Raw genomic sequence first — 57,671 nt, 5'->3', positions numbered from 1 at the left:
AAGGGCGCCGTCGGCCGCTTGGCCCAGTCACTGGCATACCAATGCTTTTCCCGGCGCCGCACGAAGAACCATTCGCCGTCCACCCGGGCATATTCATCGAAATAGAGGATGGCCATGGTGATCCAGCGCCCGGCCTCCTCATGCTCCGCCCGGCAATAGACCGCGCCGGTCGCCCGGTCGGGGCCGTCGAAATCCAGCTTTTGCCCGCAGATCAGATGGACGGAACGGTAGAAGCCGCGCAGCAGCGGGGTGATGATGGATTTCAGCACGTCGCGCCCCCGGCCATACCGGCCGCAATCGACATCGGGCACGAAAAGGCCGGTCCAGGCGTCGATATCGCGACCATCCACGGCCAGGGCATAGCGCACGGGCAATTGCTGGATGGCCAGATGCGATTCCATCCGGTCCAGGCGCTGTTCAAGGGTCGGTTCCGTCGCGGTCATCAGGTCAGCCTTTGCAGGTTGGCGGGGTCGAACGGCAGGAATGGCTGCCCCGTCCGGACCCGTTCCAGCCAGCACGGATCGTTCAGCAGGGACCGGCCGACCGCGATCAGGTCGAACTCTCCCGCCCGCATCCTTGCCAGCACGCGGTCCAGATTGTTGGTGGCGGTCTGGCTGTCGTCGATATGGCGCGCAGGACCGCGCGCCTTGTCCAGCCCGACACCACCGACGGCCATCGACGGCACCCCCGTCAGAAGACGCATCCACCCCGCCAGGTTCAGGGCGGAGCCATCGAAGACCGGCGTATCGAAATAGCGCTGGCTGCCATCGAACAGATCCACGCCGGCATCGGCCAGCGGACGCAGCAAACGGCCCAGATCGTCCGGGTTGTCGGCCAGTACCGCCCGGTAATCCTGCATCTTGAACTGCGAGAGGCGCAGGCAGATGGGCATATCCGGCCCCACGGCGGCGCGCACGGCGCGTACCACGGCCGCCCCGAAGGCCGCCCGCCGTTCCGCGTCCCCACCCCAGCCATCATCCCGCCGGTTGGTGAAGGACCACAGGAAACTGTCGATCAGATAGCCGTGCGCGCCATGGATGGCGATGCCGTCGAAGCCCAGCCGCTTGGCCGCGCCCGCCGCCCGGCCATAGGCGTCGATGACATCCTGGATGTCGCCGTCACCGGCCGGCAGCGTGACGGGCAGCGCGGCCGCCTTGGCCTCGGCGGGGATGGAGATGGTGCCGTCCGCCGGACCCCAGATGCCCGACGGGCGCAGCGACGGCGTGCGCACCCCCAGCCGGGTACTTTCCACATTCCACATCGGCCCCTGGTGCCAGAGCTGCGGCCAGATGCGGCCGCCGGCAGCATGCACCGCCGTCACCACGCCGGACCAGCCGGCCAGCGCATCGGCCCCGAACAGGCGCGGGGCGGCCGGATGGTCCACGGAAAGCGGATGGTCGATCGCCACACCTTCCGTCACGACCAGCCCCACGCCATGGGCGGCACGGCGGGCATAATAGCCGACCACGTCCGGCCCCGGCACCCCGTCCGGACTGGCATAGCGCGACATGGGCGACATCACCACGCGGTTGGGCAGTTCCAGCCCGCGCAGCCGCATCGGGCGCAGCAAGGGTTCGATATCCACCGGCGGGCCTCCCACCCCGTCAAATCCGGCCCACCATCAAGACAGCGGCGGGCCAGGACAAGCGGGCCCCGGACAGCCATCGCACACGTGATGTTATCGGCCGGGGGGCTGAACAGGCGCCCCGGCCATGCGCTAATCAGCCGGCAGGCCTCAATGGAACCGGAACGATTGAAGATGAGACGCGCCGTCATCGCGACCCCGCTGCGCACGCCCGTGGGCAAGTTCCTGGGGCGGCTGCAGGATATGCCGGCGGAGGCCCTGGCCGCCCATATCGTCAAGGCCGTCATCGACCGGTCCGGCATCGATCCCGCCGCCCTGGACGAAGTGGTCTTCGCCCAGAGCTATGCCAACAGCGAGGCCCCCTGCATCGGCCGCTGGGCGGCGCTGGCCGCCGGGCTGCCGGTCGAGGTGGCGGGCATCCAGGTGGACCGCCGCTGCGGTGGCGGCCTGCTGTCCATCGCCACCGCCGTGATGATGGTGGAAACGGGCGCCGCCGATGTCGTGCTGGCCGGCGGCGTGGAAAGCATGAGCAATATCGAATATTACAGCACCAGCATGCGCAAGGGCGCACGGTCCGGCACCGTGTCCTTTTACGACCGGCTGGACCGGGGCCGCGAACGGTCGCAGCCGGTTGAACGGTTCGGCCCCATCTCCGGCCTGATCGAAACGGCGGAGAATTTGGCAAGGCGTGACGGCATCGGACGGGAAGCGGCCGACGCCTATGCCGCGCGCAGCCAGAGCCGCGCAGCCGCCGCTTGGGAAGCCGGCCTGTTCGCGGATGAGATCGCGCCCGTGCCCGTGCCCGGCCGCAAGGGCGCCATCGACCTGTTCGACCGGGATGAGGGCGTGCGCGGCGATACAAGCCCCGAAAGCCTGTCCGCCCTGCGCCCCATCATGAAGGGCGGCACCGTCACCGCCGGCAATGCCGCCCAGCAGAACGACGCCGCCGCCGCCTGTCTGGTGGTGGCGGAGGATCGCGCCGCGGCCCTGGGGTTGGTGCCCGTGGCGCGCCTGGCCGGCTGGGCATCGGCCGGCTGCGATCCGGCCATCATGGGCATCGGCCCCGTGCCGGCTGTGGCCAGGCTGTTCGCCCGCACGGGCCTTTCCTGGGACGATATGGACCTGGTGGAACTGAACGAGGCCTTCGCCGTACAGGTGCTGGCCGTGCTGAAGGGCTGGGGCTGGGACGACCCGTCGCGCCTGAATGTCAATGGGTCGGGGATTTCCCTGGGCCATCCGATCGGCGCCACGGGCGTGCGCATCATGGTCTCGCTGCTGCACGAGATGCAGCGGCGACGGGCCCGTTATGGGCTGGAAACCATGTGCGTCGGCGGCGGCCAGGGCGTGGCGGCCATCTTCGAGCGGCTGTGAGGAGGGGGAACGGACCATGGCGAGACTGCCCCTGGACAATATCCGCGTGCTGGACCTTTCGCGCGTGCTGGCGGGGCCCCTGGCGGCACAGATGCTGGGCGACCTGGGCGCCGATGTCATCAAGGTGGAACGGCCGGGCAGCGGGGACGATGCCCGCGTCTTCGGCGCCCCTTATCTAACCGGCACGGACGGCAGGCCCACGCGGGAGAATGCCTTCTATCTGTCGGCCAACCGCAACAAGCGATCCGTCACCGTCAATATCGCCCATTCCAGGGGACAGGAGATCGTCCGCGCGCTGGCGGCGAAGGCCGATATCGTGCTGGAGAACTACAAGGTCGGCGACCTGAAGCGCTATGGCCTGGATTATGACGCCGTGAAGGCGCTGAACCCCGGCGTGATCTATTGTTCCGTCACCGGCTATGGCCAGACGGGGCCCTATGCGGCCAAGCCCGGCTACGACGCCGTGTTCCAGGGGCAGTGCGGCCTGATGAGTGTCACAGGCCTGCCCGACGACAAACCCGGCGGCGGTCCCATGAAGGTGGGGCCCAGCATCGTGGACGTGCTGACGGGCCTGAACGTTTCCAACGCCATCCTGGCCGCGCTTTACAGCCGTGACGCCAATGGCGGTACAGGCCAGCATATCGACGTGGCACTGCTGGATTGCGGCGTCGCCGCCCTGTCGCACTATGCCCAGATCCACCTGACCAGCGGCGAGGTGCCGGTGCGGCGGGGAACACAGGGCAATGGCGGCATGCCCTCCACGCTGTTCCCCTGCGCCGATGGCGCCATCATGCTGACGGCAGGCAACGACGCGCAGTATGTCCGCCTGTGCGAGGCGGTGGAGCGGCCCGATCTGGCAGACCACCCGCTGTTCCGCACGAACATCCTGCGCGTGGAGAACCGCGACGCCCTGACCGACACGTTCGACGCCATCTTCCGGCGACGCAGCGTGGCCGTCTGGCTGGAACGGCTGGAAGCCTTCGGCATTCCCAGCGGTCCCATCAATGATATCGGCCAGGTCTTCGCCGATCCCCAGGTGCGTCACCGCGGCATGGCCGTGCCGGTCGCCCATCCGCTGGCACCCGACCTGTCGGTGATCCGCAGCCCGCTGAACTTCTCCCAGACCCCCATCCGAGACTACGCCCCGCCGCCCATGCTGGGCGAACATACCGACGGGGTGCTGGCCGCCGAACTGGGACTGGACGAGGCGGCGTTGCAGGCGCTGCGCGACGATGGGGTGATCTGATCGGACGATGGGACCGACCGTCCCTCCCGCACGCCGGCGGACGGTCAGGGCTCCACCCTGATATCGACACGGCGGCGGGATGTCTCGGTCAACCCGTCGAAGGCGGGGTCGGCCAAGGGCGCGGGATCGGTCTTCCAGTCCAATGTGACACGGTCCGGCGCCACGCCCAGGCTGACCAGCCAGAGCCGTGCCATCTCCGCACGGCGGCGGGCCAGATCGGCGGGTTCGGTCAGGGTCTGGCCGGAAACGTGCTGCACCTCCGTCTCCGCATAGCCGGTGACCAGCACCCTGCCCCCGGCCGCCCGCGCATAGGCGGCGGCATTCACCAGCATCCAGTCGCTTTGCTGATAGACGACGAAATCACGGCCGAAATCGAAGGGAATGGGAAACAGCGTGGCACTGTAGGGCGGCGGCGGGGCCGGGTCGGGCGCATGCAGCGGCCGGATGTTGCGGGGGGGCAGCACGAAGCGGCGGCCCGGAAACCCTTCCGCCGGGATCAGGACGCGGGTGCAGGCCTGCTCCGGCAGGATCGAAACCCGCACCGGTTCCAGCACAGTGGCACCACAGGCATTATCCTGTCTTTCCGCAATGCGCCCTTCGACCAGCACGGCCATGGACCAGTCCGGCTTGGTGGCTGATTGCGTGATGTCGAAGCGCCGGCCCGTCTCCCGTTCCTCCGCCAGCCAGCAGCCGGACTTGCGGCCGGCATCGGTGTCGCGATAGACGGGACAGCCGATGAAGCGCACCGCCTCTGCCGCCGGCGCCGCGCCGGTAATGGTCGCCAAGACCAACAATGCCGGAATGACCCGCCGCATCTAGAGCGCCCCCATCAGATTGACCAGATCGCGCTTCTCCTGCTCGGTATAGCCGATATTGTAGCGCCGGTCGTAATAGTCGATCACGGCCCGCAGGTCGGGGGCGGAACCGTTGGCGAAATAGGGCGCCCGGCCCGTCAGCCCGCGCAGGGTCTGCAGCGTGATCTTGCCCACATCCTCGCACCGGCCTGTGGTCAGGGCATAGCCCGGATCATGGGTATGGATCACCTTTCCGTAATGCGGATGGGCTGGCCCCTGGCAGGTGATGCGGAACAGGGGCAGATGCGGCTGCGGGTCGGCGAACGGCATGGATGTGGTGCCCAGATCCACCTGACCGGGCGCCACATCCATGCCCATCTGGCTCATATTATGGCAGAAGACGCAGGAATTGCGCACGGGGTTGCCGAACCCGACAGGGGAATTGATCCCGGCGCTGTCGGTGATCAGGAACATCTTTTCCCGGAAGACACGCGCTCCCCGCGCCACCGATTCCCGATAGGCACGCTGTTCGGGCGTGATGTCGGCATCGGCGGGGATGTTTTCCCAGGCCGCGAACTCGCTCCACACAGCCGTCCCCTGGCTGCCCAGGCGGCCGGGTTCGGACCTTGCCAGTGTTTCAGGGCCGCCACGGGCTCCCATATCATCCAGTTCACCACCGACCCGGTCGCGCTGCCGCGCCACGAAGATACGGTCCTGGAAATCGCGGATGCGCCGGATATCGTCAGGCGTCAGGGCGTCGAAACCCATATGGGAATGGGCAGCATCGCGCATCTGCGCTTCCAGCGACAGGACGCGGCGATCGGCCATCAGGTTGCCGCTGACCATCCGTCCCGTTTCCGGATCGATGGGCAGCGGCCGGCCCACCTTGGGATCGACGGCGAAACCCATGGCCAGAATATATTTGAAATTCGCCACCGGCCGCGGACGGCGGAACACGGATACCTGCGGGTCGGGGGAAGACAGGCCCCAGACCTTGGACAGGTTGCACCCCGTCGGATCGCGCACGACCTCCAGCGTGAAGTCGGGTTCGATCTTCCGTCCCTCATGATCGGCGGGCGGCCAGGGCCGCGCGATGCGGAACAGGCCATGGTCCAGCAGCAGGGAATGGGATGCCCGCTCCCCCTGGGCCAGGTCGGGGCAGTTGGCACCGTCGACAGCGGCGAACAAAGGGTCCCCGCCGCCCGTTTCATCCCACCGGATACGGGCGGTTTCAGCCGACAGGCTCATCCCGTCCGCGGGCTGGTGGCAGGTGACGCAGGCGCGGCCATATCTGCCTTTCGCCTCGAAGAAGGGATGGCCCTTCGTTTCCATCGGTCCGCCATCCAGCAGCAGGCGGGTAACGCCATCCGGGTCGGCATCATCCAACTGTGCCGGAAACGGCGTGCCGTCACCGGGTGACCACCAGGCCGCACCAGCCGGCAGGGCAAGGGCCGTCGCCAAGGCCAGGGCGGAAACGAAGGACCGCATTCCCCTTATACCTCCGCTCAGAACCGGTAGGTCAGGCGCGCGCCATATTGCCGGCGGGCGCCATAGATGATGCCACCATCGGCAGAAGAGGAGTTCTGCAACTGGCTGGCGATATAGGTTTCATCGAACAGGTTGGTGACGAACAGTTCCAGACGGACCGCCTCCGTCGGGTCGATGGAAAGGCGCGCATCCACGACGTCGCGCGACGGCAGCGTGGTGACGATGCTGGGGAACGGCGTCGCATAGCTCTGGCTCACATGGCTCCATTGCAGGCGGGGGGTTATGGCTGTCTCCCCGGCCATGATTTCGTACTGCACCCCGGCATTGACGGTCCATTCGGGCGAGAAGGGCAATGTGCTGCCCTTGCGCACCAGTTCGTTGCGGTTGGCAACCGTGTTCTGCAAGGTTGTGTCCTTGGCGAATTCCGCGTCCAGATAGCCCAGGCCGGCATTGAAGCCCAGCGCACCGAACCGGCCTTCCAGTTCCAGTTCCCCGCCCATGGCTTGGCCGGCCGCGGCGTTCTGGGTCAGGGGCAGGCCGTTGGCAAGGCTGGCAAGCTGCATGTCCTTGTAGTCGGAATAGAACAGCGACCCGTTCAGGCGCAGGCGGCGATCCAGCAGGGTGGTCTTCCACCCGGCCTCGTACACCAGATTGGTTTCCGGCCCGAAGGCGGGGCTGGCAGCCGGCAGGTTGCCGCCCCCGGCCTTGTAGCCGCGCGACACGCTGGCATAGAGCATCGTGTTGTCGGTGACATGGTAATTGGCGCCGACCTTGCCCGTCAGTTCCTTCGAGCTGAGCTTGCTGACCCCCGTGCCGCCGGCCGAGGCGATGCGGTTATAGGTCTGGTCGTCCCAGGAATGGCGCGCACCCAGGATCAGTTCCCATTGTTCGGTCGCGAAGAAATTTGCCTGACCGAACAGGGACTGCGACTTGTTCGTCACCTTGGAAATGATGGTCGAGGTGGAGGAGACGAAATCGACGGTGTTGTTGTTGTCGCGCAGGACCGACAGGGGGATGTCCTCATCCATGCGGAAGGCGCCGACCACCCAGGTGAACGGCCCGTCGCCCGCCGACAGCAGGTTCACCTCGTTGATCAGGGTCTCGATCGTCGTGTCGGTGAAGCCGACGCGGCCGACATTGGCGGCCGGCGGGCGCGGCAACGCCGTGGCGGTACGGTCGCCATCGGTCTGGTCGGTTGTGCTGCCATCCTGCCAGGATGTCAGGGCGCGCAGATCGACACTGTCGGACAGGGACCATTTCACCTCTGCCGACAGGCGGTATCCTTCCTGCTTCAGGTAGGATATGGCGTCTTCCTGGATGACATAGGGATTGCTGCTGACCGTATCATTGCGCCGCTTGACGGCGTTGTTGTCGGTATTGCTGTTGAAATATTCCCCGCGCAGGTTGATGCGCAGCGTTTCGGCATTGTTGCGCAGCGCGACGTTGATACGCGCCGCCTCCAGGTCGATATTGCCGGGGGAGCTGGGGCTGGGGCCGATATTCTTGGTGAAACTGTCGCGCTTGTCGCGGACGGCGGCCACACGGACAGCCACATTATCGCCCAACCCGACATTCAGGGCGCCGGTCGTGCGGAACCAGTCATAGGACCCGATGGTCTGGTCGATGAAGCCCTTGACCACACCGAATTCCGGCTCCGGGGTGCGCACATAGATGGCACCGCCGGTGGAATTCTGGCCCGTCAGCGTACCCTGGGGACCGCGCAGCACCTCCAGCGAGCCGATATCGTAGAAGGACTGGCTGATGAATTGTTCATGCGGGATCAGCTGCCCGTCGATGTAATAGGCGACACCGGGGCTGGAACTGGGCGCCGTCTGCGCGATGCCGACGCCACGGATATTGACGTAGGTGGAACGGTTCACCTGATTGATGGCGATGGAGGGGGAAACCTGCTGGATATCGGCCAGGTTGGACACGCCCTTGCGGATGATGTCCTCCCCCGACAATACGGTGGCGCTGATCGGCACGTCCTGCAGGCTCTGGGTCCGGCGCTCCGCCGTCACCACGATCTCCTCCAGCACGGGCATGCCGTCGGTCTGGGCCAGGGCGGCCGGGGTGATGGCGCTGCCGGCCAGCAACAGGGTGAGCAGGCGCGCCACCGGACGCGATGCCAGTCTGGTCATGGGGCTTCTCCCTTGAGACGGCCCGGTCGCGGGATGCGGGTCCGGGCTCTTGATTCGTTGAGTTGCCCAACGATACGTCAGGATAAATCGTAATTCAATATAACAGATTATCTCTTCAACGATTTTTCGGCACGCGGCGCCCGAAAGGGAGAAGCCGTCCCCCAAACCCCGCATCACCCCGGGTGCCCTGCCGTGATTTATCGGCGAAAGCCGTACTTGTCCGGAGCGGGGATCAAAGCGCTGCCGCGGCTGCAAGCCCGCCTGTCATCGGCGAGCCAATCATGCCTCGCCGGCCGGCACCATCACAAGACCGCCCGGATTGGCCCAAAATTGATTATATAATATAATTGTTTTGTTTGGACGCGGGCCTTGCTGCCTGATGTTTACCCCTTGAAACAGCTCTGATAAATCCGATCCAGCAGCTCCAGCAGCAGGGTGCGCTCCGCAGGTGACAGATGCGCCATCACGTCCCGCTCTGTCTCCTCCAGGTTGGCCAGAAGCTGCGACAGCGCATCCTGGCCCTTGTCCGTCACGACCAGTTCGTAAAAGCGCCGGTCGGTCGGTGACCGGCGCCGTTCGGCCCAGCCGCGACTTTCCAGGTCATCGACAATCTGCACGGTCGCCGACTTGTCCAATCCCACTTCCCGCGACAGGAGATTCTGGGAAATGCCGGGATTGGCGGCAATGATGGCCAGCGAACTGAACAGCCCGGACCGCAGGTTCCATTCGGCATTGCGGGCAGAGAAATTACGCGACAGATGGTTCTGGATGCGGCGGAGCCGGAAGCCGATAAAGTCACTGAGACGCCCCAGATCCACCTGGGGTGTGTCGGTCGCATCATTCTTGTCGTTCGCCATGGTCATCGTCGGAAAGGAAGAGGGGTTGGCACCAAAACTTGATAGCGGAAAGCGGCCCACCCTGTCCGCAAATTCCGTTCTCCGGGATCGCATTCGCGAATTTAGATAGTTGTGATCATCAACTATATATGTTATGAACGATAACGAAAGGCGAGAGAGCCTTCGCAGGGGCAAACAACCCCACCCGTACATCCAGGGAGGATGAAATGTTCCAGAAGTGGACGCCTCGCGGCGCCGCGCCTGTTGCGCTGGCCGTCGGTCTTTATGCCCTGCCCGCCTTGGCCCAGGCCCAGCCGGCACCGTCTCCCATCCAGCTTGAAGAGATCATCGTGACGGCCGAGCGCCGGTCCACGAACCTGCAGGACACGCCCATCGCCATCACGGCGCTGACGGCAGAAGACCTGCGGGAGAAGGGTGTCGTCGATCTGCGGGGCGTGGCGGAATCCACCCCGAACTTTCAGATGACGACCTCCGGCAACGGCTCCGGCGGCAGCAATTTCGCCCAGTTGTTCATCCGCGGCGTGGGCCAGCCGGATTTCATCATCACCAAGGACCCGGCCGTCGGCATCTATATCGATGGCGTCTATCTGGCCCGTGCGCCGGGTGCCGTACTGGAACTGCTGGATATCGAACGGGTGGAGGTGCTGCGCGGGCCCCAGGGCACGCTGTTCGGCAAGAACACGTCGGGCGGTGCGCTCAACATCACCACCCAGGCACCGTCGGATGATTTCGGCGGCGTGGCCGAAATGCGCATCGGCAATTACGGACGGCTGGATGTCGGCGGCTCTGTCAGCGTGCCGCTGGTGGAAGACACACTGGCCCTGCGCGTCAGCGCCCTGTCGCGCGATCAGGACGGCTATTACAAGCGGCTGCTGCCGTCGGCCGATGGCAGCCAGCGCAACGGCAACGACGTGAATGTGCGCAGCGGCCGCGCCACGCTGGCCTGGACGCCCACCGACACGCTGTCCATCACCCTGTCGGGCGACATCACCCGCGAGCGTCAGGCCGCGACCGACTATCAGGCCGTCGCCATTTTCAACGACGCCGCCAGCGCGCCCAATATCGAGCTGTATAATCGCGTCGTCCTGGCCCCGCAGGGCATGGTCTATGACAATCGCTGGGTGGCGCCCAAGCCCTGGACCACCTATTCGACCTCCACCTCCTACGCCAATTCCGATGTCTGGGGCGTGTCCGGCGTCGTGAACTGGAGCCCCGGGGCGGTGAATGTGAAATCCATCACCGCCTATCGCGACCTGGATGTGCGCAGCAAGGCGGACGCTGACGGCACCCCCGCCGACATCGTGGCATCGGCCGGCATCAGCGTGCAGCAGCATCAGTTCAGCCAGGAATTCCAGTTCAGCGGCACTGCGTTCGACGACCGGCTGAACTGGCTGGTCGGGTTGTGGTATTTCGAGGAAAAGGCCACCGATACGCAGTCCTCGCGCCAGCTTGTCGGTCTGGTCGATGCCCTGCGGGCCGCCCCCAACCGTTCCATCGCCCCGCCGGGCGTGGCGGCCTCGGTCTGCCCGGCCAGCGGCACCGGCCCCGCCTCCTGCCTGGGTGGCGCCAATAATCCCAACAACCTGCGCTATGATCAGGCCCGCCTGGGCAATCGCTGGCTGGATGGCTCCTCCTATGCCGCTTTCGCCCATGCCGGCTATAAGGTCACCGACGCGCTCAGCCTGACGGCCGGCGCGCGGATGAGCAAGGAGAAGAAGGATTTCCGGTACTACGAGGTGCGGCCCTCGCAGAACAATCTGGTCAGCTTCAACAATGTCAGGGCAGGCGACACCTGGGACGTGTTCACGCCCAAGCTGGGCGCTGAATACAAGCTCGACCGCAACATGATGGCCTATGTCTCCTGGTCCAAGGGCTTCAAGGCCGGCGGCGTCAATGGCCGCCCCACCCGCGCCGACCTGTTCAACACATTCGACCCGGAAAAGCTGACCGCCTACGAGGCCGGCTTCAAGGGTGATTTCTTCGACCGTCGCCTGCGCCTGAACCTGGCCGCCTATTTCAGCGAGTATGACGACATCCAGATCACCCGCAACACCACCGATGCCACGGGCGCCTTCATTCGCCTGGAAACCAATGGCGGTGATGGCGAGATCAAGGGGCTGGAAGCCGAAGCCACGGCCCTGCTGGCCGAAGGCCTGACCCTGCAGGCGGGCCTTGGCTATACCGATTTCAAGTTCACCTCCCTGCTGCCGCAGCAGGCAACGCCCGGCACCGTCCTGCTGACGTTGGATAATGAACTGCCGTTCGTTCCGAAATTCACCGCCAATCTGGGCCTGAGCTATGAGGTGCCGGTTTCGGCGGACGGTGCCGCCCTGCGCCTGCGCGGCGACTGGCGCCATTCCAGCAGCTATTACATCGATATCGACAATACCGAAGCCGTGGCCCAGGGCGCCTATGATGTATTCGATGGCCGCATCACCTTCGTGCCGGCCTCGGGCGGCTGGGAACTGTTCGTGGCGATGAGCAACATCACCAACAAGGCCGTGATTGCCAATGGCGTGGCGTCGCCCGCCAATGGCAATCAGATGGTCACCTACAAAGCGCCGCGCATGACCTATGGCGGGGTGCGGGTGACATTCTGAGGGTGTCATCCGGTTAGAACGTATCTGGTGAGTGGAGCCGGTTTGATTTGGTTTCGACCGTCATCCCCGCGAAAGCGGGGATGACGGAAGTGGGGCCGAAGAAAAGACCAACGGGAGGCATCTTGGCACAACGCTTTGACAAACCACCGCCAGCCAAGGGCGGTCTTATGACCCGGATTTCCTTCCTTCTGGGGTCGGCAGGTCTGCTGGTCGCCATGTCCGCCGATGCCATCGCCGTGCTGGGCCGGCATGTCGGCTTCACCTTCCTGGGCGCGATTGAGATTGTGCAGGCCAGCGTGGTGCTGGCGGCCTCGGCCGCGATGGTCGGCGCCACCCTGTCCGGCGCCCATGCCCGCGTTCATATCCTGATCGAGCGGCTGGGCACCCTCTGGCACCGGCGCATGGACCACGGCGCCGACCTCATCTCCTGCCTGTTCTTCCTGTTCCTGGCCGCCGGGTCCGCCTGGGTTGCGGCCGATCTGTGGGCGGGGTTCGAAGTGACGGAGATCCTGGGCCTTCCCCTGCGCTGGCTGCGGCTGGTCTGGATCGGCTCCTGCCTGCTGATCGCCGGCCTGTTCCTGTGGCGCGCCCTGACCCAACCGACGGAGCCCGGCCATGACGCCTGAACTCTGGGGTGCCGCGGGCGTCCTCGTTCTTTTGATCATGCTGACCCTGGGGCTGCCCATCGGCGTCGCCCTGGCCGCGGTGGGGGCCGGGGGCATCGCCATCCTGGTCACACCGGAAGCGGCCATGATCAAGGCCGGCGTGGTGGCGTTTGAGACCATCGCAAAATATGAACTGGGCGTGCTGCCCCTGTTCCTGCTGATGGCGCATCTATGCTTTGCGGCTGGTGCCAGCCGGGATTTCTTCGATGTCGCCGCGCGCTTCATCGGCCACCGGCCGGGCGGGCTGGCGCTGGCCTCCATCGCCGGCTGTGCCGGGTTCGGCGCCATCAGCGGCTCCAGCCTCGCCACCGCCGCCACCATCGGTTCCGTGGCCTTGCCGGAGATGCGCAAGCACAACTACTCCCCCGCCTTCGCGACCGGGGCGCTGGCTGCCGGGGGCACCTTGGGCGCGTTGATCCCGCCATCCGGTGCCTTGATCGTGTTCGGCATCATCGCCGAACAATCCATCGGTCGCCTGTTCGCCGCCGCCGTGATACCGGGGCTGAGCCAGGCCCTGTTCTACATGGTCGGCATCTATATCCTGTGCCGCATCTGGCCCGAACTGGGACCGAAGACGGCGCGGGTGCCGTGGCGGGACCGGCTGCCGGCACTGCGGCGGATCATCGATATCCTGGCGCTGGTCATGTTCGTGGTCGGCGGCCTGATGGTCGGCTGGTTCACCCCAACGGAGGCCGCATCGGTGGGGGCTGTCGGTTCCTTCCTGCTCTGTGCCATCCGGGGGGCGCTGACGCGCGCCGCCATGACCAAGGCGCTGGCGGACACGCTGCGCACCACGGGCATGATCTATGTCGTCATCATCGGCGCCATCCTGTTTTCCACTTTCGTCAGCCTGACCGGCATTACCGGCCACATGTCGGCCCTGGTGACCGATCTGGGGGCCGGCCCGATGGTGGCGGTGCTGGTGATCGCCCTGCTGCTGCTGGTGCTAGGATCGTTCCTGGACGGGCTGGCGCTGATGCTGCTGACGGCGCCCATCTTCCTGCCCATCATCGTTGAACTGGGCCTGTCGCCCATCTGGTTCGGCATCTTCCTGGTGCGCACCATGGAAATCGGCTTCGTGCATCCGCCGCTGGGGCTGAACTGCTACGTCATCCATGGCATCGCCAAGGATATCCCGCTGGGCACCATCTTCCGGGGCATCGTGCCCTTCCTGGCCATCGATTTCGTGCATCTGGCGGTCATCATTGCCTTCCCGGCGGTGACGCTGTGGCTGCCATCCGTGCTGGGGGCATGATGATGGGCAAGTATCTGAAACATCTTCTCGCCGCCTGCGCCCTGATTGCCCTGTCCGCCTGTGGCGGCAAGGAAGAACCGGCGCCCGGCGCCGTCATCCTGTCCTATGCCAGCCCCTATCCGCCCACCCACCCGTTCAGCAGGGCCGATCAGGAGTGGATGAAGGCAGTGACGGCGAAATCCGGCGGCAAGCTGGTGATCAAACCCTTCTGGTCGGGATCGCTGATCTCCTCCGACCAGAGCATGGTGGAAATCCGCCATGGCGTGGCCGATATCGGCCTGATCACGCCCATCTATGCCAGGGGCGGGGCGCATGCCCTGCGCGGGCAGGCCGGTTTCTATGGCGACATCAAGGATCTGCCTGATCAGGTCGCCATCTATAAATGCCTGGAAGCCGCCTTCCCCGTCTTCGGTAAGGAGTTGGAAGGGCTGCATGTGCTGGCGGTACAGGGCGGCAATTTCCCCGGCGTGCTGACGCGGCACAAGCCGATTGAAACGCTGGAGGATTTGCGCGGCCTGCGCCTGCGGGCCCAGACCGAGGCACTGGGCATGCTGCGCGACCTGGGCGCCGATCCCGTCAATATGCCGATGGGAGAGGTTTATTCCGCCCTGGCCAAGGGTGTGATCGACGGGGTCGTGGCCCCGGCAGACACGATCACATCGCTGCATTTCGGGGAAGTGGCGCCTTATTTCACGGCATTGCATTTCGACCGCGGCGCCTATCCGGCGCGTGCCATGTCCGACAAGGCCTGGCAGCGCCTGACGCCGGAATTGCGTCAGGTGATGGTGGAAACGCAGCCGATCTGGGAAGCGGCCCTGGCCCGCCAGATCCTGGTTGCTGAGGAGCGCGGGTTGGAAAAGGGCGCGGATCTGGGCATGCGCATGATCATGGCCCTGCCGCCGGCGGACCAGGAACGGTTCCGCAGCCTTTACGCCGAGAACGCCCGCCGCATCGCCGACGAGCTGGCGCATTTCGACGTCGATGGGCACCCGATCCTGACCCATGCCCAGGACCTGATCGCCGCACGGGCGCGGGGGGAAACCCCGGCCTGTTTCGGCCCCGAAAACCCGCAACAGGCGGAGGTGTCGCCATGACACGCGAAAACCCCCCGCAAGCCCCCCTGGCCGGGCTGCGCATCGCCGATTTCAGTTGGGTGGGCGCGGGCCCCCGCGCCACCAAGGATCTGGCCGATTACGGCGCCACAATCATCAAGGTCGAAAGTGCCAAGCGCCTGGACCTTGGCCGCCTGTCCCCGCCCTTCAAGGATGGAAAGCGCCACCATGACGCATCCGCCTTCTTCGCCATCACCAATACCGGCAAGCAGGGTGTCACCATCAACCTGAACGACCCGCGCGGGATTGAGGTGGCCAAAAAGCTGGTCGCCTGGGCCGATGTGGTGGTGGAGAATTTCGGCAAGGGCTACATGGACCGGATCGGCCTGTCCTGGGACACCCTGAAAGCCATCAAGCCGGACATCATCCTGCTGTCGGTCAGCGTCACCGGGCGCACCGGCCCCCTGTCCGACCTGCGCGGCTATGGCAATTCGGCTGCTGCCCTATCCGGTTTCGCCGCCCTGTCCGGCTGGCCCGACCGGGGGCCGCACATGGCGCCCTTTGCCTATGGCGACGTGGTGGCGCCGATGATGGCGACAGTGGCGGTTCTGGCGGCGCTGGAACATCGGCGGGTGACGGGCGAGGGCCAGCATCTGGACGTGTCGCAGGTGGAACCGATGATGCTGGTCACGTCCGACTGTCTGGCCGACGGGCAGCGCGGGATCGAGCCGCGCCGCGGCAATGATGATCCGCGCATGGAACCGCACGGCCTGTTCCCCTGCCGCGGTCCCGACCAATGGTGCGCCATCGCCGCGCGGGACGATGCGGACTGGCAGGTTTTGGCCGGGCTGGCGGGAATTGATGATCAACGTTTTGCCACGCTTGAAGGACGCAAGGCCCATGCGGCGGACCTGCGCGCGCTCCTGGCCGCCTGGACCCGGACACAGGACAAGCACCGGCTGGCCGACCGCCTGTGCGCCGCCGGGGTGCCGGCGGAAGCCGTGAATGACGGGCGCGACGTGTTCACCGACGCCGAACTGGAACGCGCCGGCCATTACCATCGCATTCAGCATGACAGGCTGGGCGATTGCGAGATGCCGGGACCGCCGCTGCGCTTTTCCGATGCCGCCATCCATGTCGGCCCGCCGCCCTTGCTGGGTGGCGATAACCGCGCCGTCTTTGTCGACCTGCTGGGCATGGACCCAGGCGTGGTCGACGAACTGACCGCCGCCGGCGCGCTGGCGTGAGGGGAATGATGATGCTGAACCATCTGACCATCATCGACGCCACGGGCGAACTGGGCGCGCTGGCCGGCCATATGCTGGCGCAATTAGGTGCCTCCGTGACAAGGCTGGTCCCCGCGGAGGGCGAGAAGGCCGATCCGGTGTGGAACCGGGACAAGCGTTGCGTGGCGCTGGACGATGGCGACCTGCCTTCCCTGCTGTCGGGTGCCGACATCCTGCTGCGCAATGGGCCGCTGCCGGGTGTGGCGCCGGCGGATTATCCGCACCTGATCGATGTGCTGCTGACGCCCTTTGCCTGTACGGACCGCCCGGCCACCGACCTGACCTTGATGGCGCGGTCGGGCCTGCTGCATATCGGCGGCGATCCGGACCGGGAACCGCTGCGCCTGCCGGGGCAGCAAGCCTATGCGCTGGGCGCCATCCAGGCGGTGATCGGCGCATTGACAGCGCTGCATGCCCGCCAGGACAAGGGACAGCGCGTCACCGTGTCGGCCTATCAATCTGCCGTGCTGGCCAATTACCGCGAGCCGGTGATGTGGGATTGGGCCGGCAAGGTCGGCGGGCGGCAGGGCAATCTGCTGGTGCGCGGGAAGTCGGGTGTCAATCAGGTCTGGAAGGTGGCCGATGGCTGGGTCACCTGGGCCCTGGTCGACAATCCCGGCATGATGCGTGCCATGGTCGCCCTGATGCAGGCCGATGACATGGCGGGGCCGCTGGCCGGGGTGGAGTGGGAGAGCATCCTGGTCGCCGATCTGCCGCAGGAAACGCTGAAGGAATGGGAGAAGGTGGTGGGGGCGTTCTTCGCCACCAAAACCCGCGCCTTCCTGGCCGACCAGTCCAACCGCCATGGCATGGGCCTGTCTGCCATTGATGAACCGGATGATGTGCTGAACAGCGCGCATCACGCGGCACGCAGCGCCTTCACCGACTTTGCCGATCCCGTGTCGGGCCGCACCCTCCGCGTGCCCGGCCCCCTGTTCCGGACCAGCCGGGAGGATGCGCGATGAACGGCCCGCTTTCCGGCCTGAATGTGGTCGATTTTTCCAAGTTCCTGCCCGGCCCCTATTGCACCTGGATGCTGGGCAATCTGGGCGCCGATATCATCCGGGTGGAAAACCCGCGCGAACTGGCCAAACAGGCGCAGGTGTTCGGCTGGGACAAGCTGGATGATGATGCCCGCGCGGACTTGCGCGCCCGTGACATCTATGCCCGCAACAAGCGCAGCCTGGTCATTGATCCCGGTCACGCAGACGCCCGCCCCGTGATTGCGGCGCTGGTGGCCAAGGCCGACATTTTGGTGGAGGATTACCGGCCCGGCGTGATGGACAGCATGGGCTATGGTGCCGCCGCCATGCTGGATCTCAACCCACGGCTGGTCTACGCCTCGGTCACGCTGTGCGGACAGACGGGGCCCTACCGGGACAAGCCGGGGCATGATCCGGTGGCACTCGCCATCGCCGGCGCCCTGTCCCGCATCGGGGAGGACCCGGCCAAACCCAGCTTCCCCGGCGTGCCCGTAGCCGATCTGTTGAGCGGATCGAACGCCGTCATCGGCATCCTGTCCGCCATCATTGCACGGGGCGTAACGGGCCGGGGCCAGCATGTCGATGTCGCCATGTCCGACGCCTCGCTGGCCCTGATCGCCAGCACCCTTTCCCGCAATCCCGACCTGTCGAAAGCACCCGGACGCGGCAAGCGACGGGCCGACAGCGGCATCTGGGAAACGGCGGATGGACGTTTCATCACCACCACCGACATGGAACCCCGCTACTGGCAGCGTTTCTGCGTTGCCGTAGGGCGTCCGGATTTCGCCGGCTTGCAGATGGATGTCAGCCGCCGGACGGAAATCGCCGACACACTGGCCGGTATCTTCCGCAGCAAGACCCTGGCCGAATGGCTGGACATATTGGCGGCGGCGGATACGCAATTCGCACCCGTGCATGACCTGCCCGCCGCCCTGTCCGACCCGCACAACCGGGCGCGCCGCATGGTGTTTGACGTGCCGCTGCCGGGTGGCGGCACCGCCCCGCATATCGGCCTGCCCATCCGCCTGTCCGACACGCCCGCCGCCCCGCCGCGACCGGCGGCCCCGGCGGGCGGCGACAGCGACACCATTCTGGCCGGCATCGGCCTTTCCCCAACCGACATCCAGTCCCTGCGCGACAAGGGCGCCCTGTCCGCCCGTCAAGGATCATGAGCATGAGCAGCACCGACAACAGCCAGCAGCGCCCCCTGGAAGGATTGCGCGTCCTGGACCTGACCCGCGCTTTGGCGGGCCCTTATGCCACCCTGCTGCTGGCGGGGCTGGGGGCGGAGGTGATCAAGCTGGAAGACCCGGTCGGCGGCGATCTGGCACGGGAGAACAGCCCCTATGTGGGGCGTGACGGGGTGGTGGTGGAACGCCGGCACGCGGACGATATCTCCATCTCCCACCTGACCCGCGCGCGCGGCAAGCATGGCATCAGCCTGAACCTGAAGCACCCCGACGCCAAGGCCGTCTTTGCCGATCTGGTGAAGGGCTGCGATATCGTGGTGGAGAATTTCACCAGCGGCACCGCCGACCGGCTGGGCGTGGGCTATGACGCCGCCAAGGCCGCCAATCCGCGCGTGATCTATTGCTCCCTGTCCGGTTTCGGGGCCAACGGGTCGGAAGGCGGCAAGGCCATGGATGTGATCATCCAGGCCCTGTCGGGCGCCATGTACACGTCGGGTGCGCCGGGGGAACCGCCGGTGCGCATGGGGGTGCCCATGGCCGACATGCTGGCCCCCGTCTTCGCCGTGATCGGCATTCTGGCCGCACTGGAACAAAGGCACCGGACCGGTGAGGGCCAGCATATCGACGTGTCGATGCTGGGGGCGCTGACGTCGTTCGTCGCCATCGAGAACTGGTCGGCCATGGCCGCCGCCGGCATGCCGTCGCGTACCGGCCTGACGGTACAGCGCCTGTCCCCCTTCGGCGTGTTTGAATGCGCGGACGGTTACATCGCCCTGGTGGCGGTGCATGACAAGCTGGCCGCCGGCCTGTTCCGCGCCATGGGGCAGGTGGAACTGCTCCAGCATCCGCAATTCGCCACCCGCGACGCCCGCGTCGCCAACGCGACCGAACTGGAAGCGCGGATCAATGGCTGGTCACGGGCATTGCCGGTGGCAGAGGTGGTGGCAGCCCTGGAGGCAGAGGGCGTTCCCGTGGCGCCTGTGCGCCATCCGGAGGATGCGCTGGTCGATCCGCGCGTGATGACCCGCAACGAGACGATGCCCATCGCCCATCCCAGCTACAGTTCTGACATCGACCTGCGCACGGCGGGCATCCCCATCCTGTTCTCCGGCGCGCGCACCGGCTTCGACCCCGTCTTGCCGGTGGCCATCGGCGAACATAATAGCGATGTCTATGAACGCCTGACCGGCTACACGCCCGAGCAGTTGCAGCGCCTGAAGCAGCAAGGGGTGATCTGATGGCCCGCCATCCCGCCCTGGCACCGCTGCTGGCCGCCGCCGACGATCCCGCCGGAACGCTGGAAACGCTGCGGAGCCAAGGGTTTCGGCCCATTCGCCTGCTGGGTGTGGATGCCCCCCGCGCCCTTGTGCGTGCGGCAGGCCTGCTGCCCGTGCGGCTGGTTCCCACAACGGACCCGACGCCGATGATGGACGCGCTGATGGGCGGCGCCGGCCTGTCGGTGCGGGGCAAGTCGCTGCTGGAACAGGTGGTGGGGGCCAACGCCAAACCCGACCCGATCCTGATCACCAGCGCCGACAATGAACAGCCCCAGGTCTTCGCCGCCCTGCGCGAACTGGCGCGACAGGCGGGTGACCGGCTAGGGCCGGTGCATTTCCTGGATCGTCTCTATGGCGAGGGGGAAACGGTGGCGCGGTACAATGCCCACCGTCTGGCGCAGGCGCAGAACTGGCTGGCCGATATCCGCGCACCTTTGGGTGATGTGGCCCAGGCAGAAGCAGACGAGGCCCGGTTACGCACCCTGCTGGCCCAGGCGGTGGACCTGCGATCAGCAGGCCGGCTGACGGGGGCCGAAGCGGCAAGGATCGTGGCCGCCGCCGCCATCCTGCCGCCGGAACAGGTTGAAGCATCCCTGTCGGCCCTGCTGGCTGATCCCCCGCCTGTGGTGCCTACAGCATTGCCCCTGTTCCTGACCGGCAGCACGCAGGAAGATTTCCGCACGTATGACGGGCTGGAAGCGGCCGGCGCGCTTGTGGTGGGCGAGGGACAGGATTGGGGGCGGCCCTGGTGCGACATGCAAGCCCCCCTGGCCCGCCGGACCCAAGACGATCCCGCCGCCATCATCACCATGGCCAAAGGCGCCGGTGCCGCCGCCCTGCTCCATGCCCTGCGCCCCGGTGACGAGGCGGCGCCCTGGGATACGAAGCCGCTGCGGACCGCCTGCGCCGCCGCCGGCCTGCCCTTCCTGGCCGTGACCTGGAACGGCAATGGTGAGATGCCCCCGACGCTCGCCCCTTTCCTGGCCGATCCCACGGCCCCGCCGGCACCGCCGGCCCCAAAGCCACCCCCCTCCCCCGCCCGTGCCGGCGGTGGCCGGGCAGCGTTGAAGCCGCCGACGCGCAGCCGCAAATCGCTGTCCGCCGTCGCCAGTTTCGGGCAGTTCCAGCGCGACTGGTTCGCGGGCCTGCGGGCACAGGTGGCGGCCGGCGCGCCGCTGGCCGTGGTCAATGCCAATGCACCGCAGGAAATCCTGCGCGCCATGGACATTCCCTTTGTCGTGAACCAATGGTGGGCGTCCATCGTGGCCGCGAAACAGCAATCCGGCCGCTATTTCCGCCTGCTGCGCGACCGGGATTATCCGGCCGATGTGGAAGCCTACAGCGCCCAAGGGCTGGCCGCCGCATTCGATGAGGATGCGGAGAATGCCCCCTGGGGCGGGTTGCCGAAACCGGATTTCCTGGCCGCCGTGACCGGCACCGACGCCACCCCCCGCCTTTTCCGCCAGTGGGCAATGGAGACGGGGGCCGACCTTTATCTCTACCAGCGCAGTTTCGACAGCCGCTGGCAGCTCCCCACCGACTGGTGGGACGATCTGCCCGGCGACTGGGACCAGCATCTGGAGCCCGAGCGACTGGACCTGATGGAAGGGGAATTGCGGGCCCATGTCGCGCGGCTGGAAGCGGCGACGGGCAAACATCTTGATCCGGAGCGTTTCGCCGAAGTGATGGATCTGGTGAATGAGCAGGAGGAATGGTATCGCCGTACCCGCGACCTGATCGCCGCGACATATCCCGCCCCCGTCAGCATTGTGGATACGATGCCGGCCACCATGGTGCCGCAATGGCATCGCGGCTCCGTCTGGGCCCGCGATGCCGCCAAGGCGCTTTATGAGGAGGTGGCAGCCCGTGCCGCGGCGGGGGATGCTGCCTGCGCGAAGGAGCGCGTCCGCCTGATGTGGGTAGGTCGCGGCCTGTGGAGCGATATGGGCTTCTACCAGCGCTGGGAGGAAAGCCATGGCGCGGTCTTCGTCTGCTCCATGTATCTGTCGCTTGCCGCCGATGGCTATATCCGCCATCACGACCGGGGGCGCGACCCGATGCGGGCACTCGCCGCGCGTTTCGTCACCATGGGCGACGAACTGCGCATGCCCACCTGGGCCGGTGCCTGGCACGTGCGTGATGCCCGCCTGCATGGCGTCCAGGGGGCCGTGGCATTGACCGATGCCGACCCGTTCGTGCTGCGGGCGCTGGAGGAAGCGGGCATCCCCGTGCTGCGCCTGGACCTGGATAATTATAACCAGGAAAGCGCCGATGCGGCCGGCGTGGATGCGGCGGTCACCCGCTTCATCGAGACGGTGGGACCAGGAGCGCACAATATGTGAAGCAGCGCAGCGGCCCTCCCATCGCCCCGCGACATCAAATCAAGGTCTCCGAAGTCGCGCCGTGAACCGCAGGGCGGCCGCCCGCACGGCCGCCCCATCCATGCCCGGGCGGTAGAGGGCGGAGCCCAGGCCGAAGCCATCGGCCATGGGACGCCATTCATGCAGGGTCTCCGGTGTTATGCCGCCCACGGCCAGTACCGGCACCTGCGTTGGCAGCACAGCCCTTTGGGCAGCGAGGAAGCGGGGCGATGCCACCTCCGCCGGGAACAGCTTCAGCCCCGTGGCACCGGCCGCGATAGCCAGCATGGCCTCCGACGGGGTCAGGAAACCCGGCAACGACACCATGCCAGCCGCCACGCTGGCCCGGATCACGTCGGCATCGGCGTTGGGGGACACGACCAGCCGCCCACCGGCACTATGTACCGCCGCCACCTGCGCCCTGTTCAGCACGGTGCCCGCCCCGATCAGCACCCGGTCCCCCAGGGTGCGGGCCAGCCTCTCAATGCTGCGCAGCGGATCGGGGGAGTTCAGCGGCACTTCGATCATCACGAATCCCGCCTCGGCCAGCACCTCCCCCACCCTCTCCACCTCATCCGGGGTGATACCGCGCAGAATGGCGACCAGGGGGCATTCGTTCAGGGCTCGGGTCAGTGTTTCAAGCGCAATCATCGGATCGTGCTCCAGATGGATGTAATACCATGTTGCGGTGAGTTGAACTCATCGCAACATGGTTGGCGCGCCCATGCGCGCGCAAGCCCAGCCGCCGGATGGCGGCACCGGCGCATGAGGGATGCCTTCATCAGGACCATAGGTTCTGATGAAGGCAGATACGTATGATGCCGGCCAGAAAGGCGGCCTGACTGGAGACCGGATGGACGGTTCCACCCGCCGCACCGATGGCGGTCGCGTAGAGCCGGGCCAGCATCCCATCGGCCAGCAGATGCACGGGCTGACCGGGAGCGAGCCCCTGTTCCGCGACATCGCCGCCGATCAGCAGCCCGCTGACCCGCGCCGCCACCGACGCCGGATCGCGCAGGCCCAGCAGGGCCGCGGCCCGTTCCCCGAACAGCCGGCCCAGCGGCGCGCCCTGCATTGCCAGCGCCAGTCCGGCATCGAAATCAGGCCCCGGTTCAACCGGCCCGTCCAGCAGGCCCGACAACAGGCTATGCCGGCGCAGCAACGCGAACAGTTCCCCCGTCATCGCGGTACGAAAGCCGGTAAGCGTGCCACCGGACAGGGTTGCCCATTTGCTGTGCGTACCTGGCTGGCACAGCAGGGCATCGGGTGGCACCAACCCGGCCTGGACGGCGCCCAGGATCTGCACCTCCTCGCCCCGCATCACCTCCGGCCGCAGCGGATCGGCAATCGCCACACCGGGCACGATGGCCGTGCGCCCCGGCTCCACCCAGCATAGCCGGCCGGCCAGCTCGCCCAACGTGACGGGACAGGGAAGATAGGGCACCTCCACCCAGCCCCGCGCCGACCCCACCATGCCGGCCGCGATGACGGTCAGGTCACCAAACCGGGCGCGCAAGGCCGCGATTTCCGCCGGGAACTGGTCGCGGGTCAGGGACAGCACGCCCTTGTCGTCAGCCTGCGTTGTCAGCAGGAAACCATCGGCACCCAACACATGGACGCGCCGGTTCGTGGTTCCCCAATCGATGCCGAGGAAGGCGGGTTTGCTCATGATAATGGAACCTTGAAGGGTCAAACCGGATGCTGGTCAGCTTCACTCATCCGCATCCGGTTCGGCAGCGACCGGCAGGGTCAGTGGAACAGGCTATTACCGTTCCGCCAGCCCGCGCCGGGCCGCGTCGATGCGGTCGGCGCGGCGCATCAGGTCCCAGACGCTGCCCCGGGCCGGACCGGTCCACAGCCGTTCGGCCATGACCAGCATCGGTTCCTCTGCCCGGCTCAGGAAGTAATTGTCCGTGTGCCGTTCCGCCCGGTCCGCCCAGATGGCCAGGGCATAGCCCAGCACCTGCGGCGAGGTATCATGGGGATAATGCTCATGGACCTTCTCCAGGTCGAACAGGCCGTAATTGCTGTTACGGTCGATATCTTCCCACGGGGTCACATACATCGTGTCTTCCGGCGTCAGGATGACATCAAAGCCGTCTTTCTTGATCTGGGCCTCCATATCCTGGTTCCAGACCTCCACGATGATGTCGCGATCCGGCAGGGTGGAGGTCTTGTCATCCTTGAAACCCCACCAGCTCCAGATCATGGTGCGCTTGCCGTGGGCCTTCACCACCTGGTTGGACTGATTGATCCAGTTGATGAAAACATCGCCCGGATATTTCAGGCCCATGCGCTTCGTTGCTTCCATCAGTTCCGGGCAGCGTTCCTTGTCCACGTCATACTGATATTCGTCACCGCCGACATGGAAATAGGGGCCGGAGAACCAGGGAATGAATTCCCCCAGCAGGCCCTTCAGCCATTCGGCATTTTCCGGCTTGGTGATGTCAATGGTCCAGGCCTTGTCCCCGATATCGGGTGCGGCTTCCCGCAGCCAGTGGGACGAGCGCATGGACGGACATTTGAAACCCAGTTCAGGCTTGTAATCGGTCAGGGCCACGGCATGGGCCGGGATGTCGATCTCCGGCACGATGGTGATATGGTGCTGGGCCGCCCAGGCCTCGATCTGCTTCACATCCTCCCGGTTGTAGGAGGCGCCGGCCGGGGCCAGACCGGGATAGCGCGGGCTGTCCAGGCGGAAGGCCGGCCAGTCGGTGAAATGCAGATGCAGGGTATTCAGCTTATAAAAGCCCATACGGGCGATCAGGGCCTTGATGGTCTGCATCTGGAAATAGCGGCGCCCCAAATCCAGCATGACCACGCGCGTGCCATATTGGGGGTGGTCGCTGCCCATCCCGCGCGGCAGCAACGCCTGGGCCGGATCGGGTGCCGTCAGCAGCCATTGCAGCAAGGTGCGCCCGCCATAATAGAGGCCCGCCCCAGCCGATGCCTCCACGGTGACCTTCTTATCGACGGACAGGCGATACCCCTCCGCCTGCAGGGGGGCGGCAGCGGGGCGCAGGGCCACCTCGCCGTCTCGCGCCGTCCTTCGCACGACCTGCCAGGGGCGGCCCGTTACCCTGGCCAGATCCGTCGCCAGCAGTTCCGCTTCCCCCGTCCAGTCGGCGGGGGCAGCGGGGTCCAGCGCCAGGGTGGATGTCGCGGCCAGCGACAGGGTGCCGCCGCTGCCGCGCCATTCCTGCATCAGCGGCAGAAGATGATCGACCGACAGGGTTGCCGTGGCGGCCGGCGCCGGGGGCTGCTGCCCCCAGGCCGGCACCGTCGTCAGGAGCGCTGCCGCCAGCAGGATCGACGCCGCCCTCACAGCTTCACCGACAGCATCAGGGTGAACCGGCGGCCATAGTCGGTATAGCCCAGGAACTGGTTGCTGTAGCGGCCATAGGCTTTCACCTTTTCCTCCGTCAGGTTCACGGCCGTGGCGGTCAATGCCGTGCTTTCTGTCACCTGATAGCCCAGGCGGGCATCGATCTGGTGATAGGGCGCGAAATATTGCGGTTCGCCCGTGCCGTTATAAAGCAGCGAGCCCAAGAAGTCCGACCGCCAGTTATAGGCAAGGCGCGCCGAGAACGGCCCCCGTTCATAGAAGCCCACCAGATTGGCCGTGTCGCTGAGCCCCGGCAGCGCAAAGCTGACATTGGGCTGTGCCTTGTCCAGGGTGGCGTTGCTGGTGACATGGGTATAGTTGGCCTGTACGCCAAAGCCCATGTCGAAGGCATAGGTGAAGGAGGCGTTGACCCCCTCGATCGTCGCCTTTTCCGCATTCACCGGCCGGGTGACGATGAAGGTCTGGTAAGCCGGGTTCGCCACAGAGGATATGACCTCCTCCGCCGTGCCCTGGACGATGAAATTGTCAACCTTCTTGCGGAAATAACCCAAAGCCAGCGCGCCGGTATCGGCGAAGTACCATTCGGCCGAGGCATCGAAATTGGTCGACAGGAAGGGCTTCAGGTTCGGATTGCTGCCCGTGGCGTAGCGGGCCACGACAAAGGTGCTGCCATAGGAAATCTGGGGTGCCAGATCCTCCAGCGTCGGCCGCGTCATGGTCCGCGACACAGCCCCGCGCAGCACCATGTCGGGGTGAACATCCAGCTTCACGTTCAAGGATGGCAGCCAGTTGGTATAAGTGTGGTCGGCGCTGATCTCTGTCAGGTCGGCGCTGGCATATTCCTTGTACAGCACACCGGGATTGTCGCCCGGCTGCACGGCCAGGTTGGTCAGCACCCGCATGCGGCCAGACGAGGTCAGTTCGGTATGGGAGACGCGCAGGCCGGCCGTGACATTGATCGGCATGGACCCGATCGTGTCATCCAGCTTCACGCTGGCATAGCCGGAGGTGACCTTCTCCTTGATCTCGAAACTGTCGCCCGTCTCCACCGCCTTCCAACTGCGGCCATTGGCGATGAATTCGGCCAGACCGCCGGCCCCGGCATTGCGGGTGCGGTTGGCCAGGTTGACGGGGTCGGCCATCCATCTGCGCAGGGCCTCGCCATCGATCCGGAACATGTCGGCGTTCAGCTTGTCGTTGCCGAACCTGTTGCCACCGCGATAGATGCCGCTGACGATGCTGTCATAGTCGATCACCTGTCCCATGGCGTTGGCCTGGTACAGGCGCTGGATGGGCAACGGCGTTTCCCAATTCTCGTTGGTCTTGCGCGCCTCGGTATAGGCGGCCCCCATATCCAGGGTCAGGTTGTCCAGCGCCTTCCAGCTTGTGTCCAGCTTGGCCTGGCCTGTGCTGGCGTCGACATAGGCGCCGCTATTCTTGTTGATACGGGCGCGTAGCAGCCGCTGGTTCGCCTCGTCGACCAGATTGCCGTTCTGTTCGAACCAGGGAACCCCGCCATCCATATGCACCAGGAAGCCAGGCTGATTCAGGATTTCCAGCGTCTGGCTCTCATCCAGGCCGCGATTGTCATTGCGCGCCGTGGAATAGGAGGCGTCGAAGACGGCCTTGAAACTGTCCGACGGTTCCCAGGCTGCGTTGAACCCGCCCAGTTGCGTCACCGTCGGCCGCTTCTTGCGGGTCAGGTTGAAGGCATAGCCGGTCAGGTCATAGCCGATGCCATGGTCGAAGGTGGTGTAGGAACCATTGGCATCGATGACGTTGCGGTTGGTGTCCTGCACAGCCCAGAACCAGTTGCTGGCGCTGTTGATCTCCGTCTCCACCTTGAAGCGGGAATAGAGATAATCCAGGCTCAGCGTCAGGTTCTCCGTCGCCTCGAACTGCACGGCCAGGGTGCCGCCGGTCCGGGTGCGGTCTTCCTCCACCACGGACCGGGTCAGATCCTGCATGCGCCAGGCCTCGTCCCGGTCGTCGGAGACATAGGCATAGGCGTCGGCATCGAAGAACAGGTTGTGGATCATGCCGCTGTTCTGGACATCATAGGTGCGCTGCTTGCGCTCCTGATGCACAAACGACGCCAGAATGCCCAGCCGACCATCATGAAAGCGGTTGGAGGTGACGAAGGAAACCTGCGGCGTGGCCTTTTCGCTGTTCTCCTCGTAATTCACCGAAACATTGCCGGCGAATTGAAAACCCTTGAAATCGAAGGGCTTGGCGGTCACCACATCGACGGTGCCGCCGACCCCGCCCTCCGCCACATTGGCGGGCTGGCTTTTGTAGACCAGGACATTGCCGATCAGGTCCGATGCCACGGTGTCGAAGCTGAAGGAACGGCCGGCATTCTCGCTGGCAATGGGACGACCATTGAACAGGACGTTGGCGAAGTCCGACCCCAGACCATTGATGCTGACATAGCGCCCTTCGCCGCCCGAGCGGTCGATAGAGACGCCGGGGATGCGCTGCAGCGCTTCCGCGATATTGGCATCGGGGAACTTGCCCACATCCTCCGACGAAATGCCATCGACAATGGCGTCCGACGCGCGCTTCATGTCGATGGCGCTTTTCAGGCTGGCGCGCACGCCGGTAACGATGATCTCTTCCAGCACATAGGACTGACTGTCTGTTTCCTGCGCAGTCGCAACCGGCGCGAAGCCCGTCAGCGCCAGCACCGATGCGCCCGTCAGCAGCAGGCCACGCCGTGGAAGACCCTTAAAGAAATGCTCCATCGCTCTACCCCCCGTGCCGGTCGATGCCGGCCGTCTTATGTGTCCCGTTCCTGCCTTCCCCGGGTTCAGTCCCGCATGGAAGCACCGGATGTCGGTAAGTTACATTTTTGAGCGCACAAATCAATCATTTTTGTATCAATGTTACTACATGGAGTCAGAACCGATAATCATGGGCCAGGATCACCGCCTGCTCATGCAGGCCCACCAGATCGCGCAGCGCCGGGCTGTAATAGTCACGGAAGGGACCATGCCGGCTGGTGTTCATCGGCGGTGCCTGCTCCAGGAACAGCGTCGCCAGCGGCTCCGCGGGCACGGCCAGGCCGGCCAGCAGTGCCCGCAACCCGCTACGCAGGTGTTCGGTGGGGATGATCCGCGGTGCAGCAGCGCCGGCATAAAGCCGGCGATAGAGAAAACTGTAGAAGCCCAGGCCGGTGCCCCGGATACCGGCGATACAGCGGCTGGTCAGGTTCAGTCCATGTTGCATGAATTCCGTCGGAAACGCGGCCTCCAGCACCCTTATCCGCGCCGGATCCTCATGCAAAGTGACCAGGTTGCGGATGGTCCCGGCGAAATCCAGTGCGCCATTGTCGGAGCAGGTCAGGAACAGGGCATTGGGCCGTTCCTGCTGGCGCTGGAAGAAATACCAGGAGACGTAATAGTCCCAGGGATTGCGGACGGTGCCGGCCACGGGCAGGTGCCGGTATGATACCGGCAGTTCCGCATAGGGCAGGTGATACCCCGCCCGCCGCGCGCCCGGCACGCATTTCAGCAGCAGTTGGTTGGCAAAAGTCCCGCCGGACTTGTGCAGATGCAGAAAAATGAATTCAGGGCAGATGATCATGTCGGTATGATATCATCCGATGTAGCAAAACTCCATATGGTCCCCTTCATGACCGTAACGATTCGGCAGAACGATTTCCATGCTCCGGCACTGGCGGCCCTGATCGCCGGCAGGCCTGAAAGGGCAGAGGCCCTGCTGCGGCCGATACTGGCCGGTGATCCGGCGGATGCCGCCGGCTGGTCGCTGCTGGCCCGCGCCATGGGGGACATGGGACGGTTCGCGGAGGAGTTGGAATTATGCGGACGGGCCGTGGCACTGGCCCCGACCACCGGCGAATACCGGGCGCAACTGGGCAAATGCCATGCAAGGCGCATGGATATCGCGGCAGCGGAGGAATGCGCGCGGGCGGCACTGGCCTGTTCGCCCCTGTCCGACCTGGTACTGGACGCCATCGCCGCCATCCATACAAGGCTTGGCCAGCATGAAAAGGCGGCCGTCGTGCTGAGCCGTGCCGCCGATGAAGGGTCACGCAACCCGGCCGTCCACTTCAACCTGGGCAGCAGCCTGAAATTCACGGGCGATTTCGACGGTGCCCGCCGGGCACTGGAAACGGCCATCGGTCTGGCCCCGCGATATATCAAGGCGCACGCAGCCCTGACATCACTGGGGGGGATCACAGCCGACCACCACCATCTGGACCGGCTGACCGCCCTGATCGCAACGGTCCCCGACGCCCGCGACCGCATCCATCTGGCCCATGCCGCTGCCAAGGAATGCGAGGCTTTGGGCCGGTATGACGAGGCCTTCATCCACCTGCGCGACGGCAAGGCGGCGCTGTTGAAAGCCCTGGGCGCCGACCCGCGCGAAAGTGCCAAGGCGCCGGCGGCGGTACTGGCGGCCTCCCCCCCTGCCGTCACCGGCACCTGCCGGGCCGAACCCATCTTCGTCGTGGGTATGCCCCGGTCGGGTACGACGCTGGTCGACCGCATCCTGTCAGGCCATCCGGACCTGACCTCCATCGGGGAGTTCCAGCATTTCGCCCAATTGCTGCGCCATGCGACTGGCGTCGCCACACGCCATCTGGTGGATGAGGCGATGCTGGAACGGGTGGCATCGGGCCGCGTGGACCTTGACGGGATCGGCCATGCCTATGTGGAAAAGGGGCGGCAACTGGCCGGCGGGGCGGAACGGTTCCTGGACAAGTTCCACCTGAATGTCCAACTGGTCGGGCTGATCGCCGCCGCGCTGCCCCATGCCCGTTTCGTCTGTCTGCTCCGTGATCCGCTGGACAGCGTGGTCAGCAACTATCGCCAGCTTTTCGAATTTGCCACCCCGCTCTACCGCTATTCCCTGGATCTGGCGGCGGCGGCCGAATTTTACACCGGTTTCCGGCAATTGGCGACACGCTGGGCAGCCTTGCTGCCCGGCCGGTTCAAAATGGTGGCGTATGAGGCGCTGGTGGCCGATCCGGAGCCTTGCGTGCGCGATCTGCTGAATTTCTGCGGCCTGTCCTGGCATCCGGCCTGCGTGCGGATCGAGGAGAACCGCGCCGCCGTGGCCACGGCCAGCGCGGTGCAGGTCCGCCAGCCGATCAACACATCATCGGTGGGCGGCTGGCGCCGCTACGCCGCCCATCTGGGACCGGCGCAGGCGGTGTTGGGATCAGCAGCAGCCTGACCGCGCCAGGAACCGGCCCGCCCGCCCGCCCGCCAGCCCGCCCTCGGCCCAGGCCAGCATACCGTTCACATATACCCGGTCGATCCCCGCAGCCATGGCCCTGGGATCGCTGTATGTCGCCCGGTCCTGGATCAAAGCCGGATCAAAGACGGTGATATCGGCGGCCAGGCCCGGTGCAATGCGGCCCCGGTCGCCAAGCTGGAAGGTGGCAGCCGACAGGCCCGTCATCCGATGCACCGCCTGTTCCAGGGGAAACAACCCCAGGTCACGGGAATACCGGCCCAGCACGCGCGGGAACGTGCCCCAGAGCCGTGGATGGGGTAGTGGATCGTTGGGCAACCCGTCGGAACCGACCATGCAGGCCTCGTGCGACAGGATGCGACGCATGTCATCCTCATGAATCTGGAAATAGCTGGCCCCACCTGGCATCAGCCTGGTCGCCGCCTCCGCCTGGGTGCAGCCCCATTGCGCAGCGATGTCCTTCATGGTGCGGCCAGCCATTTCCGGATGCGGTTCGGACCAGTTGACCAGCACCTCGATCTCCCCATCCGCCAGATCGGCGCGGATGACGGTGGAACCGGCATTGTAGGGGTAGCAATCCATGAAGACCGGCTGCGATACCCGCGCCGCGTCGATCAGGCCCAGCGTTTCCGCCGATCGGCCCCAATTGCGCACGCCGGCGCATTTATGGTGGGAGATGACCAGCGGCAGCCTGTCCGCCGCCGTCACGGCGAAGGCCTCGCGCAGGGCATCGGCCACCCCGTCATATTCGTTGCGGATATGAGCCGTATAGACCCCGCCTTCCGCCGCCACCAGATGCGCCAGACAGGTCAGTTCCGCGATATCCGCCGCCGCCCCCGGCGCATAGAACACCCCTGAACTGAGGCCCAGGGCACCCTGTCGCAGGGCATCGCGCAACAGGTCGCCCATCGCCCCGCATTCGCACGCATCGGCAGGCCGGCCCAGATCATCCATGCACATCAGGCGCAGGGCGGAATGGCCAACCAGGGCGCCGACATTGACACGCGGCACCGTCCGTTCCACGGCGGCACGGTAGCTGGCGAAATCTGGATAGCGGAAATCGCCTGCCGCCCCCAGCAGGTTGAACGGCTCCTCCACCCCGTCGGCAAGGCGCAGAGGGGCGGCGGAAAGGCCGCAATTGCCGACAATGACACTGGTCACCCCCTGGCTGACCTTGGCCGCCATGTCGGGGTTCGTCAGGCAGGCCAGATCGTCATGGGTGTGGACATCGATGAAGCCGGGCGCCACGGCCCGGCCCGCCACGTCGATCTCCTGCCGCGCACGCCGGTCGCGCAGGTCGCCGACGGCCAGGATGCGCCCGCCGCCCACCGCCACATCGGCCGTGAAGCCGGGCGCGCCGGTGCCGTCGATCACGGTGCCGCCACGCAGCACCAGATCGGGTTGGATGTCCGAATCCACGTTTCGGGCCCTTTCAGAAGAAGGTTTTCAGGCCGCCGGTGACGCGATAGCCGTCATCGACTTCCAGCAGCACGCGCCATTTGTCGAAGGTCGTGCAGGGATGGGAAATGCCCAGCGCCACCATGTCGCCCACGTCCAGCGGCGTCGCCGCCGCCGGCATCTCGGCCAGGACATGGGCATGCTGATCGCTCAGCTTCGTGATGCGCCAGCCGGCCACCGGCTGCGGCGCTTCATGCAGCCCCGGCCGGTACCAGGATTTCAGGGTGGGCAGGTCGATATCATGCGACAGGTCGCGCTTGCCGGCCGACAGGACCAGCAACCCCGGCTCCGGCCGCGACAGTACCCGCGCCCAGACCTCCAGCGCCGGCTCCAGGCCGGGCGCCTGGCCGCGTGCCGCCACGTCGCCCAACAGACGACGATAGAAGCCGTCATCATGGGTGATGTAACAGCCGCTGCGCAGGATGGGCACGATATCCGGTGCCCCCACCCCGCCGAACAGCCGGGTCACCAGATCGAAATAGGCCGACCCTCCGGCACTCAGCAGGATATGGTCGGGGTCGGCAAAGCGTCCGTCGGCGCGTAGAATGGTCAGCAGCCGGACGACAATGTCCAGATAGGCGTTCACCGCCTCGGGGCCGGGCAGCAACCCTTCATACCCCTCCACCCCCACCAGCCGCAGCCGGTCCAGGCGCTGGATCTCGTCAGCCAGGGTCAAACCGTCGGCCAGGCTGCGCACACCGCAGCGGCCGCCGGGAAACCCCACCTCGATCATCACGCGGGCCGGTGGCGCGTCGGGCCGGGCCGCCATGGCCGCCTGCACCTGCCGCGCCCCCGCCACACTGTCCAGCAACAGGTGATAGGTGCTGCCGGGAGCCTCGGCGCTCATGCCGGCAAAGGCGGCCAGTTCCGCCCGTCCCAGCACCTCGTTGGCGATCAGCACCCGTTCCACGCCAATGGCATGGCACAAGGCCAGCTGCTGGACATTGGCCACCGTGATGCCCCAGGCCCCGGCCTGCAATTGCCGCTCGAACAATTGCGGGCACATCGTGGTCTTGCCGTGGGGCGCCAGTTTCATGCCGCCGGTGGCCAGATAGGATTGCATGCGGGCAATGTTGCGGTCCATGGCGGACCGCTTCAGCACCGCAACCGGCAGCGGCACATCACCTGCCAGCACCCGCCAGCCCTGATCCGCGATCCGGTCCAGCGTGAAACCAGGGGGCAGCGGCGGCAACCCCTTGGTGCCCGGGGGCAGCGGCTCAGACAGAAGGGGGACGAGGGTCAGCATGATCAGAACTTTTCCAGCGTCAGTTCGGCCGCCATTACCGGATTGCCCGCCGTCAGGCCGGCATCCACGGGCAGCACCACACCGGTGATCATGCGCGCATCGTCACCGGCCAGGAAGGCGGCGGCCTTGGCGATGTCCGACGGGTCGGGGAAGTCGCGCAGCGGGTACCATTTGCGCAAGGACGTAAATATCTCCGGATTGCGCTCTGCCCGCGCGTTCCAAGCCTGGGTGCGCACCGTACCGGGGCAGATGATGTTGGCGCGGATGCCCAGCGGCCCATATTCGATGGCCAGCGAGCGGGTATAGGAGATCAACCCCGCCTTGGCCGCGCTATAGGCCGGATGACCCAGGGCCGTCATGGCGTTGACCGTGCCGATATTGACAATGACACCGGCGCCGCGCGCGATCATGGCCGGCTTCACCGCCTCCACGCAATGATAGGCCGCCGTCAGGTTGATACCCAGATCATGGGCCCAGGCCTCTGGCGTCAGGGTGGCCAGCGCCGTGGCCGCCGCCGCCCCGGCATTGTTGATCAGGATATCGACGGAACCGAATGCAGCCACCGCCGCCCGCACGGCGGCCAGATCGGTCAGGTCGACCGCGACCACCCGCAGCCGCTCTCCGCCATCCATGGCCGTCGCCAGCCGGTCCAGCCCGCTTGCATCCATGTCCAGGGCCAGCAGACGGGCACCCGCATCCAGGAAATGCCGGCACAGCCCGACACCGATACCGCCGGCCGCCCCGGTGATCAGGACGTTCTTCGCCGTAAAATCAGCCATTGGCCCCACCCCCGCGCAATGCCCGCACGGCCCGATCGACCCAGCCGATCTGGGGTGCCGGCAGCAACCCGAAATTATAGAAGGAGATATCGTTGACACCCTGCGCCCGCACGGAAGCCAGCGTATCGGTCAGTTGCGCCTCGCTGCCCATGTCGGGCAGGCCGGGACGCAGGATGACGCCGGGCACCGGTGCCTGACCCGCCAGTAAATCCAGGACATGGCGCAGGTCCGCCGCCGCTTGCGCAGCCGATCCCTGGTAGATGGGCAGTTCCAGCCCGTCGGTGACCCTGTTCAGCGCCCGCAGGTCTCCCCCCTCGCGATAGGTGGTGGCATGCGGGCGCTGGCAGGTGGAGATGACACGCACCGCCACCGCCGCCCGCACGGCAAGGCGGATTTCCGCGCACAGGGCCGTGACGATACCACAGCGCCAGGCGTGAAAAGCCGCCAGCAGGTCCGCGTCCACGGCCGCCGTCGCGCCCGCCAGTCCTGCGTCAATGGCGGCGCGGGCCTGAAGCCGCAGCGTATCGGCATCGATCCCGGCCGCCGTCGCCCCTGCCCGGCAATGGTCGCAGAAGCAAAGGCCCAGCAGTTCCTCGATTTCAGCCGGCAGGCCGCTTTGCGCGAATTCATGGTGATAGCCATGGGCATAGGTCAGCCAGCCCGGCGTTTCCAGCAGCAGGCTTTCCACGTCCAGACTGTCGGCGATGTCGGTACACAGCGCAACGGCATGGTCGCGCACCAAGGGATGGGCCGGGCACAGGCTGTAGACATAGGCATCCCCCCAGGCATTGCGGACGGTGCAGTCCGGATGCGCCATGCCCAAGCGGGTATTGTGGTTCAGCACGGTCCAGGCCCGGACGGGCATCGTCCCGGCCGCGCACAATTCGCCCAGCACGTCGCGCACGCCGGTCACCGCCGCCATCTGCGGTTTCAGCGCGCCATGCCGCACGCGGCCCCGGCTGCGGAAATAGATGGCGCCATCTTCCGGAAAATAAACCCGTGCCACGGGGTCGCGCGGCTGAATGAACTTCCCGGCATGATAAGACGTGGCCACCGTCAGGTGCGTCATGCCGGCATCGCGCATGCGGGCCAGATCACCCGCCGGGTCGTGCAGGTTCCAGGGATAGGCGTACCAGCCCAGCGACAAATCCATGGTCAGGCCGGCTCCCGATAGGCGGTGACATCGACCTCCACCTTTGCATCGACCATCAGCGGTGACTGCACGCAGGACCGGGCCGGCGGGCCATCAGGGAAATAGCTGGCATAGACACGGTTGAAAGCCTGGAAGTCGCGGGCATCATCCAGCCAGACATTGGTCTTCACCACGTCGGCCAGGGTGCAGCCGGCCTTTTCCAGGATGGCGATGACATTGCGCATTGTCTGATGTGTCTGCGCAACGATACCACCATCAATGATCTCCCCGTTCGCGTCCATGGCCACCTGGCCCGACACGAAGACGAAACCACCGGCCCTCGTCGCCTGGCAGAAGGGCAGCGCCTGCCCGCCCGTGCCCGTCTTCACACCACCGATCCGTTCAATCGCCATGATCCAGAAACCTCTCCCGCGACATGCGCCGTTCCATCGGCCTTTCTTCTTCATCCGCCGAATTGATCGGAACGTCAAACATAAAATGTAGCTTTGATACATTATTGATCTAAAATCGGCACCTCGTTCTCGCATCCAGAATCGGAGATCGGGCTGGCAACGCCCGCAAAGCTCTTTGGCCGCCCGCAAGGAGGCAGAGATGCCGGCATAAATTCTATTTATAATCAAATAACTATGACAAAGCCCCCTTCATCCGCCCCCGGCCAGCCAAAAATGTCGTTGATTGTTTGGCCAAAATGTAACAAACATCCAACAACATCAGAACACAGCAGAATCCGGTAGGATGGTCGATGGTATATCAGGACAATGCGGTGCCGGACGATCTGCTGGACCGGATAGAGGCGCTGCTGCCGTCGCTGTCCCGGTCGGAGGCGAAAATCGCCCGCAAGCTGATGGCGGAACCGGAGGAATTCGTGCGCTCCAGCGTGCGGGCCATCGCCGCCGATATCGGGATCAGTGAGCCGACGGTGGTCCGCTTCTGCCGTACCATCGGCTGCGAAGGGTTCCGCGACCTGAAATACCGTATCATTCAGGATCTGGCCCTGCGTCAGGCCCAGCGTGATGCCCGCCTGCCGGTGGAGGCCGGTAGCACCGGCACGGCCACCGAACCGCCTGCCGGGTTCGATGGCACGGCCAACGGTGAATTCGCCCGCCACCTGCATGGCCGGGCGCTGGCCGCCCTCGACGGGGCGATGGCGGGGCTGGACCTGGAAATGATCGGCCGGGCGGCCGCCGCGCTGGCGCGGGCGCGCAAGGTGCTGATCTACGGCCTGGGCGGCAGTTCCGCCATCCTGGCGCAGGAGATGCACAATCGCCTGTTCCGCCTTGGCATCGCGTCCACCTTCTATACCGACAGCTATATGCAGCGGATGAGCGCCGCGACCCTGGAGGCAGCCGACGCCGCCATCTTCGTCTCATCGACCGGGCGGCCGCGCGCCCTGCAGGACAGTGTGGAACTGGCGCGCTATTACCGGGCCCAGACGGTGGCCATCACCGACCGGGACAGCCCGCTGGGCCGCGATGCCGATATCTGCCTGCATGTCGATCTGACCCAATCGGGCGTACATGAATTCCAGCCCAACCCGATGCGGTTTGCACAATTGCTGATGATCGATCTTCTGGCCTATCAGGTTGCCGAAAGCCTGGGTCCCCGTGCAAAACTGATGCTGCGCCAGACCAGGGCCAGCGTCGCCTCCCTGCACGGGATCGCCCCGCAACAGCCCATCGGCGACTGACCGCCTTATACTGTTCCCGGTGATCGGCACCGATCACCGGACCGCAACTGCCGTCGCCCATATCCGTGGGCCTGGCTACGCGCCACGGGGCGCAGGGCGGCAGTCGCCGCCGGATCAAAATCCCGGACAACCGGGGCGGACATGGGGGGTGCGGACGGACGGCAGAACAGCCCGTCCGGATGAAACCCTGTGCCCGGATGAGAACAAGGGAAACAGGGATGAACACGGAATTACCCGGCCCCGCCGCCCCGCGCGGCACCCTCGCGATCCTGGGGGCCATGTTCTTCATCTTCGGTTTCGTCACCTGGCTGAATGGGCCGCTGATCTCCTTCGTGAAGCTGGCCTTCTCGCTCAGCGATGTCGGCGCCTTTCTAGTGCCGATGGTCTTCTACCTCTCCTATCTGGTTCTGGCATTGCCCAGTGCCGCCATTCTGCGCCGGACGGGCATGAAGCGCGGCATGGCGCTGGGCCTGTCGGTCATGGCCGTGGGGGCCGTCCTGTTCGGTCAGTTCGCCACCATGCACTGGTTCCCCGGCACGCTGGTCGGGCTGTTCATCATCGGCGGCGGACTGGCGGTCCTGCAAACGGCGGCCAATCCCTATGTCGTGCTGGCCGGGCCGCCGGAAAGTGCGGCCCGGCGCATCGCGGTGATGGGCATCTGCAACAAGGGGGCGGGCATGCTGGCGCCCATCGTCTTCGGCCTGCTGGTCATGCAGGGCGTGGGTGATCTGGCGGCCGAAGTGGCCGGCACCGCACCGGAGGCGCGCACGCCGCTTCTGGAAAGCTTCGCGCAGAAGGTCCACGGCCCCTATCTGGCCATGGCCGCCATCCTTGCCCTGCTGGCACTGGGCGTCTGGCGCTCTCCCCTGCCCGACCTGCGGGCGGAAGAAGGTGGGGGCGGCGGGGGCAACTGGCGCGATCTGCTGGGCTTCCGCCATCTGTGGCTGGGGGCCGTCGCCCTGTTCCTTTATGTCGGCGTGGAGGTGATGGCCGGCGATGCCATCGGCATCTATGGCGAAGCGTTCGGCCTGCCGTTTGAGCAGACGGCCTATTTCACCTCCCTGACGCTGGGCGGCATGATGCTGGGCTATATCGTGGGGCTGCTTCTCATTCCGCGCGTCGTCAGCCAGGAACGCTATCTGGCCCTGTCCGCGCTGCTGGGTGCGGCGGCGGTGGCGGGGGCCTGGGCGACACAGGGCTATGTCTCCGTGGGGTTCGTGGCGGCCCTGGGCTTTGCCAATGCCATGATGTGGCCCGCCATCTTCCCCCTTGCCATTCAGGGGTTGGGCCGGCACACCGGCACCGGTTCCGCCATCCTGGTCATGGCCATTTCCGGTGGTGCCGTCGTCCCCCAGATGTTCGCCCTGCTGAAGGAGGTGGCGCATTTCCAGTGGGTGTTCCTGGCGCTGATGGCGCCATCCTACCTGTTCATCTGGTATTTCGCCGTGCGCGGCAGCCGGCCTGTCATACGGTCGGCGTGATCGGAGGACAAACCATGTATTTCGACGGGGAATACCGCTTCATCGGCAGCGCCGATCCTGCTCCCGCCCAGGCTGCCATGGCCGCCATGGGGACGGATGCCTGGACGGCGGAGACGGGGCGCCAGCAGGTTTATCGCGCCCATGCGCAAACCGAAACGGTGGGCCTGATCTTCGATCCGGACATGCGGCACACCGATGCCACCATCCAGCCGGCCTTCGCCCGGTTCCAGCCCCTGCTGGAACCGGTGATGGACATCATCCGGGATTTCTACGCCCGCAACCCGCCGCCGGGCACCATCAGCGGCCCCGGCTATTTTCAGCGCATCATCCTGGTGCGGCTGGCGGCCGGGGGCAATATCGGCTCCCACCGGGACAATGGCGCCTCGCTGTCACGGGCGCATCGCATCCATTTTCCCATCGTCACCGCGCCAGGCGTGGATTTCGGCATCGCCGGTGTGGTTCGCCATCTGGCGGCGGGGGAGATCTGGGAGATCAACAACCGCAAGCCCCATGCCGTGCGCAACCAGAGCGCCCAGGCCCGCATCCATGCCATTCTGGATTATGTCCTGCCAGGGGAAATTGTACAGGACCCGGACGGGCAACTGGTGGCGTAATACTATTTTTCGGTGACCAGAACCTATGGTTCTGATCAATGCATCCCATGCGCCAGGCGACGCCATCCGGCAGCTTGGCACAAACCGCTTCAAAAATCCGCGAAGAAGGCGGCCACCTCCCGACTGAAAGCGGCCGGTTCCTCCATGGCGGCGAAATGGCCACCGGCCGGCATCGGCGTCCACCGGGTCACATGATAGCAGCGTTCCGCCACCGCGCGCGGCGGATAGGGCAGGAACTCCGCCGGGAACAGCGCGCATCCCGTGGGCACTGTCACGCGGTCGTCCGATCGCGGCTCGGTGAAGATGCTGTGATACATCCAGATGGCCGACTGCACCGCGTCATTGACCAGATAGATCATCAGGTTGGTCAGCAGGGCATCCTTGCCGAAATGGCCGTCGATATCACCCTTCGTATCTCCCCAGCCATGGAACTTCTCCACCACCCAGGCCGCGAAGCCGAGCGGATTGTCGGCCAGCGCCAGGCCGATGGTCTGGGGTTTCGTGGCCTGTTCCATCATATAGGCGGACTGCATCTGCTGCACGGCCAGCAGCCGCTGGCGCCAGGCCAGCGTTTCGGCATCGTCGCCGGCCGAAGGCACCACCGGCCCCATGAACAGGTTCAGGTGGATGGCGGCCACCACATCGGCATGGTCTCGCCCCAGCCAGGTGGTGACGGCCGACCCCCAGTCCCCGCCCTGCGCCCCGAACCGGGGATAGCCCAGCACATCCACCATCAGGCGGCGCCAGAGCGAGGCGACATGCCGGGGGCCGATGATCCCGTCGGGGCGGCCGGAAAAGCCGAAACCCGGCAGGGACGGCACGACCACGTCGAAACCGGCTGCCACCAGGGGTTCGACCACGCGGTCGAACTCGAAGAACGACCCCGGCCAGCCATGGGTCAGCACCAGCGGCAGGCGCGAACCGTCGCCGCGCAGATGGATGAAATGGATATCGGTCCCGTCCACGCTCGCCATGAACTGCGGCAGCCGGTTCAGATGCCGTTCCGCCGCGCGCCAGTCATACCGCGTCAGCCAATATTGCCGCAGGCCCGCCACCCAGCCGGCATCGGTGCCATAGCGCCAGTCCCGGTCATCGGCCGGGGCATGGCGGCGGGGCGCGGACAATTCCAGCCGCCGGCGGATCAGGTCCAGCGTTTCATCGGGAATGGCAATGGTGAAGGGGCGGGGGTGGTTTGACTGCGTGATCATGTCGTTCATACCGGATGCCCTTTCCCGCTACGCCCCGCCGCCGCCAGAGATGGCAACGGCGTCCCGTCACATTTCCCGCATCCGCTCGCTGTAGGCCGGCCGGGCCCAAGCGATCAGGGCGGCGGCGGCAGCACCCAGCACGACCAGCGACAGCGTGATGGACCAGCCGATCCGGTCGGGATCGGCGAAGACATAATCCGTCAGCCCGCCGATCAGCATGGGGCCCAGCGCCAGCCCGCCCAGGTTCGACACCAGCACGGCCAGCGCCCCGAACCGGCCCCGCATCTCCGGCGGCGATACCATCTGCACGGCGGTCAGCGCCGGGCCGAAGGAAGCGCCGACCGTCAGCATCAGCAGCAGGATGGCCAGGAACATCACCTGGGCCGACCCGGCCAGGATACCCAGGGCCACCAGCGGCGGCGCCAGCAGCAGCATCCAGAAATAAAGCCTGAGGGCGGCATCGCGGATGCCGCGGCCAAACAGCCGGTCGACCAGCAGCCCCATGGACAGGCCGCCCACGATGCCGCCCAGTGTGACGGCCAGGCCCATCATGGCCCCGACCTCCGTAGCACCCATGTCCAGCACGCGGCGGGCATAGGTCGGCGCCCAGATCATGGTGCCCTGCGTGGCCATGGCGGCCAGCAGATACCCGCCCATCATGCCGCCGATCAGCCGCGCATGCCGGCGCAGATGGGCGAAGAACACGCCCCAGCCGGCACCGGCACCTTGTACGGAAGCCCGGGCCGGTTCCCGGAAGCTGAAGGCCAGCAGCCCGATCAGCACCCCCGGCAGGCCGGTGACCACCAGCACCTGCCGCCAGGGCGCCAGCCCTTCCAGCGGACCACCCAGCGGCGAGCGGGTGAAATGATCGAGCAGGAAGCCCCCCAGCGCGAAGGACAGGCCGATGCCGGCCACACCCGCCGCGACGAAGCAGGACATCGGCGTGGCCAGCCTGTGGCGCGGGAATATGCCCGACAGCAGCGACTGCGCGGCGGGGGAGATGGCCCCCTCCCCGAACCCGACCAGCAGCCGGGCGCCGAAAAGCTGCGCATAGTTGCGGGCCAGACCTGTGGCGGCCGCGGCCAGCGACCAGAGCGTGATGCCCGCGAACATGATGCCCCGGCGCGACCAGCGATCCACCAGACCGCCGATGACCAGCCCCATGGCGCCATAGAACAGGGCGAATGCCATGCCCTGAATCAGGGAAAGCTGGAAATCGTTCAGGCCCAGATCGGCCCGCATCTCCGGGATCAGCACGGCAATGACCGTCCGGTCGATCAGCGAGACGATCTGGAACAACACGATCACCAGCACGGCCCACCACGCCCTCAGCGGCGTATAGCCGGGCGCGTACCCTTCCCCTGTGGTCATGCCGGCTGCTCCGCACCGGACGGGGCCAGATGCGACGGGGCGTGCGGCAGGAAAACCGTCTTGATCTCGGTAAAGCCGTGCAGCCCCTCGATCCCGCCTTCCCGGCCCACGCCGGACTGCTTGAAGCCACCATAGGGCAGCGTGAAATCGATGACGCGGCCGTTCTGGGCGAAATTGCCCGTCCGGATGCGCCGGGCAACGGCATAGGCCCGGTCGGTATCCTGGGTGAAGACACCGCCCGACAGGCCATAGGGGCTGTCATTGGCAATGGCGATGGCCTGCTCGACATCGTCGAAGGGGATGATGCTGCCCACGGGGCCGAAAATCTCCTCACGCGCGATGGTCATGGCATTGTCCACCTCGGCGAACAGCGTGGGCTCGATATACCAGCCGCGGGGCAGGTTTGCCGGCCGGCCGCCGCCGGTGACAAGACGGGCGCCTTCCGCCTGGCCACGGCTGACATAGTCGCGGACCCGGTCCAGCTGCCGCCGGGCGACAAGCGGGCCCATCTGTGTGTCCGCCGCGAACGGGTCGCCCACCTGCACCGACCGGAAGGCGGCGGCCAGCGCCTCGGTGATTTCCGCCTGCCGGGCACGGGGCACCAGGATGCGGCTGAAGGCGGCGCATTGCTGGCCGCACAGGCCGATCAGGTTGGGCATGATGCCGCCCACCACGGTGTCGACGGGCGCATCCTCCAGCACGATGGCGGCCGATTTGCCGCCCAGTTCGGTCGTGACGCGGGCCGACCGGGACGCGCAGATGGACGCCACATGCAGCCCCGCCGCCGTGGAGCCGGTGAAGCTGACCTTGTCCACCTCCTGCTTGCGGATAAGGTATTCGGACACCTCGCGCCCGGCCGGCAGGACGGAGAAGACACCTTCCGGCAGGCCCGCTTCCGCCACGCATTCAGCCAGCAGCAGCGCTTCCAGCGGCGTTTCGGGCGACGGCTTGGCGATCACGGTGCAGCCGGCCATCAGGGCCGGCGCCACTTTCAACAGCAAGGTGGCCAGCGGTGCATTCCAGGGCACGATGGTGACGGTGACGCCCACCGGCTCCCGCACCACCACACAGGTGCCACCCTGGGCCGGGGTGCGCAGCTCCTCAAAGCCCGTGCCCTCGGCCAGACCACAGAAATAGTCGAAATAGGCGCGGGCATATTGGGCGAACATGCCGGAATGGGCGATGGGCATGCCCACCTGCGCCGACCAGGCATAGGCGACATCCGGCGCGCGGGCGGCCAGCCGGTCGGCCACGCGGCGCAGGGCCGCCGCCCGGTCCCCCGCCGTCATGCGCGGCCAGGGACCATGGTCGAACGCATGGCGCGCGGCAGCCACGGCGCGGTCGACATCGGCCGGAGATGCCGCGACGACCGCGCCCAGCACCGCTTCCGTGGATGGTGAAACCAGTTCGATCCAGCCGCCGCCGGATGCCGGCCGGACCCACTGCCCGGCGATGAAGAGATGATCCGTGTGCGACAGGTTGGCAAGGTTCGTGGTCATGTCCCGTCCGTGCAGGCAGATGGCGGCAAAAAGGGGTGGCGGGCGGGGAACATCCCTGCCCGCCACCCCCTCGGGGCGATCAGAACTTGTAGCCCAGTTCCACACCGAACATGCGCGGCTCGCCATAGACGCTGGACTGGAAGCCCAGCCCTTCGGCCATCAGCCCCAGCACGCCGACGCGATACTGCTTGTCGAACACGTTCGTCCCGAACAGGGCCGCGCTGACGCCGGAACGGTTGATGTCGTTCCATTCCAGCCGCAGGTTGACCAGGCTGTAGGACGGCTGCAGGCCCTCCAGCTCGAAATCATCGAGATAGATCTTGCTGCGCACGGTGTAATTGGCCGTGAAGGCGGCCGTGCCCATGGCTTCATCGATGGGGAGGTTCACGGTGCCGGTCACACCGAACTGGTGCTTGGGCGTTCCGCGCTGCTCGATCTCCGGCAGGACCGTGCCGTTGGGCATGGTCATGGTGGTGCTGCCCCGCAGGACGTCGACCTTGATGTAGGAATAGAAGCCCGTCAGGCTGAAGGCATCTGTGGTGTAGCTGAAATCCAGCTCGCCGCCCTTGTTGCGCTGCTTGGCCGTGTTGTCGACGACGGTGATGATGTTGTCGACGACGCCGTCACCGTCGGTGTCGAAGCTGGTGGCGCGCTGCTTCTGCACATTCGACCCGTTTTGCAGGAACAGGGCCACGCCACCGGTCAGACGCCCGTCACCCAGCCAGGTGTCGGTCTTCACGCCCAGTTCGTACTCGTCCACCTTTTCCGGCAGGAAGGGCTGCGCCGCGATGGCATTCTGGGCGCGGGTGGAGAAGCCGCCCGCCCGGAAGCCATGCCGGTAGGAGGCGTAGGTCGTCAGGTTGTCGCTGGGCTTGTATTGCAGGGTCGCGTCGTAGGTGAACTCATCGAAGCTCTTCTGATTGGTGAAGAAGCACTGGTCGTAGGGCACCGACTGCACGCCCGGCGTGGTCAGGTTGAGATCGAACTCGCAGGTGCGCAGAACCGGCCGGGTGGGCGACAGCGTGATCTTGCGCTTGTCGTAATTGTAGCGCAGGCCGCCGGATGCCGTCAGATCGGGGGTCAGCTTGTAGGTGCCCGCCACGAAGCCGGCATAGGCCTCGGCGAAACCCTCGCCCGCGCTGTAGCCGACGAAGCGGCTGGCCGTGCCGGTCTGCAGGGCGCCGGCGCCGGCCATGGTCAGTTGCGGCAGGGTGTTCTGGTAGGAACCGTCGATGCCCTTTTCCTTGAAATAGAAGCCGCCGACAATATAGGTGAAATCCCCATCGGCGGACTCGCCCTGCAACTGGAGTTCCTCGGAAATATTCTCCACATAGGCGAACTGCCGCGGCGTGATCAGGAAGGCGGGGATGCCGTCATAATCCTGGACCACGTTCCGGCTCTGGTTGCGATAGCCGAAGATGTTCTTCAGGGTCAGCGTGTCGCTGAGCTCGATGGTCGTCTTGTTGGTGAAACCGTTATTGCGCGTCTTCTCGAACGGCTGGCCCAGCGCATCCATGCGGCCACCCTCGCCGGCGCCCATATCCAGGCTGTAGCGCTTCTTGCGGAACAGTTCGCGCGCGGCCTCGAACTCGGCCGGGATATTGTCGGTGATCAGGCCGCCGCGCCGCAGATTCTCATAGTTGGACAGGGCCGACGGCAGGGAGATGGAGGTCAGGAAGACCGCCGTGCCATTCTCATCGCTGACAAAATGGTCGAAGACCGTCAGGTTCTCCACCCCTTCCCAGGGCTTGGCCAGCAGCGAGATGCGGAACGTCTCGTAATGCTGGTTGTCATATTTGCGGCCGGTCGTCACCTCGTGCGCCCAGCCATCGCGGCGGCGGACCTTGCCGGCCACGCGGACGGCATAATTATCGCCCAGCGGGGCGTTCAGCACGCCATAGACCTCGTACATCTCGCGATTGCCGGCGGAAAGCTTCATTTCGCCTTCCGTCACGCCCAGCACGGGATGGTGCGGCTCGACCAGCACGGCGCCGCCCGTCATGTTACGGCCGAACAGCGTGCCCTGCACGCCCTTCAGCACCTGCACGGATTGCAGGTCGTAAAGCGCATTGCCGAAGCCATAGGGACGGGGCTGGACCACTTCGGCGAAATAGGTGCCGACGGCGGGATCGGTGAAAAGCTGCGTCTCCTGCACGCGCTGGCCGCGCATGGCGAAGGAGACGACGTTGCGCTGGCTGGCGGGGGCCGTGATGGTCAGGGACGGTGTCTGGTATTGCAGGCCCTGCACATCGGTGACGCCGACCTTGGCCAGAGCATCGCCGGAGATGGCGGAGACGGCGATCGGCACGTCCAGCAGTGCCTCCTCGCGGCGGCGGGCCGTGACGATGATCTCTTCCAGCAGACCGGCACTGGCCTGCGGCGCGGTGGGGGCAGCCTCCTGCGCGATGGCCGGTGCGGTGCCGCACAAGGTTGATGTGGCCAGCAGCGCCATGGTCAAGGTGCGCAGCTTCATGACTTCCCTCCCTCAAATAAGGTTCTGTTGTTTTATTTGGACGCGGGAACGGAACGACGCCGATACCAGGCGATGAACCTGGGGCACATCACATCTCATTCCGCTGTATGTCGAACAATGCGTCCTGCCACTCATTAAAATCGATCCAGCCTTTAAAGGAAGCCATCGCCTTCTCCAGCGAAGGATGGATCAGATACATGATCCCCGGCAGGCCGCAAACTCATCACTTGCATCGTGCAAAGCCTTACGGGGACAGGATTGTCAGGTTTCCACCACGACGGGCAGCGACAGGATGCCAGCCACGCCGCCATCCACGTTCAGCATGTGACCGGTGACGTAGGACGCGGCATCCGACGCCAGGAACAGGGCCGGGCCCACGATCTCCGACGGGTCGCCGAACCGGCCCATGGCGATGGCATCGCGGAAGATCTTCGCCCTTTGCGGGTTGCCGACCGTGGGTGCGGCCATGTCGGTATCGAAAAAGCCGGGTGCGATGGCATTGCAGGTGACCCCGCGTGGCGCCAGTTCCGCCGCCACGGACCGGGTCAGCCCCAACACGGCATGTTTGCTGGCGGTATAGGCGGCAAGGTTCGGCCGGCCCGTCTGCGCCACATAGGAGGCGAAATTGATGATGCGGCCCCAGCCGCGCGCCGCCATGCCGCGCGACAATTCCCGGCACAGAAGGTACATGGAGGCGACATTGACGTCGAACATGTTCTGCCACTGGGCCAGCGTGCTGTCGGGCAGCGCGCCCCAGCCGGCGATGGCACCATTGTTCACCAGGATGTCGATGGGCCGTTCATCACCGGCCAGCGACGCGGCGGCGGCCTCCACGGCCGTCAGGTCGGCCAGGTCGAAGCTGATCGTATCCGCACGGCGGCCCAGGGCGCGGACCTCGCCCGCCACTTCTTCCAGTCTGGCACCGTCGCGGGCGGCCAGCACCAGATCGGCACCGCCCCCCGCCAGCCCCAGGGCAATGGCCCTGCCCAACCCCCTGGATGCACCCGTGACGAGCGCACGGCGCCCCGTTGTGGAGAATAATGCTGTCATGCTGTCCTTCCCATTATGCCCCGATGGCTGGCCTCGGGCCTATTGATAGGGCATGGCGGAATCAGCGGGCAGCCGGGCGGGGCAAAGGATCACATCGGCGATGAGGGACGGCGTGACGCGAACACCCCTCCCCCAAGGCACCCGCGCGGGCTTAGAACAGGAACAACGGGACGGGTGGCGGCATGCTGGAAGCCCTTGCGGGCAACCGGGCACGCAGGATATTCGCCGTCCGCGGGAAGACAAGGCAGGGCGGAACATGACGCAGCTCGAAGCGGACTATATCATTGTCGGTGCCGGCTCGGCCGGGTGCGTGCTGGCCAACCGGCTGTCCGCCGATGGCCGCAACCGCGTGCTGCTGCTGGAAGCCGGCGGCGATGACCGCCCCCTGCGGGAACCCGCCCAGTTCGCCAGCAACGTCAACATCCATCTGCCGGCCGGCTTCACCCGCATGCTGGCCGACCCCCGGATCAACTGGAACTATAAGACAGAGCCCGACCCCGGCAGCAACGGACGCCAGCACCATTTCCCGCGTGGCAAGGTGCTCGGGGGTTCCTCCTCCATCAATGGCATGATCTATGTCCGCGGCCTGCCGGAGGATTACGAGGGCTGGCGTCAGCAGGGCTGCACGGGCTGGGCCTGGTCCGATGTGGCGGGGCTGTTCCGGCGCGTGGAGAACCAGACCGGCCGCGCGGACAGCCAGGAGGAGGCGGGCGTCGGTGGCCCGCTCGATATCGGCGACGTCCCCTTCCGCCACCCGGTGCAGCAGGCCATCATCGATGCCTTCGCCGAAGCCGGCGCACCGCGCAGCAACGACCTGAACGGCACGACGCGCGAAGGTGTGGCACCCGTGCGGCTGAACACGCGGCGTGGATTGCGCCGGTCGGCGGCCGTGGCCTATCTGCACCCGGCCATGCGCCGGCCGAACCTGACCGTGGTGACCCGGGCCCTGGCCACGCATGTCCGCTTCTTCGGCTCCAGGGCCACGGGTGTGCATTTCCTGCAGGACGGACAGGCCCGCTGCGCCACGGCCCGGCGCGAGGTGATCCTGGCCGGCGGGGCCATCAACTCCCCGCAATTGCTGGAACTGTCGGGCATCGGCGATGCGCAGCGCCTGTCCTCGCTGGGGATAACGCCGCTGGTCGACAGTCCGCGCGTGGGGGAGAACCTGCAGGACCATTATGCCAGCATGGTCCGCGCCCGCCTGAAGCCCGGCAGTCCCAGCCTGAACAGCCTGTCGCGCGGGCTGGGCCTTCTGGGGCAGGTGCTGCGCTATGCCACGGCCCGGTCGGGCCTGCTGGCCCTGGGGGGATCGAACCTGACGGCCTTCCTGCGGTCCGACCCGGCCCTGGACCTGCCCGATCTGCAATTCTTCGCCAGCCCCGGCACGGTCGATTTCAAGGCCCTGGCCGAAAGCGGGCGCATGCAGATGGAACGGGAACCCGGCATGACCATTGGTGGATATGTCATGCGCCCCCGATCGCGCGGGTCGGTGCATATCCGATCATCGGACCCGGCTGCGCATCCCGCCATCCGGCCGGGATTCCTGTCCGATCCCGCAGACCAGCGGGCAACCGTGGCGGCCCTGGAATGGGCGCGCCGCATCATGGGCCAGCCCGCCCTGGCGCCCTATTTCGACCATGAACTGACACCCGGCCCTGAGGCCGACAGCTACGACGCGCTGCTGGCCTTCTGCCGGGCCGCCGGCTCCACCGGCTATCACCAGTCCGGCACCTGCGCCATGGGTGGTGATGAAAGGTCGGTGCTGGACCCGCAATTGCGGGTGCGCGGCACGACGGGGCTGCGCGTGGTGGACGCCTCCATCATGCCGACCATCGTGTCCGGCAATACCCATGCCGCGACGGTGATGATTGCGGAAAAGGCGTCGGACATGATCCTGGCGGGATAGGACAGCCCCGGATCATACTATTTTGCGGTGATCAGCACCTATTGGTTCTGATCACCGCCCAATCGCCGGCGCCCACATCCGTGGGCGCACGCCGGTGCCAACATTCGTTGGCTTGGCGACGCCGAACGAGCGGTGCTGTGGCGGTCGCCGCCGGACCAAGTTGCGATGAATTCCATTCATCGCAACTTGTTCTCAGACCAAAAGATCGGGGTCGGCGAACAACTGTCTGAACCAGTCGACGGCAGGGTCGGCCTCCGTGCGCCGGTGCCAGACCAGTGAATAGGGAAAGTCCGGCACCGTGACGGGCAGCCGGAAAGAACTCAACCCCTGGGACGTCGCGACCGGGGCCAGCCTGGATGGCAGCGTGGCGATCAGGTCGGTCCCGGCGATGGTCGAGATATTGCTCATGAAGCTGGGCGAGCGCAGCACGATGTTGCGGCTCTGGCCCATCGCCGCCAGGGCCACATCGACCGGGCTGGGATTGGGATCGCGAAACTGTGCGATGGCGTGGGGATAGGCCAGATAGTCGTCCGTCGTGATCTGGCCCCGGCCGGCCTGCATCAACGGGTGCCATTTGCAGCAATAGCCGACGAAACTGTCCCGGAACAGCGGCAGCGACTGGTAGGGCGTTTCCGGAGGGCGCAGGCCCCAGAAGGTGCAATCCAGCTCCCCCTTCTCCAGCAGGGCCAGCGTCTGTTCGCCAACCGGCATGAGGTCCAGCGTCGTATCCGGTGCCAGCAGGCGCAGCTTGCGCATCAGCCGAGGGACAATGGTCAGGGCCGTGAAGTCGCTGATGGCAATGCGGAATGTACGGTTGCTGCTGCTGGCATCGAACTCCCCGCCCGCGACGACCCGGCTCACATCCTCCAATATCTTCGCAACGGGCCCGGCCATCGCCCGGGCACGCTCGGTGGGCACCAGCTTGTTATGGCTGCGCACGAACAGCGGATCGTTCAACATCTCGCGCAGGCGGTTGAGCGCATGACTGACCGCCGGCTGGCTCAATGCCAGCAGGGGTGCAGCGTCCTTGACGGAACCGGTGCGGACGACGGCGTCAAAAACCACCAGCAAATTCAAATCGATACGGCTCAAATTCATGAGATTGATTTCGTCATTCAGTTTTATTCATTTTACTTACTCGGAATCCACGGGTAAAGCAAAAACAAAGGTTTCCATTCCAGACCCAGCGAAAAAGGAATTCGACACATGTGGAGGGATAAATAAATCCTGGACACAAATCCTCTTGACAATCAAATAGGCACGATCAAAAGGTACTTATCATCATAAGGCGCTCCTGAATGGCAGATTCCATAATGTTAAGTACCAAAATTTCTTGTTAACTTTCCATTAACGCCGAGGTTTTTTGTACTTATGAAAGATTATTCAGTGGTATATTTAGTATTATGCGATCATGAATTTTAATTATTTCCACTTTTGGGAAAATTACAGTAAATTTTAGTTATTTTAAAATAACCAACCTTTCGAGTTCATGATTTTCTTGAACACGATCATTCATGAACCGCAAAACCATCAATCAATTGGGTGTTTATGAAAATTCAAAATCTACCTTTCCATGTACATTTCGACCAAGGTGACGGGGCAATGCCCGGCGCTGGATGAATAAACATGACCGGGAGAACCCTGGTCACCGGCCGGCGCCTTCGCATGACGGGCGTTGGCTTTCCGTACAGTTTCCCTGTTGAAATTTCCCTGAAGGCGATACGCGAGGCGTCGACGCCAAGGGGTTAAAAACAAACGGTTTTCAAGGAGAGCGCTATGGGTGTGGACGGCTATGTGTGGCAGGAACTCCGCAATATGGACAGCCGTTTGAACGGGGGCCGGTCGGAGGTCGCCTTCATCGACACCGCGGTGTCGGGCTGGGAAGCACTGGCCGAGGGGGTACCTGCCGGCATCGCCGTCGTGTTGCTGGACGGCCGCGGCGACGGGCTGTCGCAGTTGGCCGACTGGGCCGCCGGCCGTGCGGGCCATGATGCCTTCCACATCCTGTCACATGGCGGCGACGGCTATCTGAAGCTGGGCGCCCTGACGCTTGATGCCGCGATGCTGGCCGAACGCCCCGGCGACCTGGATATGCTGGGCGCGGCCCTGAAGCCGGGCGGCGACATCCTGCTCTACGGGTGTGAACTGGCCGGAGAACCGGCCGGCAATGCCTGGCTCGACCTGTTCGCCGACCTGACGGGGGCCAATGTCGCTGCCTCGACCAACCTGACGGGGGCCACCGATCTGGGCGGTGATTTCGTGCTGGCGGCCCGCATCGGCGTCGTGACCACGCAGGGCTTCGACATCCCCGCCTTCACCGGGGTGCTCAGCACGCTGGATACCCTGCCAACCCTGACCGCCACCGGCGTCACGACCACCTTCGTCGATGAAAGCAATGCATTGAGCCTGTTCTCCGGCTCGACTGCCAGCACCAACGATGCGGGTCAGGTCTTCACCTCGCTGACCCTGACGGTGACAGGCGTCCTTGACGCCTATGAAATGCTCGGCTTCTCCATGCCGAACGCTGTCGCCGGTGCCTTCGGCACACTGGCGCTGGTCAATGGCGCCAGCTTCGCCTGGGTGACCACTTCCGGTTCCGTGGGGGGCACGGTCAGCGTCACTGGCACCACCGCCACCGTCACCCTTTCGGGCTTCGGATATACGGCCAGCGAAATGCAGTCGCTGGTCGACAGCATCGCCTATAACAACACTGCGGAAAATAACAGCAGCACGCCCTCCGACGGCGCCCGCGTCATCACCCTGACCAGCGTCACCGACGATGGTGCCAGCAACAACACCGCCAGCCTTGCCGGCTCGTCCGCGACCGTCAATATCGGTAGTGTCACGCCGCCCCCGACCGGCACCCTGCCGACACTGACCGCCACCGGTGCGACCGCCACCTTCGCCGGTTCCGCCTCCCCGCCGGACCTGTTCTCCAGTGTCGCGGCCGACACCAATGACAGCGGCCAGCTTTTCACCTCGCTGACCCTGACGGTGACAGGCGTCCTTGACGCCTATGAAATGCTCGGCTTCTCCATGCCGAACGCTGTCGCCGGTGCCTTCGGCACACTGGCGCTGGTCAATGGCGCCAGCTTCGCCTGGGTGACCACTTCCGGTTCCGTGGGGGGCACGGTCAGCGTCACTGGCACCACCGCCACCGTCACCCTTTCGGGCTTCGGATATACGGCCAGCGAAATGCAGTCGCTGGTCGACAGCATCGCCTATAACAACACTGCGGAAAACAACAGCAGCACGCCCTCCGACGGCGCCCGCGTCATCACCCTGACCAGCGTCACCGACGATGGTGCCAGCAACAACACCGCCAGCCTTGCCGGCTCGTCCGCGACCGTCAATATCGGTAATGTCACGCCGCCCCCGACCGGCACCCTGCCGACCCTGACCGCCACCGGTGCGACCGCCAGCTATCCTCAGGGCACCTCCACCCCCGTCGACCTGTTTTCCAGCGTCACGGCCGACACCAACGATGTCGGCCAGAGCTTCGTCGGTTTCTCCATTACGATCAGCGGCCTCGCGGATATGATGGAAGGGCTGACTGTTCCCGGCGTGCTCGGGGGGATGAGCAGCGCCGGCGGCCAGGTCGATGTTGGCGGCATCCCGCATGGCAGCTACACCGCATCCGGTAGCGCCAACGCGCAGACCTATGATTTTGCCTTTACGACACCGATCACGGCAGCCCAGCTTCAGTCCATCATCGATGGTATCGGCTATATCAACCAGGCGGCGACCGTGACAGCCGGTCCCCGAACCATCACCCTCAACAGCGTCACCGATAACGGCAGCAGCAACAATGTCGCGAGCCTGAGCGGCATATCCGCAACGGTCAACGTCACCGTGCCCAATCCGCCGATAGTGCAGAGCGCCGCAGTCGATGGTTCCACCCTGGTACTGACTTATGACCAGGCGCTGGACGCGACGAATGTGGCACAGGTCGGGACCTTCGGCGTCAATGCCAGCGGCGGGATGCATCCCGGTGTCGTCATCGTCACGGCCGTGGCTGTCGACAGCGCCAACAAGACGGTGACCCTGACCCTGCAAAGGCCGATATTGTCGACCGAGACGGTCACCGTCAGCTATACGGACCCGACCAGTGGCAACGACACGCTGGCCGTCCAGAACATAGACGGCGACGATGCCGGCTCCATACTCAACATGGCCGTCACCAACAATACCTCGCCCCCCGTCGGGCCCGCGCTGGTCAGCGCCACCGTGAACTACACCAGCATGACGCTGACCTTCGATGATTTCCTGGATCAGCTCAACGCGCCGCTGTCGATGGCCTTTTCGGTATCGGTAGACAGCAGCCCGGTCGCCGTCAGCAGCGTGACCGTCAACAATGACAAGACCATCACCCTGGCCCTCAACGCGCCGGTGGCGTCGGGGCAGACGGTCACCATCACCTATACCGACACGCCCGGCGATGATCTTTTTGCCATCCAGTCAACCACCGGCGCGGATACGGCGACCTTCACCAACCAGTCCGTCACCAACAACACGCCGGCGGCTCCGGCCCTGCAGAGCGCCACGGTCAACGGTTCCACCCTGGTGCTGACCTATGACCAGATGCTGGATGCGATCAACGGGCCGACCGGGACCAATTTCTCGGTGATGGCCGATTCCATGCTGGTGACGGTGACCACGGCCACCGTGGACACCAACAACATGACCGTGACCCTGACCCTGGCGTCACCCGTCGCGGCGGGTGCGGTGGTCACCGTCACCTATATCGACCCCACGACCGGCGACGACACGGGTTCCGTCATCCAGTCGATGGGCGGCATCGACGCCGCTGGCTTCACCAGCCAGTCGGTCACCAACAACACGCCCGGCGGCCCGGCCCTGGTCAGCGCGACGGTCGATGGCGCCACGCTGACCCTGACCTTCGACGATTTCCTGGACCAGCTCAACGCCCCGCAACTGATGGCCTTCGGCGTGACGGTCGGCGGCAGCCCCGCCATCGTCAATAACGTGATCGTCAATGCGGACAAGACCGTCACCCTGACCCTGACCACGCCTGTGACGTCGGGGCAGATCGTCACCGTGTCCTATACCGATCCCACGGCCGGCAACGACACCTTCGCCATCCAGTCCGCCACCGGCAGCGATGCCAGCAGCTTCACAGGGCAATCCGTCACCAACAACACCGTCGCGCCACCCGCCCTCCAGAGCGCGACGATCGACGGCAATACCCTCGTCATGACCTACGACCAGGCGCTGGACGGGGTGAATATACCGACAAGTGCCAGCTTCAGCGTATTCGTTGGCGCCGGACTGGCCACGATCACCAATGTCGCCATCGATGGCCCCAACAAGACGGTGACCCTGACATTGTCGGCGCCGGTCGCCGTCGGCGACACGGTGGCCGTCTCCTACACTGACCCGACCGCCGGTGACGACGTGACCGCCGTCCAGTCCACGGCCGGTGTCGATGCCGCCAGCATCACGAGCCAACCGGTCACCAACAATACATTGCCGGCCACAGTACCGGTCTATGTGTCGAGCGTCGGCTATATCGGTGAAAACACGTTCACGGTTACCTTCGACGTGGCGCTGGACGGGGGCAATCCGCCCCCGTCCAGTGCTTTCGACGTGCAGGTGAACGGCACCAGCGTGCCGGTGACCGGCGTCACAGTCAATGGGGTGAACAAGACCGTCACCCTGACGCTCGACAGCAGCGCGTTGGGCGGGAGCGGCGCCCTGACCGCCGGCGACATCATCGACTTCATCTATACCGACCCGACCGCAGGCAATGATCTGGCTGCCATCCAGGGCACGACCGGTCTCGACGCGGCGAATTTCACTCGTTCCCTCGTTGTCGCGATCGCCCGGCCCGCCGTGGCACCGTCCTTCGTCAGCGCGGCGGTGGACGGCTCCTCGCTGGTCCTGACCTATGACCAGGCGCTGGATGCGTTGAACGGGCCCGCCGGGACCGATTTCACCGTCATGGTCGACAGCCAGAGCGTCAATGTCACCAATGTCGTGATTGATGGCGTCAACAAGACCGTCACCCTGACGCTGGCCACGCCGGTGACCAGCAGCCAGACCGTGACCGTCGCCTATACCGACCCGACCAATGGCAACGATACCAATGCCATCCAGAGTTCCGGCGGGCTTGATGCCGCCAGCCTGCCCGCGACCAGCGTCACCAACAATACGTCCGCAGGCGGCGGCGACACACCGCCGACCCTGACGCTGACACCCGAGAACCAGGGCTTCTGGAGCCTGAACGGCAGCACCGGCTATGATCTGTTCGACACGGTGACCGCCTCCACCGTCGATAACGGGCAGACCTTCACCGGCATGGTGCTGAAGGTCTATAATGTCGCCTACGGGACCGAGTACCTGAATATCGGCGGCACCGACATCACGCTGGCGGCAGGCACGGGCAGCGTCGCCGGCGGCAGCTATGCCGTGACGCTCGCCAATGGCGTCGCCACCGTCACCCTGAGCGGCCTTTCGCTGAGCAACAGCGACATGGGCACGCTGATCGACGGCATCGCGTACAAGGTCACGAACAACAATAGCAGCATCGGCCAGGGCTATACCCGCCCGGTGGTGCTGGAGTCCGTGACCGACAGCGGCGCGTCCAACAACACCACGACTATCAACGAAGTCGCCACGGTGACCTTCGTCGATTCTGTGATGATGCCGACTTTCTTCCTGTCCACAACACCGGACAGCCCGACCTACAACTTCACGCCCGGTGTGCCGACGCAGGTCACCTTCACCGCCACCGTCCTGGCGCCAACCACCATGATCGGCAGCATGGTCACCTTCTCCCTGGGGTTGCCGCAGGGCTGGACCGCGACCCCGTCGGGTACCGTCCCCAGCATATCGGGTTTGCTGAACCTGGGCACCACCTACACGCTGACCTATGACATCACCGCATCCGGCACGGACACTTCGGGGGCCTTTCCGGTCAGTCTCATACCGCAGACCACCGGCGTTTCCCTGAACTATAGTGCCTATAGCAGTTCCGCGATGGTCACGGTGGGGCCGCCCCCCGCACCCGCCTTCGTCAGCGCGGCGGTGAACGGGACCTCGCTGGTCCTGACCTATGACCAGGCGCTGGATGCGTTGAACGCGCCCGCCGGGACCGATTTCACCGTCATGGTCGACAGCCAGAGCGTCAATGTCACCAATGTCGTGATCGATGGCGTCAACAAGACCGTCACCCTGACGCTGGCCACGCCGGTGACCAGCAGCCAGACTGTCTCCGTCGCCTATACCGACCCGACCAATGGCGACGACACCAACGCCATCCAGGGCTCCACCGGTGTCGATGCCGTCAGCCTGCCCGCGACCAGCGTCACCAACAATACGCCGCCGCCCTCTGCCCCCCTCTATGTGTCGAGCCTGGCCTATATTGGTGAAAACACGATCACGCTGACCTTCGACGTCGCGCTGGACGGCGCCAGCCCACCTGCGGCCGGTGACTTCGACGTGCAGGTGAACGGCACCGGTGTCGTGGTGAGCGGGGTCAGTGTCAACGGCGCGAACAAGACCGTCACGCTGACGCTCGACACCAACCCATCAGGCAACCTCACCCTGCTGGCCGGCGATATCATCGACTTCGCCTATACCGACCCGACGGCGGGTGACGATCCGGCCGCCATCCAGGGCACGACCGGCATCGATGCCGCTGACTTCAACCAATCCTTCATCGTCACCACCATCCGCCCGGTCACCTTCCAGAGCGCGACGGTCGATGGCGCCACCCTGACCATGACCTATGATCAGGCACTGGCTTCGCTGCCCGGTCCCGCGCCGGGTGCCTTCACCGTGATGGTCGGCGGCAATGCGGTTGCCGTCAACAGCGTGCTGGTGGACGGTCCGTCGAAGCTTGTCATCCTGTCGCTGGCCACGCCCGTCACCGCCGGCCAGTCGGTCACCGTCGCCTATACCGACCCGAGTGGCAGCAATGACGTCAACGCCATCCAGGATATCACAGGCAACGATGCCTCCAGCCTGACCACCACGCCGGTCACCAACAACACTGCCGTCTCCACCGGCAACACGCCGCCCCTGTTGCACGCCGTGGCCGCCAATGACGGATTCCAGAATGGCAGCGGCGGCAGCGGCGTCGATCTGTTCAACCTGACCGTCGCCGACACGCTGGACATCGCCCAGGCCTTCGTCGGCTTTACCTTGACCGTGCATGGCGTGGATGGCACCGCCAATGAGAAGATCACAATCCACGGGCTGGATATCGATCTGGTCGATGGCGGGAGCTATAACTCCCCCGATCTCATCTACAACGTGTCGGTGACCGGCGATATTGCCACGGTCACCTTTGTCGGCATGACGGCCCAGGTCAATGAAATCACCGACCGGATCGACAACCTGACCTACAGCAATACCGGTACACTCGCCGGCATCACCCCTGGTGACAGTGCCTTTCGCGCCATTGTGCTGCGGTCGGTCCGCGACAGCGGCGGCAGCGATAATGTGACGCAGATCGAAATCGCCACCGGTGTGACGATCGCCCAGTCCGCCCAGGGCGGCGGCACCACCTTCGGCATGGTGGCGAAGGCGATCGACCCGACTGTCACCTTTGATGGCACTACGCCGCAGAAGGTGGAGTTCCTGGTCACCCTGGAAAGCGCATTGTCCGTGATCGGCACCACGATCGGCTTCGCACCCGCGCTGCCGACCGGCTGGACCGCAGGCCCCGTCGTGATCGAATACGTGGACCCGACGACCCTGGCCACCAGCAGCGTCGCCGGCATCACCGGGTTGCAAACCATCGGAACCATGTACAAGGTCTCGTTCGACGTCACGGCCATCGGCTCGGAGGTTTCCGGTTCCTTCCCGATCGGTCTGACATCGACGGTGACGGCCGGCATCCTGTCCGAATATCCCCGCCTGAAGTCCGGCGTGGCGATGATGAGTGTCGAGCTGCCACCGGATGTCACGCCCCCGGATGCCCCGGAAATTACCAGCAGCAGCCTGACCAAGGATGATACGCCGGTTATTTCCGGCACAGCAGAGGCCGGTGCCACCATCACC

General features: G+C 65.4%; 39 protein-coding genes (1 of these 39 running past the window's edge). 17 read left to right on the top strand and 22 right to left on the bottom strand.

Going from position 1 to position 57,671, the window contains the following annotated elements; all coding sequences use genetic code 11:
• Positions 1-443, bottom strand: partial view of a nuclear transport factor 2 family protein gene (locus ACM9LZ_RS12410; RefSeq protein ID WP_416619786.1) — the 5' portion only. The gene continues 127 nt to the left of window position 1, outside the view; 443 of the gene's 570 nt are visible here — the first part of the coding sequence; the start codon lies at positions 441-443; its stop codon lies off the left edge, out of view.
• Positions 443-1,585, bottom strand: a complete 1,143-nt coding sequence (locus ACM9LZ_RS12405; protein ID WP_416619785.1) for an oxidoreductase — start codon at positions 1,583-1,585, stop codon at positions 443-445. The genes ACM9LZ_RS12410 and ACM9LZ_RS12405 overlap by 1 nt, the downstream gene beginning before the upstream one ends.
• A 174-nt stretch (positions 1,586-1,759) precedes the next feature.
• Here ACM9LZ_RS12405 and ACM9LZ_RS12400 point away from each other — a divergent pair, with 174 nt between their 5' ends.
• Positions 1,760-2,956: an acetyl-CoA C-acetyltransferase gene (locus ACM9LZ_RS12400; protein WP_416619784.1), complete on the top strand. Its 1,197-nt coding sequence runs from the start codon at positions 1,760-1,762 to the stop codon at positions 2,954-2,956.
• A 16-nt stretch (positions 2,957-2,972) separates the two neighbouring features.
• Positions 2,973-4,202 carry a CaiB/BaiF CoA transferase family protein gene (locus ACM9LZ_RS12395; RefSeq protein WP_416619783.1) on the top strand — a complete coding sequence of 410 codons (1,230 nt, stop codon included), beginning with the start codon at positions 2,973-2,975 and terminating at the stop codon, positions 4,200-4,202.
• Positions 4,203-4,246: 44 nt separating this feature from the next.
• Here ACM9LZ_RS12395 and ACM9LZ_RS12390 read toward each other — a convergent pair whose 3' ends face one another.
• From ACM9LZ_RS12390 to ACM9LZ_RS12375, 4 genes are all read right to left on the bottom strand, one after another.
• Positions 4,247-4,987 (bottom strand): hypothetical protein, encoded by a 741-nt coding sequence (locus ACM9LZ_RS12390; protein WP_416619782.1) that lies wholly within the window; start codon positions 4,985-4,987, stop codon positions 4,247-4,249.
• Between the two features lie 30 nt (positions 4,988-5,017).
• On the bottom strand, positions 5,018-6,484 hold the full coding sequence (locus tag ACM9LZ_RS12385; protein ID WP_416619781.1) for a hypothetical protein: 1,467 nt from the start codon (positions 6,482-6,484) through the stop codon (positions 5,018-5,020).
• A 17-nt stretch (positions 6,485-6,501) separates the two neighbouring features.
• Entirely contained in the window at positions 6,502-8,625 is a 2,124-nt protein-coding gene (locus ACM9LZ_RS12380; protein WP_416619780.1) for a TonB-dependent receptor, read from the bottom strand.
• 383 nt (positions 8,626-9,008) lie between these two features.
• On the bottom strand, positions 9,009-9,482 hold the full coding sequence (locus tag ACM9LZ_RS12375; protein WP_416619779.1) for a MarR family winged helix-turn-helix transcriptional regulator: 474 nt from the start codon (positions 9,480-9,482) through the stop codon (positions 9,009-9,011).
• A gap of 206 nt (positions 9,483-9,688) precedes the next feature.
• Between ACM9LZ_RS12375 and ACM9LZ_RS12370 the strand changes: the two genes are divergently transcribed.
• The 9 genes from ACM9LZ_RS12370 (at position 9,689) to ACM9LZ_RS12330 (ending at position 22,132) form a co-directional block, all read left to right on the top strand.
• On the top strand, positions 9,689-12,082 hold the full coding sequence (locus ACM9LZ_RS12370; protein WP_416619778.1) for a TonB-dependent receptor: 2,394 nt from the start codon (positions 9,689-9,691) through the stop codon (positions 12,080-12,082).
• A 167-nt stretch (positions 12,083-12,249) separates the two neighbouring features.
• Positions 12,250-12,708, top strand: a complete 459-nt coding sequence (locus ACM9LZ_RS12365) for a TRAP transporter small permease (RefSeq protein ID WP_416619777.1) — start codon at positions 12,250-12,252, stop codon at positions 12,706-12,708.
• The gene (locus tag ACM9LZ_RS12360) at positions 12,698-14,002 is read left to right on the top strand and encodes a TRAP transporter large permease (RefSeq protein WP_416619776.1); all 1,305 of its coding nucleotides are present in this window, start codon (positions 12,698-12,700) and stop codon (positions 14,000-14,002) included. Before ACM9LZ_RS12365 ends, ACM9LZ_RS12360 begins: the two co-directional genes overlap by 11 nt.
• Positions 13,999-15,096, top strand: a complete 1,098-nt coding sequence (gene dctP / locus ACM9LZ_RS12355; RefSeq protein ID WP_416619775.1) for a TRAP transporter substrate-binding protein DctP — start codon at positions 13,999-14,001, stop codon at positions 15,094-15,096. Before ACM9LZ_RS12360 ends, dctP begins: the two co-directional genes overlap by 4 nt.
• The gene (locus ACM9LZ_RS12350; protein WP_416619774.1) at positions 15,093-16,301 is read left to right on the top strand and encodes a CaiB/BaiF CoA transferase family protein; all 1,209 of its coding nucleotides are present in this window, start codon (positions 15,093-15,095) and stop codon (positions 16,299-16,301) included. Before dctP ends, ACM9LZ_RS12350 begins: the two co-directional genes overlap by 4 nt.
• 5 nt (positions 16,302-16,306) lie before the next feature.
• Entirely contained in the window at positions 16,307-17,305 is a 999-nt protein-coding gene (locus ACM9LZ_RS12345) for a CoA transferase (protein ID WP_416619773.1), read from the top strand.
• Entirely contained in the window at positions 17,302-18,495 is a 1,194-nt protein-coding gene (locus tag ACM9LZ_RS12340) for a CaiB/BaiF CoA transferase family protein (protein WP_416619772.1), read from the top strand. The genes ACM9LZ_RS12345 and ACM9LZ_RS12340 overlap by 4 nt, the downstream gene beginning before the upstream one ends.
• 2 nt (positions 18,496-18,497) lie before the next feature.
• On the top strand, positions 18,498-19,751 hold the full coding sequence (locus ACM9LZ_RS12335; RefSeq protein ID WP_416619771.1) for a CaiB/BaiF CoA transferase family protein: 1,254 nt from the start codon (positions 18,498-18,500) through the stop codon (positions 19,749-19,751).
• A complete protein-coding gene (locus tag ACM9LZ_RS12330) occupies positions 19,751-22,132 on the top strand; it encodes a 2-hydroxyacyl-CoA dehydratase (RefSeq protein WP_416619770.1) in 2,382 nt (793 codons plus the stop codon). The genes ACM9LZ_RS12335 and ACM9LZ_RS12330 overlap by 1 nt, the downstream gene beginning before the upstream one ends.
• Before the next feature lie 39 nt (positions 22,133-22,171).
• Here ACM9LZ_RS12330 and ACM9LZ_RS12325 read toward each other — a convergent pair whose 3' ends face one another.
• From ACM9LZ_RS12325 to ACM9LZ_RS12305, 5 genes are all read right to left on the bottom strand, one after another.
• Positions 22,172-22,801 carry a 2-dehydro-3-deoxy-6-phosphogalactonate aldolase gene (locus tag ACM9LZ_RS12325; protein ID WP_416619769.1) on the bottom strand — a complete coding sequence of 210 codons (630 nt, stop codon included), beginning with the start codon at positions 22,799-22,801 and terminating at the stop codon, positions 22,172-22,174.
• 130 nt (positions 22,802-22,931) lie between these two features.
• Entirely contained in the window at positions 22,932-23,819 is an 888-nt protein-coding gene (locus ACM9LZ_RS12320; RefSeq protein WP_416619768.1) for a 2-dehydro-3-deoxygalactonokinase, read from the bottom strand.
• A 96-nt stretch (positions 23,820-23,915) separates the two neighbouring features.
• On the bottom strand, positions 23,916-25,475 hold the full coding sequence (locus ACM9LZ_RS12315) for a family 20 glycosylhydrolase (RefSeq protein ID WP_416619767.1): 1,560 nt from the start codon (positions 25,473-25,475) through the stop codon (positions 23,916-23,918).
• Positions 25,472-28,240: a TonB-dependent receptor gene (locus ACM9LZ_RS12310; RefSeq protein WP_416619766.1), complete on the bottom strand. Its 2,769-nt coding sequence runs from the start codon at positions 28,238-28,240 to the stop codon at positions 25,472-25,474. Before ACM9LZ_RS12310 ends, ACM9LZ_RS12315 begins: the two co-directional genes overlap by 4 nt.
• 154 nt (positions 28,241-28,394) lie before the next feature.
• Positions 28,395-29,081, bottom strand: a complete 687-nt coding sequence (locus ACM9LZ_RS12305) for a hypothetical protein (protein ID WP_416619765.1) — start codon at positions 29,079-29,081, stop codon at positions 28,395-28,397.
• 48 nt (positions 29,082-29,129) lie between these two features.
• On the opposite strand from ACM9LZ_RS12305, the gene ACM9LZ_RS12300 reads away from it, so the two are divergent.
• Complete coding sequence (locus tag ACM9LZ_RS12300) at positions 29,130-30,698, top strand: tetratricopeptide repeat-containing sulfotransferase family protein (RefSeq protein ID WP_416619764.1); 1,569 nt, start codon at positions 29,130-29,132, stop codon at positions 30,696-30,698.
• Here the strand turns inward: ACM9LZ_RS12300 and ACM9LZ_RS12295 are convergent.
• The 5 genes from ACM9LZ_RS12295 to ACM9LZ_RS12275 are packed head-to-tail and all read right to left on the bottom strand — an operon-like array spanning position 30,684 to position 35,747.
• Complete coding sequence (locus ACM9LZ_RS12295) at positions 30,684-32,138, bottom strand: N-acyl-D-amino-acid deacylase family protein (RefSeq protein WP_416619763.1); 1,455 nt, start codon at positions 32,136-32,138, stop codon at positions 30,684-30,686. The two genes, ACM9LZ_RS12300 and ACM9LZ_RS12295, sit on opposite strands and share 15 nt — an antisense overlap.
• A gap of 13 nt (positions 32,139-32,151) precedes the next feature.
• Complete coding sequence (locus ACM9LZ_RS12290) at positions 32,152-33,423, bottom strand: alanine racemase (RefSeq protein WP_416619762.1); 1,272 nt, start codon at positions 33,421-33,423, stop codon at positions 32,152-32,154.
• A 2-nt stretch (positions 33,424-33,425) separates the two neighbouring features.
• Positions 33,426-34,202 (bottom strand): SDR family oxidoreductase, encoded by a 777-nt coding sequence (locus tag ACM9LZ_RS12285; RefSeq protein WP_416619761.1) that lies wholly within the window; start codon positions 34,200-34,202, stop codon positions 33,426-33,428.
• Positions 34,195-35,355 carry a hypothetical protein gene (locus ACM9LZ_RS12280; RefSeq protein WP_416619760.1) on the bottom strand — a complete coding sequence of 387 codons (1,161 nt, stop codon included), beginning with the start codon at positions 35,353-35,355 and terminating at the stop codon, positions 34,195-34,197. Before ACM9LZ_RS12280 ends, ACM9LZ_RS12285 begins: the two co-directional genes overlap by 8 nt.
• A gap of 2 nt (positions 35,356-35,357) precedes the next feature.
• Positions 35,358-35,747: a RidA family protein gene (locus ACM9LZ_RS12275; protein WP_416619759.1), complete on the bottom strand. Its 390-nt coding sequence runs from the start codon at positions 35,745-35,747 to the stop codon at positions 35,358-35,360.
• 350 nt (positions 35,748-36,097) lie between these two features.
• Between ACM9LZ_RS12275 and ACM9LZ_RS12270 the strand changes: the two genes are divergently transcribed.
• The 3 genes from ACM9LZ_RS12270 (at position 36,098) to ACM9LZ_RS12260 (ending at position 39,137) form a co-directional block, all read left to right on the top strand.
• Positions 36,098-37,042 (top strand): MurR/RpiR family transcriptional regulator, encoded by a 945-nt coding sequence (locus ACM9LZ_RS12270; RefSeq protein ID WP_416619758.1) that lies wholly within the window; start codon positions 36,098-36,100, stop codon positions 37,040-37,042.
• Positions 37,043-37,260: 218 nt separating this feature from the next.
• The gene (locus ACM9LZ_RS12265) at positions 37,261-38,523 is read left to right on the top strand and encodes a sugar MFS transporter (protein WP_416619757.1); all 1,263 of its coding nucleotides are present in this window, start codon (positions 37,261-37,263) and stop codon (positions 38,521-38,523) included.
• Positions 38,524-38,537: 14 nt separating this feature from the next.
• A complete protein-coding gene (locus ACM9LZ_RS12260; protein ID WP_416619756.1) occupies positions 38,538-39,137 on the top strand; it encodes an aspartyl/asparaginyl beta-hydroxylase domain-containing protein in 600 nt (199 codons plus the stop codon).
• A gap of 89 nt (positions 39,138-39,226) precedes the next feature.
• On the opposite strand, the gene ACM9LZ_RS12255 is transcribed toward ACM9LZ_RS12260, so the two are convergent.
• The 5 genes from ACM9LZ_RS12255 to ACM9LZ_RS12235 all read right to left on the bottom strand — a co-directional run bounded on the left by ACM9LZ_RS12255 (position 39,227) and on the right by ACM9LZ_RS12235 (position 46,738).
• A complete protein-coding gene (locus tag ACM9LZ_RS12255) occupies positions 39,227-40,354 on the bottom strand; it encodes an epoxide hydrolase family protein (RefSeq protein ID WP_416619755.1) in 1,128 nt (375 codons plus the stop codon).
• 57 nt (positions 40,355-40,411) lie between these two features.
• On the bottom strand, positions 40,412-41,716 hold the full coding sequence (locus tag ACM9LZ_RS12250; RefSeq protein WP_416619754.1) for an MFS transporter: 1,305 nt from the start codon (positions 41,714-41,716) through the stop codon (positions 40,412-40,414).
• Complete coding sequence (locus tag ACM9LZ_RS12245; RefSeq protein WP_416619753.1) at positions 41,713-43,215, bottom strand: aldehyde dehydrogenase; 1,503 nt, start codon at positions 43,213-43,215, stop codon at positions 41,713-41,715. Before ACM9LZ_RS12245 ends, ACM9LZ_RS12250 begins: the two co-directional genes overlap by 4 nt.
• A gap of 79 nt (positions 43,216-43,294) precedes the next feature.
• Entirely contained in the window at positions 43,295-45,688 is a 2,394-nt protein-coding gene (locus ACM9LZ_RS12240) for a TonB-dependent receptor (protein ID WP_416619752.1), read from the bottom strand.
• Between the two features lie 261 nt (positions 45,689-45,949).
• A complete protein-coding gene (locus ACM9LZ_RS12235) occupies positions 45,950-46,738 on the bottom strand; it encodes an SDR family NAD(P)-dependent oxidoreductase (protein WP_416619751.1) in 789 nt (262 codons plus the stop codon).
• A 256-nt stretch (positions 46,739-46,994) separates the two neighbouring features.
• Between ACM9LZ_RS12235 and ACM9LZ_RS12230 the strand changes: the two genes are divergently transcribed.
• Positions 46,995-48,644, top strand: a complete 1,650-nt coding sequence (locus tag ACM9LZ_RS12230; RefSeq protein ID WP_416619750.1) for a GMC family oxidoreductase — start codon at positions 46,995-46,997, stop codon at positions 48,642-48,644.
• Between the two features lie 192 nt (positions 48,645-48,836).
• Here ACM9LZ_RS12230 and ACM9LZ_RS12225 read toward each other — a convergent pair whose 3' ends face one another.
• Complete coding sequence (locus ACM9LZ_RS12225) at positions 48,837-49,742, bottom strand: LysR family transcriptional regulator (protein ID WP_416619749.1); 906 nt, start codon at positions 49,740-49,742, stop codon at positions 48,837-48,839.
• Positions 49,743-50,459: 717 nt separating this feature from the next.
• On the opposite strand from ACM9LZ_RS12225, the gene ACM9LZ_RS12220 reads away from it, so the two are divergent.
• The coding region (locus ACM9LZ_RS12220) for a SwmB domain-containing protein (RefSeq protein ID WP_416619748.1) at positions 50,460-57,671 on the top strand (7,212 nt) is incomplete at its 3' end.

The organism is Niveispirillum fermenti (assembly GCF_048066175.1).
In the GTDB taxonomy this organism is placed as follows: Bacteria; Pseudomonadota; Alphaproteobacteria; order Azospirillales; family Azospirillaceae; genus Niveispirillum; species Niveispirillum fermenti.
The sequence above is the reverse complement of the archived record's forward strand: the minus strand, read 5'-3'. Positions and strand labels throughout refer to the sequence as shown.

Coding starts and splice junctions, on each gene's coding strand:
- ACM9LZ_RS12400 (WP_416619784.1), top strand. CDS start 1,760: ATGAGACGCGCCGTCATCGCGACCCCGCTGCGCACGCCCGTGGGCAAG.
- ACM9LZ_RS12395 (WP_416619783.1), top strand. CDS start 2,973: ATGGCGAGACTGCCCCTGGACAATATCCGCGTGCTGGACCTTTCGCGC.
- ACM9LZ_RS12385 (WP_416619781.1), bottom strand. CDS start 6,484: ATGCGGTCCTTCGTTTCCGCCCTGGCCTTGGCGACGGCCCTTGCCCTG.
- ACM9LZ_RS12380 (WP_416619780.1), bottom strand. CDS start 8,625: ATGACCAGACTGGCATCGCGTCCGGTGGCGCGCCTGCTCACCCTGTTG.
- ACM9LZ_RS12375 (WP_416619779.1), bottom strand. CDS start 9,482: ATGGCGAACGACAAGAATGATGCGACCGACACACCCCAGGTGGATCTG.
- ACM9LZ_RS12370 (WP_416619778.1), top strand. CDS start 9,689: ATGTTCCAGAAGTGGACGCCTCGCGGCGCCGCGCCTGTTGCGCTGGCC.
- ACM9LZ_RS12365 (WP_416619777.1), top strand. CDS start 12,250: ATGACCCGGATTTCCTTCCTTCTGGGGTCGGCAGGTCTGCTGGTCGCC.
- ACM9LZ_RS12360 (WP_416619776.1), top strand. CDS start 12,698: ATGACGCCTGAACTCTGGGGTGCCGCGGGCGTCCTCGTTCTTTTGATC.
- dctP (WP_416619775.1), top strand. CDS start 13,999: ATGATGATGGGCAAGTATCTGAAACATCTTCTCGCCGCCTGCGCCCTG.
- ACM9LZ_RS12350 (WP_416619774.1), top strand. CDS start 15,093: ATGACACGCGAAAACCCCCCGCAAGCCCCCCTGGCCGGGCTGCGCATC.
- ACM9LZ_RS12345 (WP_416619773.1), top strand. CDS start 16,307: ATGATGATGCTGAACCATCTGACCATCATCGACGCCACGGGCGAACTG.
- ACM9LZ_RS12340 (WP_416619772.1), top strand. CDS start 17,302: ATGAACGGCCCGCTTTCCGGCCTGAATGTGGTCGATTTTTCCAAGTTC.
- ACM9LZ_RS12335 (WP_416619771.1), top strand. CDS start 18,498: ATGAGCAGCACCGACAACAGCCAGCAGCGCCCCCTGGAAGGATTGCGC.
- ACM9LZ_RS12330 (WP_416619770.1), top strand. CDS start 19,751: ATGGCCCGCCATCCCGCCCTGGCACCGCTGCTGGCCGCCGCCGACGAT.
- ACM9LZ_RS12325 (WP_416619769.1), bottom strand. CDS start 22,801: ATGATTGCGCTTGAAACACTGACCCGAGCCCTGAACGAATGCCCCCTG.
- ACM9LZ_RS12320 (WP_416619768.1), bottom strand. CDS start 23,819: ATGAGCAAACCCGCCTTCCTCGGCATCGATTGGGGAACCACGAACCGG.
- ACM9LZ_RS12310 (WP_416619766.1), bottom strand. CDS start 28,240: ATGGAGCATTTCTTTAAGGGTCTTCCACGGCGTGGCCTGCTGCTGACG.
- ACM9LZ_RS12305 (WP_416619765.1), bottom strand. CDS start 29,081: ATGATCATCTGCCCTGAATTCATTTTTCTGCATCTGCACAAGTCCGGC.
- ACM9LZ_RS12300 (WP_416619764.1), top strand. CDS start 29,130: ATGACCGTAACGATTCGGCAGAACGATTTCCATGCTCCGGCACTGGCG.
- ACM9LZ_RS12290 (WP_416619762.1), bottom strand. CDS start 33,423: ATGCTGACCCTCGTCCCCCTTCTGTCTGAGCCGCTGCCCCCGGGCACC.
- ACM9LZ_RS12285 (WP_416619761.1), bottom strand. CDS start 34,202: ATGGCTGATTTTACGGCGAAGAACGTCCTGATCACCGGGGCGGCCGGC.
- ACM9LZ_RS12280 (WP_416619760.1), bottom strand. CDS start 35,355: ATGGATTTGTCGCTGGGCTGGTACGCCTATCCCTGGAACCTGCACGAC.
- ACM9LZ_RS12275 (WP_416619759.1), bottom strand. CDS start 35,747: ATGGCGATTGAACGGATCGGTGGTGTGAAGACGGGCACGGGCGGGCAG.
- ACM9LZ_RS12270 (WP_416619758.1), top strand. CDS start 36,098: ATGGTATATCAGGACAATGCGGTGCCGGACGATCTGCTGGACCGGATA.
- ACM9LZ_RS12265 (WP_416619757.1), top strand. CDS start 37,261: ATGAACACGGAATTACCCGGCCCCGCCGCCCCGCGCGGCACCCTCGCG.
- ACM9LZ_RS12260 (WP_416619756.1), top strand. CDS start 38,538: ATGTATTTCGACGGGGAATACCGCTTCATCGGCAGCGCCGATCCTGCT.
- ACM9LZ_RS12255 (WP_416619755.1), bottom strand. CDS start 40,354: ATGAACGACATGATCACGCAGTCAAACCACCCCCGCCCCTTCACCATT.
- ACM9LZ_RS12250 (WP_416619754.1), bottom strand. CDS start 41,716: ATGACCACAGGGGAAGGGTACGCGCCCGGCTATACGCCGCTGAGGGCG.
- ACM9LZ_RS12245 (WP_416619753.1), bottom strand. CDS start 43,215: ATGACCACGAACCTTGCCAACCTGTCGCACACGGATCATCTCTTCATC.
- ACM9LZ_RS12240 (WP_416619752.1), bottom strand. CDS start 45,688: ATGAAGCTGCGCACCTTGACCATGGCGCTGCTGGCCACATCAACCTTG.
- ACM9LZ_RS12235 (WP_416619751.1), bottom strand. CDS start 46,738: ATGACAGCATTATTCTCCACAACGGGGCGCCGTGCGCTCGTCACGGGT.
- ACM9LZ_RS12230 (WP_416619750.1), top strand. CDS start 46,995: ATGACGCAGCTCGAAGCGGACTATATCATTGTCGGTGCCGGCTCGGCC.
- ACM9LZ_RS12225 (WP_416619749.1), bottom strand. CDS start 49,742: ATGAATTTGAGCCGTATCGATTTGAATTTGCTGGTGGTTTTTGACGCC.